The organism is Nitratireductor arenosus (assembly GCF_009742725.1).
GTDB lineage: Bacteria > Pseudomonadota > Alphaproteobacteria > Rhizobiales > Rhizobiaceae > Mangrovimarina > Mangrovimarina arenosa.
This window is the reverse complement of record NZ_WPHG01000002.1, coordinates 55,527-112,294: the sequence shown is the minus strand read 5'-3', so window position 1 is coordinate 112,294 and position 56,768 is coordinate 55,527. Positions and strand designations below refer to the sequence as shown.

At 66.2% G+C, this 56,768-nt stretch carries 50 protein-coding genes (2 of these 50 cut by a window edge); 18 read left to right on the top strand and 32 right to left on the bottom strand.

Translation table 11 applies throughout. The annotated features are described in order from the left end of the window. The 3 genes in view from GN330_RS07450 to paaI are tightly spaced (at most 35 nt apart) and all read right to left on the bottom strand, a layout consistent with a single transcriptional unit that may run on beyond the window. On the bottom strand, positions 1-318 hold the 5' portion of the coding sequence (locus GN330_RS07450) for a TetR/AcrR family transcriptional regulator (RefSeq protein ID WP_156712079.1). The gene continues 276 nt to the left of window position 1, outside the view; only the first 318 of its 594 coding nucleotides appear in the window; its start codon is at positions 316-318; its stop codon lies off the left edge, out of view. Then, positions 318-1,628, bottom strand: a complete 1,311-nt coding sequence (gene paaK / locus GN330_RS07445) for a phenylacetate--CoA ligase PaaK (protein WP_156712078.1) — start codon at positions 1,626-1,628, stop codon at positions 318-320. The genes GN330_RS07450 and paaK overlap by 1 nt, the downstream gene beginning before the upstream one ends. Before the next feature lie 35 nt (positions 1,629-1,663). Continuing rightward, on the bottom strand, positions 1,664-2,104 hold the full coding sequence (gene paaI, locus GN330_RS07440) for a hydroxyphenylacetyl-CoA thioesterase PaaI (RefSeq protein WP_156712077.1): 441 nt from the start codon (positions 2,102-2,104) through the stop codon (positions 1,664-1,666). A gap of 117 nt (positions 2,105-2,221) precedes the next feature. Here paaI and GN330_RS07435 point away from each other — a divergent pair, with 117 nt between their 5' ends. Both GN330_RS07435 and paaZ read left to right on the top strand, forming a co-directional pair. Then, the gene (locus GN330_RS07435; RefSeq protein ID WP_156712076.1) at positions 2,222-3,436 is read left to right on the top strand and encodes a cytochrome P450; all 1,215 of its coding nucleotides are present in this window, start codon (positions 2,222-2,224) and stop codon (positions 3,434-3,436) included. 68 nt (positions 3,437-3,504) lie between these two features. Next, positions 3,505-5,529 (top strand): phenylacetic acid degradation bifunctional protein PaaZ, encoded by a 2,025-nt coding sequence (gene paaZ, locus GN330_RS07430; RefSeq protein WP_156712075.1) that lies wholly within the window; start codon positions 3,505-3,507, stop codon positions 5,527-5,529. 26 nt (positions 5,530-5,555) lie between these two features. Here the strand turns inward: paaZ and GN330_RS07425 are convergent, their stop codons facing one another. From GN330_RS07425 to pcaC, 5 genes are read right to left on the bottom strand one after another with little or no spacing between them, the layout of a single operon-like run. Continuing rightward, positions 5,556-6,728: an MFS transporter gene (locus GN330_RS07425; protein WP_197435087.1), complete on the bottom strand. Its 1,173-nt coding sequence runs from the start codon at positions 6,726-6,728 to the stop codon at positions 5,556-5,558. Beyond that, positions 6,725-7,789 (bottom strand): 3-carboxy-cis,cis-muconate cycloisomerase, encoded by a 1,065-nt coding sequence (locus tag GN330_RS07420; RefSeq protein WP_343040400.1) that lies wholly within the window; start codon positions 7,787-7,789, stop codon positions 6,725-6,727. Before GN330_RS07420 ends, GN330_RS07425 begins: the two co-directional genes overlap by 4 nt. Before the next feature lie 13 nt (positions 7,790-7,802). Then, complete coding sequence (gene pcaG, locus GN330_RS07415; RefSeq protein ID WP_156712072.1) at positions 7,803-8,417, bottom strand: protocatechuate 3,4-dioxygenase subunit alpha; 615 nt, start codon at positions 8,415-8,417, stop codon at positions 7,803-7,805. Between the two features lie 2 nt (positions 8,418-8,419). Beyond that, positions 8,420-9,160, bottom strand: a complete 741-nt coding sequence (gene pcaH / locus GN330_RS07410; protein WP_156712071.1) for a protocatechuate 3,4-dioxygenase subunit beta — start codon at positions 9,158-9,160, stop codon at positions 8,420-8,422. A 1-nt stretch (position 9,161) separates the two neighbouring features. After that, positions 9,162-9,575 carry a 4-carboxymuconolactone decarboxylase gene (gene pcaC / locus GN330_RS07405; protein WP_156712070.1) on the bottom strand — a complete coding sequence of 138 codons (414 nt, stop codon included), beginning with the start codon at positions 9,573-9,575 and terminating at the stop codon, positions 9,162-9,164. 89 nt (positions 9,576-9,664) lie between these two features. Here pcaC and pcaQ point away from each other — a divergent pair, with 89 nt between their 5' ends. After that, entirely contained in the window at positions 9,665-10,588 is a 924-nt protein-coding gene (gene pcaQ / locus GN330_RS07400) for a pca operon transcription factor PcaQ (RefSeq protein ID WP_156712069.1), read from the top strand. Here pcaQ and pobA read toward each other — a convergent pair. Continuing rightward, complete coding sequence (gene pobA, locus GN330_RS07395) at positions 10,582-11,754, bottom strand: 4-hydroxybenzoate 3-monooxygenase (protein WP_156712068.1); 1,173 nt, start codon at positions 11,752-11,754, stop codon at positions 10,582-10,584. The two genes, pcaQ and pobA, sit on opposite strands and share 7 nt — an antisense overlap. A gap of 113 nt (positions 11,755-11,867) precedes the next feature. Here pobA and GN330_RS07390 point away from each other — a divergent pair, with 113 nt between their 5' ends. Further along, entirely contained in the window at positions 11,868-12,752 is an 885-nt protein-coding gene (locus GN330_RS07390; protein WP_156712067.1) for a helix-turn-helix domain-containing protein, read from the top strand. 25 nt (positions 12,753-12,777) lie between these two features. Here GN330_RS07390 and GN330_RS07385 read toward each other — a convergent pair whose 3' ends face one another. From GN330_RS07385 to GN330_RS07360, 5 genes are all read right to left on the bottom strand, one after another. Beyond that, positions 12,778-14,064 carry a cystathionine gamma-synthase family protein gene (locus GN330_RS07385; RefSeq protein WP_156712066.1) on the bottom strand — a complete coding sequence of 429 codons (1,287 nt, stop codon included), beginning with the start codon at positions 14,062-14,064 and terminating at the stop codon, positions 12,778-12,780. 510 nt (positions 14,065-14,574) lie between these two features. Continuing rightward, a complete protein-coding gene (locus GN330_RS07375) occupies positions 14,575-14,931 on the bottom strand; it encodes a hypothetical protein (RefSeq protein ID WP_156712064.1) in 357 nt (118 codons plus the stop codon). Between the two features lie 282 nt (positions 14,932-15,213). Continuing rightward, positions 15,214-15,801: a GNAT family N-acetyltransferase gene (locus GN330_RS07370; RefSeq protein WP_156712063.1), complete on the bottom strand. Its 588-nt coding sequence runs from the start codon at positions 15,799-15,801 to the stop codon at positions 15,214-15,216. Beyond that, on the bottom strand, positions 15,798-16,211 hold the full coding sequence (locus GN330_RS07365) for a ketosteroid isomerase-related protein (protein WP_156712062.1): 414 nt from the start codon (positions 16,209-16,211) through the stop codon (positions 15,798-15,800). The genes GN330_RS07370 and GN330_RS07365 overlap by 4 nt, the downstream gene beginning before the upstream one ends. Positions 16,212-16,283: 72 nt before the next feature. After that, positions 16,284-16,730, bottom strand: coding sequence for a YcgN family cysteine cluster protein (locus tag GN330_RS07360; protein WP_156712061.1), 447 nt, complete (start codon positions 16,728-16,730; stop codon positions 16,284-16,286). 121 nt (positions 16,731-16,851) lie between these two features. Here GN330_RS07360 and GN330_RS07355 point away from each other — a divergent pair, with 121 nt between their 5' ends. Both GN330_RS07355 and GN330_RS07350 read left to right on the top strand, forming a co-directional pair. Further along, positions 16,852-18,819, top strand: a complete 1,968-nt coding sequence (locus GN330_RS07355) for an OmpA family protein (protein ID WP_156712060.1) — start codon at positions 16,852-16,854, stop codon at positions 18,817-18,819. 136 nt (positions 18,820-18,955) lie between these two features. Further along, positions 18,956-21,082 carry a DUF294 nucleotidyltransferase-like domain-containing protein gene (locus tag GN330_RS07350; protein WP_156712059.1) on the top strand — a complete coding sequence of 709 codons (2,127 nt, stop codon included), beginning with the start codon at positions 18,956-18,958 and terminating at the stop codon, positions 21,080-21,082. Between the two features lie 127 nt (positions 21,083-21,209). Here the strand turns inward: GN330_RS07350 and GN330_RS07345 are convergent, their stop codons facing one another. Continuing rightward, on the bottom strand, positions 21,210-22,076 hold the full coding sequence (locus tag GN330_RS07345; RefSeq protein ID WP_156712058.1) for an SDR family oxidoreductase: 867 nt from the start codon (positions 22,074-22,076) through the stop codon (positions 21,210-21,212). 217 nt (positions 22,077-22,293) lie between these two features. Between GN330_RS07345 and GN330_RS07340 the strand changes: the two genes are divergently transcribed. Further along, positions 22,294-22,728 (top strand): FKBP-type peptidyl-prolyl cis-trans isomerase, encoded by a 435-nt coding sequence (locus tag GN330_RS07340; protein WP_156712057.1) that lies wholly within the window; start codon positions 22,294-22,296, stop codon positions 22,726-22,728. Positions 22,729-22,740: 12 nt separating this feature from the next. Here GN330_RS07340 and GN330_RS07335 read toward each other — a convergent pair whose 3' ends face one another. Together GN330_RS07335 and GN330_RS07330 are read right to left on the bottom strand one after the other, a co-directional pair. After that, positions 22,741-23,148 (bottom strand): hypothetical protein, encoded by a 408-nt coding sequence (locus tag GN330_RS07335; protein ID WP_156712056.1) that lies wholly within the window; start codon positions 23,146-23,148, stop codon positions 22,741-22,743. A gap of 97 nt (positions 23,149-23,245) precedes the next feature. Beyond that, positions 23,246-23,671 (bottom strand): VOC family protein, encoded by a 426-nt coding sequence (locus tag GN330_RS07330; protein ID WP_156712055.1) that lies wholly within the window; start codon positions 23,669-23,671, stop codon positions 23,246-23,248. A gap of 71 nt (positions 23,672-23,742) precedes the next feature. Between GN330_RS07330 and GN330_RS07325 the strand changes: the two genes are divergently transcribed. Continuing rightward, on the top strand, positions 23,743-24,342 hold the full coding sequence (locus tag GN330_RS07325; RefSeq protein WP_156712054.1) for a TetR/AcrR family transcriptional regulator: 600 nt from the start codon (positions 23,743-23,745) through the stop codon (positions 24,340-24,342). A 33-nt stretch (positions 24,343-24,375) separates the two neighbouring features. On the opposite strand, the gene GN330_RS07320 is transcribed toward GN330_RS07325, so the two are convergent. The 4 genes from GN330_RS07320 to GN330_RS07305 form a co-directional block, all read right to left on the bottom strand. Beyond that, complete coding sequence (locus tag GN330_RS07320; RefSeq protein WP_246188587.1) at positions 24,376-24,840, bottom strand: cyclic nucleotide-binding domain-containing protein; 465 nt, start codon at positions 24,838-24,840, stop codon at positions 24,376-24,378. After that, complete coding sequence (locus tag GN330_RS07315; RefSeq protein ID WP_156712053.1) at positions 24,818-27,616, bottom strand: ABC transporter transmembrane domain-containing protein; 2,799 nt, start codon at positions 27,614-27,616, stop codon at positions 24,818-24,820. Before GN330_RS07315 ends, GN330_RS07320 begins: the two co-directional genes overlap by 23 nt. 104 nt (positions 27,617-27,720) lie before the next feature. Beyond that, on the bottom strand, positions 27,721-28,014 hold the full coding sequence (locus tag GN330_RS07310; protein ID WP_156712052.1) for an HlyU family transcriptional regulator: 294 nt from the start codon (positions 28,012-28,014) through the stop codon (positions 27,721-27,723). Between the two features lie 59 nt (positions 28,015-28,073). Beyond that, positions 28,074-28,499 carry a secondary thiamine-phosphate synthase enzyme YjbQ gene (locus GN330_RS07305; protein ID WP_156712051.1) on the bottom strand — a complete coding sequence of 142 codons (426 nt, stop codon included), beginning with the start codon at positions 28,497-28,499 and terminating at the stop codon, positions 28,074-28,076. Positions 28,500-28,673: 174 nt separating this feature from the next. Between GN330_RS07305 and GN330_RS07300 the strand changes: the two genes are divergently transcribed. Continuing rightward, entirely contained in the window at positions 28,674-28,997 is a 324-nt protein-coding gene (locus tag GN330_RS07300) for a TraR/DksA family transcriptional regulator (RefSeq protein ID WP_156712050.1), read from the top strand. Between the two features lie 129 nt (positions 28,998-29,126). Here GN330_RS07300 and rpoD read toward each other — a convergent pair whose 3' ends face one another. Together rpoD and dnaG are read right to left on the bottom strand one after the other, a co-directional pair. Beyond that, complete coding sequence (gene rpoD / locus GN330_RS07295; RefSeq protein WP_156712049.1) at positions 29,127-31,151, bottom strand: RNA polymerase sigma factor RpoD; 2,025 nt, start codon at positions 31,149-31,151, stop codon at positions 29,127-29,129. 251 nt (positions 31,152-31,402) lie between these two features. Further along, entirely contained in the window at positions 31,403-33,325 is a 1,923-nt protein-coding gene (gene dnaG, locus GN330_RS07290; RefSeq protein ID WP_156712048.1) for a DNA primase, read from the bottom strand. A 223-nt stretch (positions 33,326-33,548) separates the two neighbouring features. On the opposite strand from dnaG, the gene GN330_RS07285 reads away from it, so the two are divergent. Both GN330_RS07285 and GN330_RS07280 read left to right on the top strand, forming a co-directional pair. Next, positions 33,549-35,933, top strand: coding sequence for an EAL domain-containing protein (locus GN330_RS07285; RefSeq protein WP_156712047.1), 2,385 nt, complete (start codon positions 33,549-33,551; stop codon positions 35,931-35,933). 203 nt (positions 35,934-36,136) lie between these two features. After that, a complete protein-coding gene (locus tag GN330_RS07280) occupies positions 36,137-37,798 on the top strand; it encodes a Na/Pi cotransporter family protein (protein WP_156712046.1) in 1,662 nt (553 codons plus the stop codon). A 21-nt stretch (positions 37,799-37,819) separates the two neighbouring features. Here the strand turns inward: GN330_RS07280 and GN330_RS07275 are convergent, their stop codons facing one another. Continuing rightward, positions 37,820-38,269 carry a GatB/YqeY domain-containing protein gene (locus GN330_RS07275; protein ID WP_156712865.1) on the bottom strand — a complete coding sequence of 150 codons (450 nt, stop codon included), beginning with the start codon at positions 38,267-38,269 and terminating at the stop codon, positions 37,820-37,822. Positions 38,270-38,559: 290 nt separating this feature from the next. Between GN330_RS07275 and carA the strand changes: the two genes are divergently transcribed. Next, positions 38,560-39,762: a glutamine-hydrolyzing carbamoyl-phosphate synthase small subunit gene (gene carA, locus GN330_RS07270; RefSeq protein WP_156712045.1), complete on the top strand. Its 1,203-nt coding sequence runs from the start codon at positions 38,560-38,562 to the stop codon at positions 39,760-39,762. A gap of 17 nt (positions 39,763-39,779) precedes the next feature. Here the strand turns inward: carA and GN330_RS07265 are convergent, their stop codons facing one another. The 3 genes from GN330_RS07265 to GN330_RS07255 all read right to left on the bottom strand — a co-directional run bounded on the left by GN330_RS07265 (position 39,780) and on the right by GN330_RS07255 (position 42,988). After that, on the bottom strand, positions 39,780-41,351 hold the full coding sequence (locus tag GN330_RS07265) for a pilus assembly protein TadG-related protein (RefSeq protein ID WP_246188586.1): 1,572 nt from the start codon (positions 41,349-41,351) through the stop codon (positions 39,780-39,782). 241 nt (positions 41,352-41,592) lie between these two features. Then, a complete protein-coding gene (gene ypfJ / locus GN330_RS07260; RefSeq protein WP_156712044.1) occupies positions 41,593-42,486 on the bottom strand; it encodes a KPN_02809 family neutral zinc metallopeptidase in 894 nt (297 codons plus the stop codon). A 124-nt stretch (positions 42,487-42,610) separates the two neighbouring features. Beyond that, entirely contained in the window at positions 42,611-42,988 is a 378-nt protein-coding gene (locus GN330_RS07255; protein WP_156712043.1) for a hypothetical protein, read from the bottom strand. Between the two features lie 210 nt (positions 42,989-43,198). Here GN330_RS07255 and GN330_RS07250 point away from each other — a divergent pair, with 210 nt between their 5' ends. Beyond that, a complete protein-coding gene (locus GN330_RS07250; RefSeq protein WP_156712042.1) occupies positions 43,199-46,576 on the top strand; it encodes a caspase family protein in 3,378 nt (1,125 codons plus the stop codon). Between the two features lie 22 nt (positions 46,577-46,598). Here the strand turns inward: GN330_RS07250 and GN330_RS07245 are convergent, their stop codons facing one another. After that, positions 46,599-47,006 carry a GFA family protein gene (locus GN330_RS07245; protein ID WP_343040398.1) on the bottom strand — a complete coding sequence of 136 codons (408 nt, stop codon included), beginning with the start codon at positions 47,004-47,006 and terminating at the stop codon, positions 46,599-46,601. Between GN330_RS07245 and GN330_RS23430 the strand changes: the two genes are divergently transcribed. From GN330_RS23430 to GN330_RS23965, 4 genes are all read left to right on the top strand, one after another. After that, positions 46,920-47,453: a hypothetical protein gene (locus GN330_RS23430; protein ID WP_197435139.1), complete on the top strand. Its 534-nt coding sequence runs from the start codon at positions 46,920-46,922 to the stop codon at positions 47,451-47,453. The genes GN330_RS07245 and GN330_RS23430 overlap by 87 nt on opposite strands. Positions 47,454-47,566: 113 nt before the next feature. Further along, entirely contained in the window at positions 47,567-51,061 is a 3,495-nt protein-coding gene (gene carB / locus GN330_RS07240) for a carbamoyl-phosphate synthase large subunit (protein ID WP_156712041.1), read from the top strand. Between the two features lie 402 nt (positions 51,062-51,463). Further along, positions 51,464-51,691 carry a type II toxin-antitoxin system CcdA family antitoxin gene (locus GN330_RS07235; protein ID WP_156712040.1) on the top strand — a complete coding sequence of 76 codons (228 nt, stop codon included), beginning with the start codon at positions 51,464-51,466 and terminating at the stop codon, positions 51,689-51,691. Positions 51,692-51,757: 66 nt separating this feature from the next. Next, positions 51,758-52,051, top strand: coding sequence for a CcdB family protein (locus GN330_RS23965; protein ID WP_156712039.1), 294 nt, complete (start codon positions 51,758-51,760; stop codon positions 52,049-52,051). 207 nt (positions 52,052-52,258) lie between these two features. On the opposite strand, the gene GN330_RS07225 is transcribed toward GN330_RS23965, so the two are convergent. Both GN330_RS07225 and GN330_RS07220 read right to left on the bottom strand, forming a co-directional pair. Then, complete coding sequence (locus GN330_RS07225; RefSeq protein WP_156712038.1) at positions 52,259-52,843, bottom strand: Swt1 family HEPN domain-containing protein; 585 nt, start codon at positions 52,841-52,843, stop codon at positions 52,259-52,261. A 5-nt stretch (positions 52,844-52,848) separates the two neighbouring features. After that, positions 52,849-53,577 (bottom strand): DUF5343 domain-containing protein, encoded by a 729-nt coding sequence (locus GN330_RS07220; RefSeq protein WP_156712037.1) that lies wholly within the window; start codon positions 53,575-53,577, stop codon positions 52,849-52,851. Between the two features lie 1,288 nt (positions 53,578-54,865). Here GN330_RS07220 and GN330_RS07215 point away from each other — a divergent pair. After that, positions 54,866-55,360, top strand: a complete 495-nt coding sequence (locus GN330_RS07215) for a hypothetical protein (protein ID WP_156712036.1) — start codon at positions 54,866-54,868, stop codon at positions 55,358-55,360. Between the two features lie 5 nt (positions 55,361-55,365). Here GN330_RS07215 and GN330_RS07210 read toward each other — a convergent pair whose 3' ends face one another. Next, a complete protein-coding gene (locus GN330_RS07210; protein WP_246188584.1) occupies positions 55,366-56,244 on the bottom strand; it encodes an alpha/beta fold hydrolase in 879 nt (292 codons plus the stop codon). Between the two features lie 138 nt (positions 56,245-56,382). Further along, on the bottom strand, positions 56,383-56,768 hold the 3' portion of the coding sequence (locus GN330_RS07205; RefSeq protein WP_156712035.1) for a methylated-DNA--[protein]-cysteine S-methyltransferase. The gene runs 187 nt beyond the window's last position; the window shows 386 of its 573 coding nt (coding positions 188-573); its start codon lies off the right edge, out of view — the gene reads right to left on this strand; it ends in the stop codon at positions 56,383-56,385.

Here is a 56,768-nt window from a genome sequence, read left to right as displayed (position 1 = left end):
GTGCTCGGCATCGGCGTCGCGATAGGCCTCAAGCAGCGCCGCGACCAGCCCCTCCAGCCGCGCCCGCGGGGCAAGATCGGACCTGTCTGCCGCTTCGACCGCGTCGACCAGCGCCTCCAGATGGGCGTTGATGATGTCGAACAGCAACGCCTCCTTGGAGGCGTAATAGTGATAAAGCAGCGCCTTCGACACCCCGCAATCGGCCGCCAGCGAGGCCATCGAGGCCCGGTCGTAGCCGTCGCGCGCGAAGGTCAGCGCCGCCTGGTGCAGCAGCGCCCGGCGCTTGTCGTCATAGTCCTTGGCGCGGGTGCGGGCCATTAGGCCTTCGGCCGGTTGTCGACGATGCGCTGCGCCTTGCCCTGGCTGCGAGCGACGCCGCCGGGCTCGGTGACGTTGATCCTGACGGTGATGCCGATCACCTGCTTGATGCGTCGGGCGAGTTCGGCGGCGGCACCCGCGCGTTCGGCATTGTCGGCATGGTCGGGCAACGCCTCGACATTGACGGTCATCTCGTCCATGCGCCCGTGGCGCGACAGCTCGATCTGGAAATGCGGCGCGAGTTCGTCGACCTTGAGAATCTGTTCCTCGATCTGGGTCGGAAACACGTTGACGCCGCGCAGGATCATCATGTCGTCGGAGCGGCCGGTGATCTTTTCCATCCGCCGCATCGAGCGCGCCGTGCCGGCCAGGAGCCGGGTCAGGTCGCGCGTGCGATAGCGGATGATCGGAAACGCCTCCTTCGACAAGGAAGTGAAGACGAGCTCGCCCTTCTCGCCGTCGGCGACCGGCTCGCCCGTCACCGGGTCGATGATCTCGGGATAGAAATGGTCCTCCCAGATATGCAGCCCGTCCTTGGTCTCCACGCATTCATTGGCGACCCCCGGCCCCATCACTTCCGACAGGCCGTAAATATCGACGGCATGCATGTCGAAGGCGGCCTCGATCTCCGCGCGCATGGCGTTGGTCCACGGCTCGGCGCCGAATATGCCGACCTGAAGCGGGCTTTGGCGCGGGTCGAGCCCCTGGGCGCGATATTCGTCGAGGATCGACAGCATGTAGGACGGCGTGACCATGATGGTCGAGGCGCGGAAATCCTCGATCAGCGTCACCTGCCTCGTCGTCATGCCGCCCGAAACCGGCACCACCGTGCAGCCGAGCTTTTCGGCGCCGTAATGCGCGCCGAGCCCGCCGGTGAACAGCCCGTAGCCATAGGCGATCTGCACGATATCGCCCGGCCGCGTGCCCGAGGCGCGCATCGAGCGCGCCACGCAGGTCGCCCACACGTCGAGATCGTTGGCCGTGTAGCCCACCACCGTCGGCTTGCCGGTTGTGCCCGACGAGGCGTGAATGCGCGCCACCTTGTCGCGCGGCACGGCAAACAGGCCGAACGGATAATTGTCGCGCAGGTCGGTCTTCACCGTGAACGGGAATTTTGCCAGATCGGACAGGGTTTTCAGGTCGTCGGGATGCACGCCGGCGGCATCAAAGCTCTTCCGGTAGAAGTCGACATTGTCGTAGGCATGCCGGAGCGACCATTTCAGCCGCTTTAGCTGCAGCGCCGCTATCTCGTCGCGCGAGGCGATCTCGATCGGGTCGAGATCGGCCTTGTTGGGTGTCAGGTCCTTCATGGTGCTCCTCCACGGCCGCCTGGAAGGCGCGCGCCTCAGGCGTTGTCCTCGTCGAAATGCCGGCCTTCGATGACGCGCGAATTGCCGCGAAACTCGGCGATCAGCGCGCCGGCCTGATTGCTCACGCGCACATCGTAAATGCCCGAGCGGCCGAACCGCGCGATCTCGCGCGCGTCCGCCACCAGCCGGTCGCCGAGCCGGCCGGGCGCGATGAAGGTGATCGCATTGTGCTGCGCGACCACGAGCGTGTTGTAGGAATTGCAGGCAAAGGCGAAGGCCGAATCCGCCAGCGTGAAAATGTAGCCGCCATGGCAGATGTCGTGACCGTTGGTGTGATGTTTTTCGACCGTCATCGACAGGCGCGCCGTTCCCGGCCCGACCGCATCGAGGCTGGCGCCGAGCCATTTCGACGCATCGTCGCGCGCCCACATCGCATCGGCCGACCTGCGCGCGATCTCTTCCGCCGACAACGCCATTAAATCCCCTCCCCGCGACCTCGGCTCATGCTATGCCACGAGACTTGCATAAACCGGCCAGTCGGTCAATAATACTCGAACGGCCGCGAGCCGGAAACGACGGGAGGAGATGACGCGATGGAGGCGACACGCGCGCTCGCGGAGGCGTTCGACATCAACGCCCTGCCGCCGGGCTTTGCCGAAAATCCCTTCCCGGTCTATCGCGCGCTGCTGGAGCACGTGCCGCTCAAGCACTTCCCCGATGGGTCGGTGATGCTGTCGCGTTATGCCGATCTCGACCGGGTCTATCGCGACACCAAGACCTTTTCCTCCGACAAGAAGGTCGAGTTCCTGCCGAAATTCGGCGATACGCCGCTTTACGAGCATCACACCACCAGCCTGGTCTTCAACGACCCGCCGCTGCACACCCGCGTGCGCAAGATCATGATGGGGGCGCTGACACCGAGGGCGATCGCGGCGATGGAGCCCGGCCTGGTCGCGCTGGTCGACGGGCTTATCGAGCGCATCGCCGACCAGGGCGAGGTCGACCTGATCGAGGATTTCGCCGCCGCCATCCCGATCGAGGTGATCGGCAATCTCTTCGTCATGCCGCATGAAGAGCGCGGGCCGCTGCGCGACTGGTCGCTGGCGATCCTCGGCGCGCTCGAACCGGTATTGAGCGAGACCGACAAGGCGCGCGGCAACCAAGCTGTCACCGCCTTCAAGACCTATCTGGCCGAGCTTGCCGCCAAACGCAGGGCGAGCCCCGGCGATCCGGCGACCGACGTGTTGACCCGGCTGATCAACGGCAATGACGGCGAGTTGCTGTCCGACACCGAGCTGCTGCAAAACTGCATCTTCATCCTGAATGCCGGCCACGAGACCACGACCAATCTGATCGGCAACGCGCTCCACGAACTCGCCCAATGGCCGGACGAGCGCCAAAGGCTGATCGACAATCCCGACCTGATCGACACCGCCGTCGACGAGTTCCTGCGTTTCCAGAGCCCGAACCAGCTCGGCAACCGCATGACGCTGGCCGAGTGCGAACTCCATGGCGAGACGATCGCGCCCGGCACGCGCATCCACCTGGCGATCGGCGCGGCCAATCGCGACCCGCGCCAGTTCGAGGACCCCGACCGGCTCGACCTCGCCCGCAAGCCCAACCGCCATCTCGCCTTCGCGCAGGGCCCGCATCTGTGCGCCGGCTTTTCGCTCGCCCGGATGGAAGGCCGCATCGCCGTCTCGCGCTTTCTGAAACGTTTCCCAGACTACCGGCTTGCCGGCGCGCCGAAACGCACCGGCCGCGTGCGCTTTCGCGGCTTTTCCGCCCTGCCGGCCAGCGTCGGTTAGGCAGGCGGCAAAGATTGCCGGCCACGCCACACCGATCGAGCAAAACCGTCCGCCCAGGAGTATCGTCCATGACCGTTCTTTCCCTCAACAGCTTCGCCGCCGGCAAATGGGTCGCCCCCGCCGGCACCATCACCAGTCTCAAAAGCGCGATCGACGGCCGCGTGATCGCCGAACTCGGAGCGCGGCTCGACTTCGCCGCCATGATCGAGCACGCCCGCACGGTCGGCGGTCCTGCCCTGCGCGCCCTCACCTTTCACGAGCGCGCGGCAAAGCTGAAAGCATTGGCGCAATATCTCAATGAGCGCCGCGACGCGCTCTACGAGCTGTCCTACGAGACCGGCGCCACCAAGCCCGATTCCATGATCGACATCGACGGCGGCATCGGCACGGTGTTCGTGTTTGCCTCCAAGGGCCGGCGCGAATTGCCCGACGACGTGATCTATCTCGACGGCAATCTGGAGCAGCTCGGCAAGACCGGCGCCTTTGTCGGCCAGCATGTCGCGACCTCGCTGCAGGGCGTGGCCGTGCATATCAACGCCTTCAACTTCCCGGTCTGGGGCATGCTGGAAAAGCTCGCCCCGACCCTGCTCGCCGGCGTGCCGGCGATCGTCAAGCCGGCCTCGGCCACGGCCTGGCTTGCCGAGGCCGCCTTCCGCATGATCGTGGAATCCGGGCTTTTGCCCGACGGCGCGGTGCAGTTCGTCGCCGGCTCCACCGGCGACCTTCTCGACCGGCTGGGTTCGCAGGACGTGGTCTCCTTCACCGGCTCGGCCGCCACCGCCAACCTGCTGCGCGCAAACCCCACGATCCTGGAAAACGCCACCCGTTTCATCGCCGAGCAGGATTCGCTCAACGCCACCATTCTGGGCCCCGACGCCGCGCCCGGCACGCCCGAATTCGACATTTTCGTCAAGGAGGTGCATCGCGAGATGACGGCCAAGGCCGGGCAGAAATGCACCGCCATCCGCCGTATCCTGGTGCCGGCCGACCACCGCGAGGCGGTGATCGAGGCGATCTCGGAACGGCTCGCCAAGACGGTGATTGGCGACCCCAGGGTCGAGGCGACGCGCATGGGTGCGCTCGCCAGCCTCGCCCAGCGCCGCGACGTGCTGGAAAAGGCGGCGCTGATCGGCTCAGAGGCGCGCCAGGTCTATGGGGCGGAAAACGGCTTCGCCGAGGGCGTGGACGCCGAAAACGGCGCCTTCGTCTCGCCGATGCTGTTTGCCTGCGACGACCCGGACGGGGCCGACAAGATCCATTCGGTCGAGGCGTTCGGCCCGGTCTCCACGGTGATGGCCTATCGCGACCTCGACCACGCCACCGCGCTCGCCAATCGCGGCGCCGGCTCGCTGGTCGCCTCCGTCTTCACCCATGACCCCGAGGTCGCGCGCCGGGTGGTGCTCGCCTCCGGCGCCTTTCACGGCCGGCTTTATTTCGCCAATCGCGACACCGGCCGCGAGGCGACCGGGCACGGCTCGCCGCTGCCGCATCTCGTCCATGGCGGACCCGGCCGGGCCGGCGGCGGCGAGGAGATGGGCGGCATTCGCGGCGTCATGCACTACATGCAGCGCACGGCCGTCCAGGCGAGCCCCGATCTGCTAGCGGGCATCACCCGCATTTATGTGAAGGGCGCGACCACGATTGCCGGGCAAAAACACCCCTTCCGCCTGCGCTTTCCGGAACTGGAGATCGGCCATACGCTGGAGACCGCCGAACGCCAGGTGACGCTCGAGGACATCGAACATTTCGCCGAGTTCACCGGCGACACTTTTTACGCCCACATGGACGAGGAGGCGGCGAAGGCCAATCCCTTCTTCCCGGGCCGCGTCGCTCACGGCTACCTGATCCTGTCGTTTGCCGCCGGCCTGTTCGTCGACCCGGCACCGGGACCGGTGCTCGCCAATTACGGGCTCGACAATCTGCGCTTCATGAAGCCGGTCTCGCCCGGCGACACTCTCAAAGTACAGCTCACCGCCAAGGCCAAGACGCGCCGCAACGCCGAGTATGGCGAGGTGCGCTGGGATGTCACGGTTGTCAATCAGGACGGCGAACAGGTCGCCGGCTACGAGCTTTTGACCATGAACCAGATGTAGCCGCCGGGGCGTGGGATAGGCCGGCGCTAGCGCCGGCCCCGATGCCACCATGCGATCATCGCCATGGTGGTCAGGCAGATTGCTAACAGCGCAGCGGCGAAGGCGACAGCGCCGTCGCCGGTCATCACCACCAGCGCGGTAACGGCGAGCGCCCCACCCATCTGGCTGACAAAGCCGTAGAGCGAAGCCGAGAAGCCGGCGATGTCGCCATGCGGGTCGAGCACCATCGCCGCCGCGTTGGAATAGACCACCAGATAGCTGGTTGCGAACAACACGAAAAACGCGGCCAGCAGCCAGGGCGTCAGCAGGCCTGCCAAAGCCGTCGCCAGGATCAGCGTCGCCGACAGGATCAGCACCGCGTTGCCGACCAGCATCGCCGGCACGATGCCGGCCACGGCGATCAGCCGGCGATTGACCATCTGACCGATGACGATGCCGGCGCCATGCAGGGCGAAATAGAGCGCGAAAAGTCCGCCGGTAATGCCGAATTCGCTCTCATAGACCCGTGGCGCGGATGCCAGGATCAGCAGCATGGTCGCCATCACCACCGCCGACAGGATGAGGAAATGGCGCGACTGCGGATGGCCGACGAGCCGCCTCGTGCGGCGCAGATAGGTCGCCGGGCTGAGCGCGTCGGGGGCGAGCCCGGGAATGGTCTCGGAAAACCGCGTCAATGCGGCCAGCAGCAACACGCCGAACAGCGCCAGCACGGCAAAGATCGCCCGCCAGCCGAACAGCGCGGCAATGCCCGCGCCGGCGAGCGGCGCGACGATCGGCCCGACGGCGAAGATGGCGGTGGCAAACGCCAGATTGCGCGCCAGATCGGCGCCCGAATAGAGATCGCGGATGATGGCCCGCGACGACACGATCGCCGCCGCCGCGCCAAAGCCTTGCACCGCGCGTGCGCCGAGCAGCACCGTGATCGACGGCGCCAGCGCCGCGACCGCGCAGCCGACGACGAACAGCGTCAGGCCCGCCGCCAGAACCGGCCGGCGCCCGTAGCGGTCCGACGCCGAGCCCCACAGCAATTGCCCGAAGGCGGCGGCGAACATGTAGAAAGTGATGGTCCACTGGACCAGCGCGTAGCGCGTGTCGAGCGCCTCGACCATGGCGCCGAAGGACGGCAGCGTGATGTCGACGGCGAAGGCGGAGACGGACATCAACAGCCCGCAATAGACGATCAGCGCACGCGCGCTCACCCCGACCGCCCCTCGAAGGAAATCGTGTCGACCAGCGAAAGCGCCGTGCGCAGCGCCGCACCGCAGGCGACCGCCATCTGCGGCAACAAAAGCCATTCCAGCGTCCAGGCCGCGCCCGAACGCTCGTTTTCGTGCACCAGCGCCTGGTGCATGCCGGCCAAGAGCGTGGCGTTGAAGCGCGCCAAGGCGACGAGCAGTTCGGCGCCAACCGGATTGACCTTGTGCGGCATCGCCGACGACCCGCCGCCGCTGGCAAGCCGGATCTCGCCGATTTCGCTCTGCGCGGCGAGCGCGATGTCCTGGCCCATCTTGCCGAGCGTGCCGGTAACCAGCGACAGCCAGGAGGCGAAAGCCGCGAAACCGTCGCGCTCGCTGTGGCGCGCCGAGGCGAGCGCCGTCAGGCCGAGGCCGATTGCCAGCCGCCGTGAGACCGCCCCGCCCTTGCCGCCGAGCTTATCGAGCGTGCCGGCCGCGCCGCCGAAATGCAAAACGCACATGCCCTCTCTCGCTCCGGCCATCGCCGCGCGATGCCTGAGAAGCGGCGCCCGCCAGCTTTCGATCTTGCGCGAAGCCGGTACCGGGATCGCCGCCTGCATGCGGGTGTGCGCCATCACCTCGATCGCCCCGTCGCGGTCGGTCAGCGCGGCCAGCGCGACGGCCAACGCGTCGAGCCGGGCGCCGAAAATATCGAATGCCGACACGAGCCGCAGCGCCAGGCCGGTGTCGATCACGTCCTGGCTGGTCGCGCCGAAATGAACATGGCGCGCATGCGGCTCGCCGACCGCGGCGCGAAGCTGGCGCACCAGATCCGGCACGACGACGCCGTCGCGCGCCGTCGCCTGATTCAAAGCCTCAAGGTCGGGCTGGAACGCCTTGATACGATTCTCGATTTCGGCAGCCGCGCCGACCGGTATGACCCCCTCCGCGCCTTCCGCCGCCGCCAGTCCCGCCTCGAAGGCCAGCATCGCCGCCATCTCGGCCTCGACCGAAAACAGCGCGGCGATCTCCCGGTCGCCGGCCAGGCCGGACAGGAAAGGATGCTCGAAGGGAAAAACGCTCACGATGACATGCGGCTCAGATATCGAGGAAGATCGTTTCCTTCTCGCCCTGGAGATGGATGTCGAAGGTGTAGACGTCGCCGTCGCGCGGCGCAATCAGGGTCGGCACCCGGTTCTTGTGCTCGACGCGTTGAAGCAGCGGGTCCTCTGCATTGGCGTCTTGCTCGTCGGAAAAATACATGCGCGTATGCAGGCCGAGATTGATGCCGCGCGCCACGATCCAGAAGGTGATGTGCGGCGCCATCAGCCGGCCGTCCTTGAACGGGACACGCCCCGGCTTGATGGTGGAAAACTCGAACAGCCCGGTTTCCATGTCCGAAGCAAGCCGGCCCCAGCCCGCAAAATTCGGATCGGCGGCGCCGCGCAGCTCCGAGGGCGAATTGTAGAGCCCGGCCGCGTCGGCCTGCCAGATCTCGATCAGCGCGTCCTTGAGCGGCGTGCCGGTGCCGTCGATCACCCGGGCACGCACGGTGATGCGCTCGCCGCGTGTCTTGTCGTTGACCATCGCGGCGCCGAGATCGTCGGCATAGACGCCCTCTATGCCACAGAAATTCGGCGTCAGCCCGATATGGACATAGGGGCCGGCCGTCTGCGAGGCGCTTTCCTTCAGGCGGTTGAGCGGCTGCACCATGATCAATTTCCCTCCAGCCGGTTTTCAAACAGCGTCGAGCGACGGCCGCGCAGGACGATGTCGAACTTGTAGGCGCGCGCATCCATCGGAATCGTGGCCTGCATATCGAGCGCTGCCACCAGCCCCTCCACCGCCGCGCGGTCGGGAATGGTGGCCACGATCGGGCAGCGCCAGATCAGCGGATCGCCCTCGAAATACATCTGCGTGATCAGCCGCTGGGCGAACCCGTGGCCGAAGACCGAAAAATGGATATGCGCCGGCCGCCAGTCGTTGACGCCGTTCGGCCACGGATAGGGTCCGGGCTGGATGGTGCGAAAACAATAGGACCCGTCCGCGTCGGTGATCACGCGCCCGCAGCCGCCGAAATTCGGATCGAGCGGCGCCAGATAGCTTTCCTTCTTGTGGCGGTAGCGCCCGCCGGCATTGGCCTGCCACACCTCCACCAGCGCGCCGGCCACGCCCTTGCCGCGCTCGTCGAGCACCCGGCCATGGACGATGATGCGCGGCCCGATCGCGCTTTCGCCGGCCTTGGCGAAATTGTGGATCAGGTCGGCGTCGAGCGCGCCGAGCATGGAATGCCCGAACACCGGCCCGGTGATCTCCGAAAGCGTGTTGTCGAGCGAGATCAGCGCCTTTTGCGGCGAACGCACGACCGAGGTCTTGTAGCCCGGCGTGTAGGCCGGCGGCTGCCATTGGCGGTCGCGCTGGAAAAACGCGCCGGTCTCGGGCCTTTCGTTCGACATCTCATCCCTCCTGTTCGACGGCGCTTGCGCCCATCTCGTCGAGCGTTTGCTTGACCACCTTGATGGCGTGGTTGGCCGCCGGCACGCCGGCATAGATTGCCACATGCAGCATCGCCTCGCGAATGTCATCCGGGCTCGCGCCGGTATTGGCGGTGGCGCGCACATGCATGGCGACCTCGTCGTAATGGCCGAGCGCGGCCAGCAATGCCAGCGTCACCATCGAACGTTCGCGCTTGGTCCAGTTCGGGCGCGACCAGACGTGCCCCCACGCGGCCTCGGTAATGAGATCCTGGAACGGTTCGTCGAACGGCGTCTTGCGCGCCTCGGCCCCGTCGACATGGGCATCGCCGAGCACCGTCCGGCGCGTCGCCATGCCTTGCCGGTGACGGTCCGGCTTTTCCGAATGTGCGGACATGCAGCCTCCATTCTCGGTTTTCGTCACTCAACCAGATTGAACCGGTTATGAAAAATGCTATTTTTTGCCGATATCATATCAAAATCGATATGGAAACGATGCAGATCAAGACCCGCCACCTTGCCGTTTTCGTCGAGACCGCCCAGCGCATGAGCGTCGGCAAGGCGGCGGCGGCACTCGGCCTGTCGCAGCCGGCCGCCACCCGCACGTTGCGCGAACTGGAGGCCGCGCTCGACCGGCCGCTGCTGGCGCGCGAGGGGCGCGGCATCCGGCTGACGCCGGCGGGAGAGGAATTTTGCCGCCATGCCGCCGCCAGCCTGGCGGCGCTGCGCCGCGGCGTCGACGCCGTGCAGGACCTGGCAAGCGGCGGCCGGGCGGCGCTGCGGATCGGCGCGCTGCCGACCGTGTCGGCCCGCATCATGCCCAAGGTGGCCGCCGGCTTCCTCGCCGATACAGGCGCGCTGCTGACGATCGTGACCGGCGAGAACACGGTGCTGCTGGAGCGGCTCGCGCGCGGCGAGCTCGACGTCGTCGTCGGCCGGCTGGCCGCGCCCGAGCGCATGTTCGGCCTCAGCTTCGAGCATCTTTATTCGGAGGAAGTCCGCTTCGTCGTGCGCCGCGGCCACCCGCTCGCCGACACGCACGCCTTCGCACCCGCCGATATCGCCGCTTTTCCCGTCATCATGCCGACACCGGGCTCGGTCATTCGCCCGTTTGTCGAACGCCTTCTGATCACGCTTGCAGTACCCGAACCGGAAAGGCGTATCGAAAGCGTGTCGGATTCATTCGGCCGCGCCTTCCTGCGCGAGACCAACGCGGTGTGGATCATCTCCGAGGGCGTGGTCGCCGACGAGATCGCCGCCGGCGCGTTCGTGGCGCTGCCGGTCGACACGGCCGAAACCCGCGGCGCCGTCGGCCTCACCCTGCGCGCCGACCAGGACCGCCCGCCGCTACTCGACGCCTTCGGCCGGGCGCTCCGCGCCGCCACCGCCGCGCGGCGCGCCTCTCAGTAAGGCAGGCCGACATAGTTTTCGGCCAGCGAGGTCGACGCGGCGCGCGAGTGCACCAGATAATCGAGTTCCGCCTCCTGGATCTTCTGGCCGAAGGCGCCGGTATCGGGGAAACGATGCATCAGCGTCGTCATCCACCAGGAAAACCGCTCCGCCTTCCAGATCCGGTTCAGCGCGCGTTGCGAATAGGCGTCGAGACCGGCCTGCGACCCCTCGCCGTAGAATTCGCCGAGCGCATCGAACAGATAACGCACGTCGCTCGCCGCCAGGTTCAGCCCCTTCGCCCCGGTCGGCGGCACGATGTGGCCGGCATCGCCGACCAGAAACAGCCGCCCGAAACGCAGCGGCTCGGCGACGAAGGAACGCAGCGGCGCGATCGACTTTTCCACCGACGGCCCGGTGCTCACCCGCTCCGCCGTCGCCGCCGGCAGGCGCAGCCGGAGCTCGTCCCAGAACCGGTCGTCGGGCCAGTCCTCGATCTTTTCCTCAAGCGGCACCTGGACGTAATAGCGGCTGCGCGTCGTCGAGCGCATCGAACACAGCGCGAAGCCGCGCGGATGGTTGGCATAGATCAGTTCGTGATTGACCGGCGCCACCTCGGCGATGATGCCGAGCCAGCCAAACGGATAGACCCGCTCGTAGGTTTTCAGCACCGACGCCGGCGCCGATTTGCGTGCAATGCCGTGATAGCCGTCGCAGCCGGCGATGAAATCGCAGTCGAGACGCTGCGTGACCCCGTCCTTGTCGAAGGTGACAAACGGACTGGCGCCGTCGAAATCGTGCGGCGCGACGTTGGCGGCTTCGTAGACGCTGACGCCGCCGGTCTGCTCGCGCTTGTCCATCAAATCCTGTGTCACCTCGGTCTGGCCGTAGACCATCACCTTCTTGCCATCGGTCAGCCCGGCAAGGTCGATGCGGTGGCGCCTGCCGTCAAAGGCCAGGTCGATCCCCTCATGCGCCAGGCCCTCGGCGCGCATGCGCGCGCCCGCGCCCGCCTCGTCCAGAAGATCGCACATGCCTTCTTCCAGCACGCCGGCGCGGATGCGCTCCAGCACATGCGCCTTGGTCGCGCGTTCGAGGATCACATTGTCGATCCCGGCATTGGTCAGAAGCTGTCCGAGCAGCAGGCCCGAAGGCCCGGACCCGATAATCGCCACCTGGGTGCGCATGAAATCTCCCACACTCCGCTTTCATGCCAAACTGGACCTTGGAGCTGTCGCGCCTCAATGGACACTCGGCGCAACATCTTGCACAAATTGCGCATCACCAGGAACCAGCACACATGACCCGGCACGTCCCCACCTATCAGCTCTATGGCGACAAACACGCCGAAAGCGCCGATTTCTGGCTTCACTGCGAGTCCATCCCGGAGCGGAGCCGGCTGCACGATTGGGAAATCCGTCCGCATCGCCACGCCGCCTTTTTCCAGATATTGTACATTTCCAACGGAAACGGCGAAGCGCTGATGAACCGCGCCTATCGCCGCTTCGACGCGCCGGCGGCGATCTTCGTTCCACCCGGCGCCGTTCACGGCTTCCGGTTTTCCCCCGACATAAGCGGCCTTGTCGTCACCGTGCTGCGCGACCGGCTCGACCGGCTGACGGCCGGAGACCGCAACCTCGCCGCCTTCGCCCGCACCCCGCATCTCCTCGCCGACGCCGACGACGTCGCCCCGCGCGCCGTCGACGCTCTGGCGCGCATCGCCGCCGAGCTTGCCGGCCATGCGCTCGGGCGCTGGACCATGCTCGACGCGCTGGTCACGGCGGCGCTGATCGAATTCGCCCGCGCCGGCGCAACACATGCCGGCCAAACGCCGCCGCCGGACGGCCTCGACCGCGGACGCATGGAAGCGCTCGGCGCGTTGATCGGCGCGCATTTCCGCGAGCACCGGCCGGTCGGCTTCTACGCGGACCGGCTCGGCATCTCGGCCGCGCACCTCAACCGGATCGCCCGGCGCGCCACCGGCCGCAGCGTGAGCCAGCTTCTCACCCTGCGCCTCGTCGAGGAGGCCAGGCGCGATCTCGTCTTCACCTTTCTGCCCGCGCAGTCGATCGCCCTGTCGCTCGGCTTTTCCGACCCGGCCTATTTCAGCCGCTTCTTCCGCAAGCAGACCGGCCTGACGCCGGGCGCCTTTCGCGAACGCGAGCGCGCGCGGCTGAAATTCTGACCCCGCGCCGGCCCCGCCCCCGGCCTCACACCACCGCCAGCGCCTGCGCCAGATCGGCGACCAGATCGTCGGCGTTCTCCACGCCGATCGACAGGCGGATGGTGGTGTCGAGCACGCCGATCCGGTTGCGGATCTCCAGAGGCACGCCCGAATGGGTCATCGCGGCCGGATGGCTCGCCAGCGATTCCGTCCCGCCCAGGCTGACCGCCAGCTTGAAGATCTGCAGCGCGTTCAGAAAGGCGAAGGCCGCCGCCTCGCCGCCGCGAATGTCGAACGAGAATGTCGACCCCGCGCCCGTGCACTGGGCCGCGAAGCAGCGCCCGGCCGGCGTGTCGGCACCGAAGAACGGCGGATAATGCACCTTCTCGACCTTGGCGTGGTCGCGCAGGAATTCGGCCACGACACGCGCATTGTCGTTGGCCTTTTCCATGCGGATCGTCAGCGTCTCCAGCGAGCGGCCCAGCATCCAGCACGAATGCGGGTCGAGCTGGGTGCCGATCGCCCCGCGCAGCGCCTTGATCGGTTTCATCACCGCCTTGGAGCCGAGCACGGCGCCGGCGATCAGGTCCGAATGCCCGCCGACATATTTGGTCAGCGAATAGACCGAGATGTCGATGCCGTGGTCGAGCGGACGCTGGAACACCGGGCCGAGCAGCGTGTTGTCGCAGGCAATCACCGGCCGAAGACCGTTCTGCCGCGCCGCGATCTCGTCGGCGATCCGCGCAATCAGTCCCATGTCGATCAGCGTGTTGAGCGGATTGGACGGCGTCTCGATGAAGATCGCCGAAACCCGGCCTTTCGCCAGCGCGGCATCGGCCGCCGCGCGCACCGCCTTTTCGTCCACCCCGTCGGAAAACCCGGCCGACTGGATGCCGAAATCGGCCAGCGTGCGCGCCAACAACGTCTCGGTGCCGCCATAAAGCGGCTGCGAATGCAGGATCACGTCGCCCGGCCGCGCGATCGCCAGAAGCGTGGTGGCGATCGCCGACATGCCGGACGAAAACAGGATACAGGCTTCCGCCCCTTCATAGACCGCCAGCCGGTCCTCGACGATCTCGCTGTTGGGATGGTTGAAGCGCGAATAGACCAGTCCGGCGGCCGAGCCTTCGGGCGGCTCCTTGCGGCCCGCGACGTAGTCGAAGAAGTCGCGCCCCTCCTCCGCGCTCTTGAAGACGAAGGTCGAGGTCAAAAACACGGGCGGCTTGACCGCGCCTTCCGACAGTTCCGGGTCGAAGCCGTAGGTCAGCATCAGCGTTTCGGGATGAAGGCGGTGATTGCCGATATGGGTCTTGTAGGGGCGCGGCGCGGTCATGAGGCTCACTCCAGATGGACTCGACCCGCAGCCTATCATCTCGGCCGGCCGGTTGCGCCCCATGCGTGCAAATCGCAAGCTTCGCTGCGCATGGTGTTGGAGACAATGACCACGAAAAGGGCCCGTACCCCTTTTCAGGAGGCGTTGAAGCAACCGGCAGGTGCTTGAAGGCCGCGAATATGAGGTTCCACTTTCTTTCGAAACTCATTCGGCGGGCCGATTGCCGGCGGGATGCGTTTCGGGACGATATGCGCCTGCTTCGCGAGGCGTTTCTCGATGGTAGGACAATGATCGAACCCGGTCCTCGCGGCATCCACGGGAAGTCTGCGGTCCTTTGGAACCAGACCGTCGAACATCACCGTCCCGGACACGGACTGTTCGGGCGCGAGGCTATTCAACATGACGCAGCAAACCGAAAACCCCGCCACAATGACGGGGTTTGTCAGCGATCTGAAGGCCCGCGAACCTGATTCGCGGGCCTCTTCGTTTCACGCCCAAACATCAGCGCGATCAGCGCATCGCGACGATCGGGCAACGCGGCGCCCGGGCGAAAACGACATTGACGCGGTGACCGAACTTGCGGCCGCGAATTTTGATGACGCGATGGTTGGCGCGCACGACATGCGCCCGGCGCACGCCCATGCGACGCGCCTTGCGGACGGCGCGCTGGGTGGTGCAGGCTGGCCTGCGGAAATCGCGTCCGCCGCGCCAATGGCGACCGCCATCGCCGAAGCGCATCGACACATGGCCGCCGGCGCCGCCAATGCCGATCGAAATACCGTCGGCCAGCGCGCTGGTGGATGACGCGCCGATGGCGCCGAAGCCGATCAGGGAAGCAAGCGCGGCTGTTTTGATGAAATTGAACATGAGGTGTCTCCTGTGGCCGGTTTTGGATGTCTCCTCGCCGAAGCGATGGCCCGACAATGCCCGAGCCCGCCTGAACCGGACGCGAACCGCCTGTTCATGCCGCGTTCATGGTGCGGCGCCGAGCGGCAGGACGGCTTTGATCGCACATCGCCGCGTGCGGACGCCCCGACAGCGCTGGCGAGCCGGTAGGCAGACCGTTCGCCATGACGGTGCTTGCGCACGCCATGCGGGTGACGCGGCCGCCGCCCTGCAAAGAGGCGGGCTCCTGATGGAGAAATTGCGCTAAAGCCGGCGCATCCAGTACGCCATCGGCTTCGGGGTTTCCTCGGTCTCGCCGGTCTCGCGCCAGGAGAATTCGGTGACAAGGTCATCGATCGGCCGGTAGCCGCGTTTGCGCCAGAAGCCGTCGAGCGGCTGGTAGTCGGGCGGGCGGCGCGGGTGGTCGGGGGGCCGCATGACGGCGGAAAACACGCAGGCCTCGAAACCGAACGCGCGCGCCGTAGCCTCGCGTTCGGCAAAGAAACGCACGCCTGCCCCCTGCCCGCGATAGGGTTTCAGGAGCACGGATTCGCCGAAATAGAAAAACGCGCCGACGTCGAGCCCGCGCGCGGCGAAGGGTTCCGCGAACTCCTCGAAATGCTGGGCGAGCGGGGCGGCGGTCGCCGCGCCCACCAGCATGTCGCCGTCGAACGCGCCGAACACCACCGCCTTGTCGGCCGAAAAATAGGTCGCCAAGTAGCGCCGCTCATAGGCGGCATCGCCCTCGTAGAGATAGGGATAGTCGCGAAACACGGTAATGCGCAGCCGGGCGAGGTCGTCGAACCGCGCCCGCGCCTCCGCGACATCCAGCCGGCGCACGACGAGACTCATCCAGCCGAGACCTGCTCGATCCAGTCCTGGAGATTGTAATAGGTGGTCACGCGCGAGATACGGCCGTCATCGACGTCGAAAAAAATCCCGGCCGGCAGCGTATAGTTCTGGCCCTTGGCTTCCGGCAGGCCCTCGGCCGTTGCCAGATAGGTGCCGCGCACGGTGAATTCGGCCGCTGCCCGGCCGCCGCCCTCGGCGACCATGATGGCAATGTCCGACAGTTGCTCGCGATAATGACGTGCCATCATGCCCAGGAACCAGCGGAACTTTTCCAGGCCGATCTCGCGCCCGCCCTGATTGATGTCGTGTGCGACATCCTCGGCAAGCAGCGCCAGCATCGCCTCGCTGTCGGCCGCGTTGAAAGCCTCGAAATAGCGCCCGACCAGCGCCCGGGTCTCGTGTTCGCTCATTTTCTTTCCCGTTTCGGTTTGCGTTGTTCCCTGCCGGCTTGGCGTGCCGCCGCCGCGCGGACCGCCCCGCCGTCACGGCTCGTGTTCCAGCATGTGGTCGAAATAGGCTTCGATCTCGGCCAACTCGTCTTCCGACGCGCTCACGCGACCGCGCATCGAAACGCCCGCCTCGTGCACGCTGTCGGCCCGGCCCGACACCAGCGGATGCCAATCGTAAAGGTCGCGGCCCTCCGCGACCAGCCGGTAGGCGCAGGTCGCCGGCAGCCAGGACAGGGTGCGCACATTGTCAGGCGTCAGCCGCACGCAATCGGGTACGCGCTCGAGGCGATTGTCATAGTCGTGGCAGCGACAGCGCCCGGCGTCGAACAGCCGGCACGCCACGCTGGTCCAGTGGATATCGCCCGTGTCTTCGTCCTCGAGCTTGGCCAGACAGCATTTGCCGCAGCCGTCGCAGAGCGATTCCCACTCCGCGGCGCTCATCTCCTCCAGGGTCTTTTCTGTCCAGAACGGCCTCGTCATCGCGCCGGTTTCGCCGTTTGCGCCAGCGCCGTCAAGCGTCCCGCGCGGGCTTGAGGCGGAACCATACTCACCGCCGGGGGTTCTAGCCTGTGAAGGGACGTCACGAGAGGATCCGATTCCCATGAAGCTTCACGCACGTATTCTCGCCGGAACCGCGCTCGGTCTGCTGCTCGGCGCCGCGCCGGCCTATGCCGCCGGCCCGGCCGCGGCCGCAGCCCAGCCCGATCAGGCCGCCAAAACCCTGTTGCGGCTCGCGCAGGACAATTCCGCGACCGAAAAGGAAACCGAGGAAGCCCCCAAGCCGAAAAACGACGCCGAAGCCGAGGCGATGAGCAAGCCGGCCGCCGAGGAGACGCCGCCCGAAAAGGCCGCGGAACCGACTCCGAAGCCTGAACCCAAGCCCGAGCCCGAGCCCAAGGCGGCAGAGCCCGCGGCCGAGCCTGCACCGGAACCCGAAGCCGCCGAACAACCCGCGCCACAACCCGCGCCGAAGGCTGAGTCCGAGCCAAAGGCGGCAGAGCCAGCCGAACCGCAGGCCGAGCCCGAAAAACCCGCCGCCGCGGCGCCCGCGCCGGAGCCTGAGACGCAGGAACCCGAGACCGCCGAACAGCCGACACCGGAAACGGCGCCCGAGCCCGAACCCAAGCCGGAGGCCGGAGCGGAACAGCCGACGCCTGAGGCAGCCCCGGAGCCCGAACCGAAACCCGAGGCCGAGGCGATGCAGCCGGACGCCGAGGCCGCGACCGAGGAGACAGCCCCGGTTCCCGAGCCGAAACCGGACGCGGAGGCGGCCGAACAGGCTCCCGACACGGCCACGCAGGAACCCGCGCCCGAGGCCGCGACCGGGGAGCCGAAGCCTGAAACCGCGCCCGCTCCCGAGCCGAAGCCGGATGCACAGGCCGACCAGCCGGCGGCCGATGGCGACGCGCCCGAACAGGCGATCGGCGAGGACACCGAAACCCCGCCGGAAAACGCCGCCCCGGTTCTCGACAGCGCCAAGGACGCGCCGAAAGCCGACACCGGTGAACAGCCGGCCGGCGAAAAGGTGGACGAACAGGCGATCGAACAGCCCGCCGAGGAGGCCGGCGAGGCGGCGCCTCCGCCCGAGACAGACGCCGCCGCCCAGGATGCCGAGGCGCGTCCCGAAAAGCTTGAATCCGCCATCACCGAAAAAGGCGAGCGTGTCGAACGCGCCAAGGAGCGTCGCGGTCGTCCCGAGCGCCCCGAGGGCGCCGAGGTGGTGAAGGAATTCGGCGACCGTTTCGTGATCCAGTTCAACAACCAGACCTTCGTTGAAAGCTCGGACCGCCCGCGGCTGCGCCGCGACGCCCGCGAGGTCTATTACGAAACCCTGCCGCGCGGCCGCGAACGCGAAACGATCGTGCGGCCGAACGGCTCGCAGATCGTCACCATCCGCAATCGCTATGGCGATGTGGTGCGGCGCTCGCGCATCACGCCGGACGGGCGCGAGATCGTGCTGGCCTATGTCGACGAACGCAACTACGAGCGCGTGCGCGACTGGCGCGACCCCGGCGCCGACCTGCCGCCGCTGCGGCTGACGATCCCGGCCCGCGATTATATTCTCGACGCGCGCCGGGCCGAGGGACCGGATATCTATTACGAATTCCTCGACAAGCCCCCGGTCGAAAAGGTCCGCCGGCTCTATTCGATCGACGAGGTCAAGCGCTCGGCCCGCATCCGCGACACGGTGCGCCGCGTCGACCTGGATACGATCACCTTCGAATTCGGCTCCGCCTCAATCCCGGAAAGCGAAATCGCCAGACTTGAAGGTGTCGCGACGGCCATCGAGCGGCTTTTGGAGGAGAACCCCGGTGAAACCTTCCTGATCGAGGGCCATACCGATGCGGTCGGCTCCGACCTCGCCAATCTGGCGCTGTCGGACGAACGCGCCGAATCCGTCGCCAGCGCCCTCACCAGGGTGTTCGGCATTCCGCCGGAAAATCTCGTCACCCAGGGTTATGGCGAGCGCTATCTGAAGATAAGCACCGAGGAGCGCGAACGCGAAAACCGCCGCGTCGCCATCCGCCGCATCACGCCGCTGGTGACGCCGGTCGCGCAGGCGAACTGACGGCCACTCGAAGACGTAAAGAAGCCCGGCCGGATTTCCGGCCGGGTTTTTCATTTGCCCGGCCCGCGCGCGCCCGCCTGATCCGGATCAATGACGGCACGGCCGCTCGCATGATAGGAAGCGCGTGGAGGGTTTCATGCGCAAGGCCAACGGCGCGACACCGCTCGCCGCACTCGACGCGGTCGCGCTCGATACGGAAACGACAGGCCTGGATGCAGCCAGCGCCCGCATCGTGCAGATCGGCGCCGTCGCGCTCGCGGCCGGACGCGTCACCGCCAGCGAGACTTTCGAAACCCTGGTCGACCCGAAAATACCGATCCCGGCCGCAACCACCGCCATCCACCGCATCACCGACATTATGGTCGCCGGCGCGCCGCCCGCCGACGCCGCGCTGCGGGCTTTCGACGATTTCGCCGCCGGTCGCGTGGTGATCGGTTATGCGGTCGGCTTCGACCTCGCCGTGATCGAGGCCGAGGCCGGCCGGACCGGGCTCGCATGGACAAGGCCGCGCACGCTGTGCGTCCGGCTTCTGGCCACGCTCGTCGCGCCGCAGCTTCCCGACCAATCGCTCGACATGCTCGCCGGCTGGCTCGAGGTGCCGATCGCCGAGCGTCATTCAGCCCTTGGCGACGCGCGCGCGGCCGGCGCGATCTTCATCCGCCTCGTACCGCTGCTTGCCGAACGCGGCGTCAGGACGCTGGCCGAGGCCGAACGCGCCTGCCTGGCGCTCACCGGCCAGTTGGAGCGCCACCAACGCGCAGGCTGGGCCGAGCCGGTGTCGCGGCCGGAACGGTTTGCCGGACCCGGCGCGCTCGGCGCGGTCGATCCGTTCGCCTACCGCCACCGGGTCTCGGCCCTGATGAGCGCGCCGCCGATCGTCATGCGCGCGGATCAGGCGCTTGAGACAGCGATCGCGGTGATGGTGGAAAACGGCATCGGCGCGCTGTTCATCTCGGATGAAGGCGTAGGCGGCGCCCCGCTTGACGACTACGCCATCGTCACCGAGCGCGACGTGATGCGCAAAATCGCCAGCGGCGGCGCGGCTGCCTTCGCCATGCCGGTCGGCGCGATCGCCAGCCGGCCGCTGCACAGCGTCCGCGCCAGCGCCTTCGCCTATCGCGCCATCGGGCGCATGGACCGGCTAAAAATCCGTCATCTGGCGGTCCGCGACGAGGACGGGCGGCTTGCCGGCATCGTCTCGGCGCGCGACCTGCTGCGCCTGCGGGCCGGCGCGGCGATCGGGCTCGACGACGAGATCGAGGCCGCCGGGGGTGCGGCGGCGATGGCGGCCGCCTGGTCGGGTCTGCCCGCCATTGCCCAGGCCTTGATCGGCGAGGAGATCGACGCCCGGCTGATCGCGGCGATCGTCAGCGAGGAACTGCGCGCGCTTACCCGCCGCGCGGCCCAGATCGCCGAGGCGGCGATGCTGGCCGAGGGCCGGGGTGCCCCGCCCTGCCCCTACGCGCTGATCGTGCTCGGCTCGGCCGGGCGCGGCGAAAGCCTGCTCGCCCCCGACCAGGACAATGCGATCGTCTTCGCGCATGGTGCGCCCGACGGGCTCGAGGACGCTTGGTTTTCGGCCCTCGGTGAGAAGATCGCGCCGCTGCTCGATGCCGCCGGCGTGCCGCTGTGCACCGGCGGCGTGATGGCCAAAAACCCGCCCTGGCGCGGCTCCGTGGCAGCCTGGCGCGAGCGTGTCGCCGAATGGGTGGCGCGCTCGCGGCCGCAGGACCTGCTTTATGTCGATATTTTTTTCGACATGGTGCCGGTGCATGGCGCGGCGCGGTTGGCAACCGCGTTGTTCGACCACGCCTTTCAACTGGCGAGCGCAAATATCGGCTTCGCCAAGCTTCTCGGCGAACGCCTGCTCGGCGGTCCAGACCCGTTCACCCTGCTCGGCGGTTTTGCCACCGTGGCAGGCCGTATCGACTTGAAGATGCACGGGCTGTTTCCGATCGTCTCGCTGGCCCGCACGCTGGCGATCCGCCACGATCTGCGCCTGCGCGGCACACGTGAGCGGTTGGAGGCGTTGATTGCGAAAAAGATCGGCGGCGAGACCGATCTGCGCGGCCTGATCGACGCCCACGGGCTTGTCGTGCGGCTGATGCTCGCGCAGCAGGCGCGCGATCTTCTGGCCGGCGTGCCGGTCTCGAACCGGGTCGAGATCGCCGCGCTGACCCGCGACGAGCGCGCGGCGCTGAAGACGGCGCTGAAACGGGCCCGGCTCGCGCCCGATATCGCGCGGGCGCTAATGTTTGGATGAGAGTTGTGTCGGCGCCGGCGCGGTGGCGGACAGCAGCGGACCGCGGTCATTCAGCCTGTTTGTCATAAACGGCGATTGCGGGCCGGTTCAGCGCCCGCAACGCATGTTCGCCCGAACCGTCGCCGCCTCAAAACGTCCCTGTGACCTTGGTGTCGGTTTTTCCAAACACCGCTTCGGGTACGAAAAAGTCGGCCGCCAGCGGGCCTTTCGCACCGGGCGCGTATTGGGAAAAATCGGTCACGCCCTCCTCGCGCAGCACCATTTCGTCGATGAAGAAATTGCCGGTGCACTCGCGCGCCGGCCGGTTCAGGATGGCGTAGGCGGCGTCCGCCATGATCTCGGGCGTACGGCTGATCGAGGCGACCGCCTCACCGCCGAGCAGATTGCGCACGGCGGCCGTGTCGATCGCGGTCAGCGGCCACAGCGAATTGACCGCGATGCCGGCTTTGGCAAATTCCGCGCTCATGCCGAGCGTGCACATCGACATGCCGTATTTCGCCATCGTGTAGGCGACGTGGTTCTTGAACCATTTCGCCTGCATGTCGAGCGGCGGCGACAAAGTAAGGATATGCGGGTTTGCCGCCTTCTTCAGATGCGGAATGCATAGTTTGGAGACCAGATAGGTGCCGCGCGTGTTGATCTGGTGCATCAGGTCGAAGCGCTTCATATCGGTCTCGAGCGTGCCGGTGAGCTGGATCGCGCTGGCATTGTTGATGCAGATGTCGATGCCGCCGCAGGCGCGCGCCGTCGCCTCGACGGCTTCCGCCACTTGCTCCTCGTTGCGAATGTCGCACAGGACAGGCAGCGCCTTGCCGCCGGCCGCCTCGATCTGCTGGGCGGCGGTATGGATGGTGCCCTCCAGCTTGGGATGCGGCTCGGCGGTCTTGGCCGCGATCGTCACATTGGCGCCGTCGCGCGCCGCCTTGAGCGCGATCGCCAGCCCGATGCCGCGTGACCCGCCCGAGACGAAGATGGTTTTTCCCTTGAGCGACATGGAGACCTCCTGATGATTGCGGCCGGACTGTAACCGATGTTCGCACGCGGTAAAATCGCCGGCGCGCGCAGCGCGCGGTTTACATTCGCGCCCGGGCCGCTAAGTTCTGTAACGCCCATTGAGGCTAGGCGCGCGACGCCGGCCTCCCGTCTGGCCGCGCGACCGCAAACATCGGTTCGCCGCCGCAAATCTCCTCAAGCAAGATCGAGATAAATCAATGGCCGAAGTCAAGAGCGGCGATGTCGTTCGCATTCACTATACCGGCAAGCTCACCGACGGCACGGAATTCGATTCTTCGGACGGCCGCGAGCCGCTTGAATTCGAGGTCGGTTCGGGCCAGATCATTCCGGGCCTCGACAATCACGTCACCGGCATGAGCGTCGGCGACAAATCCACCGTCACCATTCCGGCCGAAGAAGCCTACGGCCCGCGCGACCAGAACCAGGTTCAGGCATTGCCGCGCACCCAGATCCCCGACACGATCGAGCTTTCGGTCGGCACACGGCTGCAGGCGAGCACCCCGGACGGCCAGCCGGTCGGGCTCACCGTCGTCGAACTGACCGACGACACGGTGACCGTCGACGCCAACCATCCGCTTGCCGGCCAGGATCTGGTCTTCGACGTGGAAGTGGTGGAAATCGTCGGCGCCTGACGACGCGCCGTCTCAGCCCTCCTCGGCCGACAGATCGAACCGGTCGACCACAGCCGGCTGGATCAGACCGGCATGCAGGCAAAGCAGGATCAGGTCGGTGTCGTGGCCGGCGCCGGCCGCGGTCGCGGCCTCGATCCGCCGTTCGACCGCAATCGCCGGCGGCTCGCCATTGGCCGCCGCGAAAGCCCCGGCCCCGAGCGCGCAATAGGCAACCAGGCAGGCAGCCGGCGCGTAAGCGTGGGCGGGCGGCTCGTCGACATCAAAATGATCCTTTAGCAGATTGACGATGGTCAGTTTCACGCCTTCCGGCACCAGCGCCGGATGCAGGTCGACCGTGCGCAAGGCAGCATCGAGCTGGCGCAGATCACCCGAACGGCCGAACCGTCCCAAAAAGCCGATCGATGATCCGCGCCGCGCCATTTTTGTCCTCCACAGAGCCGGCGCCATCGTCCGGCCCCGCATAGGTGGGGCCCCTCCGATCCGACGTCAACCAGGCGCGCGCCGGCGGCGAGACCGCTCAACCGGCCTCGCCCTCACCCAGATATTGCACGGCGAACTCCGCGCTCGGCGCAATCGGCTTGATGACGTCGATCATCACCCCGTTGGGGTCGACGGTGATGAAATGGCGCTGCCCGAACGGCTCGTCGCGCAGGCTGCGCAGGATTGTCAGGCCCGCTGCCTGTGCCCGCTCGTAGACGGCGTCCGGATCGGCAACCTCGAAATTGAGCAGCAGGTTCGAGGTCTTGCCGCGCCCCTCGGGCGGCACGGTCTCGTGGTCGCCCTGGACGATGCCGAGATTGACACGTTTGTCCTCGGTGGACTGGAGATGCACGTACCAGTCGCTGTCGAACAGCGCCTGGAACCGGAAATGCTCGACATAAAAGGCCGCGGTGCCGGCCACGTCGTCGGTCATCAGCACGGGATAATAGGAGGTGGTTTTCATCGGGGTTTCCTTTCGGTGACAATCCACATACATTCTGCATGTATTTCTGAATTAACATACAGGCTGCATGCATGCAAGATGAATCGAAACGCCGCTCCAACCGCGAACGCTCCGAGGCCACGCGCGCCCAACTGGTCGCGGCCGCGCGCCGGCTGTTCGTCGACAAGGGGTATGCGGAGACCGGCACGCCGGAAATCGTCGCCGCCGCCGGCGTCACGCGCGGCGCGCTTTACCATCACTTCGCCGACAAGCAGGCCCTGTTTCGCGCCGTGGTGGAAAGTGAATCACGCCGGGTCGCGGCCGAGATCGAGGCCGCCGCCCCGCGCGACATGCCCGTGCGCGAGGCCCTGGTCGCCGGCGGCCGGGCTTTTTTGGACGCCATGCGCGAGCCCGGACGCACCCGCCTCTTGCTCCTCGACGGCCCGGCCGTGCTCGGGCGTGGGGACATGGACGCGATCGACGCCGCGATCGGCGGCATGCGCTCCCTGCGCGAGGGCCTGGCCGCGGCGATGGCCGCGCGTACAATCCGCCGCATGCCGCTCGACGCGGTCACGCTGTTGCTGTCGTCGGCCTATGACCGCGCCGCGCTCGCCGTCGAGGCCGGCGCCGATCCCGATATCTTCATGGACGTGCTTGCCGCCTTCGTCGACGGCCTGGCCGCGCCCGGATGACAAAAGCCTCCTCGCGCGGTTGAGGCGCCCGGCCTATTTGCGCACGGCGCGCTCGCTTGCCGCAAGATCGGCGGTGGTCTTGGCCAGCCGGAAGGCGAGCTCGCGGATGATGCGGCCGGCGAGTTCCGGGAACTCCTTGATCAGTTCGAGAAAATAGTCCTTGCCGATCTTGAGCGCGATCAGCTTGCCGTTGGCGCGCACCGTGGCCGAACGCGGCACGTCGCAAAACACCGACATCTCGCCCACCAGCGCGTGGTTGCGCAACTGCGCCACGACCACCTGCGCGCCCTCGGTCTCCGACACGATGTCGGCCACTCCGCTGACCAGGATGAACGCGCTGTCGCCGGCGTCCCCCTGCCGGAACAGGAATTCGCCATCGTCCAGTTCCACCCTGTCGGCGGCATAGGCGATCAGCTTCAGCTTCGACGGTTCGATCGAGGCGAACAGCGGGATCCGCCGCAAGACCTCGACCTCGTCATTCAGCGTGCGCATCGTCATCCGCCTCTTCCTTGTCTGCCGCCTCGCCGGCGTCATCGCCCGTGCGCTTCGCGATCTCGTCCGGTTCTTCTTCCACCAGCGTGCCGTTGCGATAGACCAGAACGCGGTCGAACCGGCCGGCAAGCTCGTCGTCGAGAAGAACCGCCAGCATGCCCGGCTTCCAGTTTTCGTCCTCCAGAAGCGGGAGATCGAGAAGCTGCCGCATGGTTGCCTGCCGGCTGGCCGCGTCAAGCGCGCCAAGCACCTCGTTGAACACTATGATATCAGGTTTTTTGATCAGCGCCCGCGCCAGGTGCAACTTCTGTCGCTGCGTTTCAGACAATCGTCGCCCGCCATTGCCCATCTCGAAATCGAGCCCGGCATCGAGCAGGCCGTCCGAAAGCCCGGTCCGCGCGATCAGTTCCTGCACCGCCGCCAGCACCTTCTCGCGACCGTCGACCACGCTGGAGCTGACACGTCCGAGCAGGATGTTGTCAAGCACGGTAGCCGTCGGATTGTAGAGGTCCGGATCGTGGAAGAACACCGGTGCGCCCTCCAACTCCGACACGGCCTCGCGCACATTGGCCCGCGCGGCCAGAATGTCGCTTTCGGTTTCGGCGTCGAGCACGCCGAACCGGCTGCGCGCCTCGCAATAGTTGAAGGTAATGCGCAACAGTTCCTCGCGGTCCGATAGCGCCTTGGCTCCCACCTTCGAGCGTCGTGGCGCCGGCTGCTCTTTGGCCTGACGGCCCATGCGCAGCCTGGCCATCATCTCCTTCAGCCGCGCCACTTCCTCGTAGCTGACATCGGCGACCGTCTCGAAGATCTTGCTGTCGGGGCCCAGGTCGCCGAACAGCTCGATGCGCGCCTCGGCGATGCGCCGGCCCATCTCCAGGAAGCGCTCGCGCAGCCCGTGCCGGTCGAGGATCGCCAAAAGCACCGGATTGGTGGCCAGCGCGTCCAGCTCCCAACCGGGCGCGCGCGCCGTGCCGAACAACAGATTCTCTCCGATCGCGGCCTGGGCGTTGTAGCGCTCCGGATCGAACGGCTCGACGATGCCGGCGACGCCGAAACCGGCGGCGTTGTCGCGGAACTCGCGCCGTACTTCGACGATCTTGTCGCAAAAGGCAGGATTGTGTTCGGGGTCGACCGTGCCGCGCAGGCCCAGATCCTGGATCTGGCGAGACAGGCCGGCCAGGTCGAGCACCGCCGCCACGTGCCGGTCGAAGGCGCGCCGGTCGGCAAGCCCCAGCGCTTTCAGGTCGATCCAGTCCAGTGTCTCGGCCGGCGGCGCATCGTGCAGGAGACCGCCGCTGCCCTTGGGCGGGGTCGGCGGCGTCATCTTCTTCTCGAAACCCGCCGGCTGGTTCTTCAAAACCATGGTCAGATTGTCGCGGATCGTGCCGGAGGGGAAAAACGTGCCGGCATCGACATAGGCCACGCGCCGTCCGGTCAGGCTTTCCGGCAAATCGTCGAGCGGCTTGCCGTCAAGCGTGATCGTGCCGGAGACCGGCGAGGTCAGCCGCGCCAGTGCCGCGCAGAAGGCGCCGGCCGCGATCCGCGCGGCATCGTTACCGCCGGTCGCGATCGCCACGCGCTCGCCCGGCGCAATGCCGGCATGGAGGTTTTCCAGCACCACGCGGCCGGTTTCGTCTTCCAGCTTGGCGCGCTCGGCGCGGAACCCGTCCCGCAGGCGCGGCACCGCCTCCCCCGGCATTTGCTGGATCTCGGCCGGCAACAGCCCGTCATCGCGAAAACTGTCGATGGTCTGCTCATAACGGGCCTCGTTGATCAACCGGATCTGATCGTAATCGATCAGCCCCTTGATCGGCCCGGGAAGATCCTTGTAGGCGGCGATCACCGCCACGAGCTGGCCGATGTCGAGCCGCCCGGTGATGACGAAATAACCGCCGAGCACGTAGAACAGGAACGACAGGAACTGCATCAGCAGATTGTTGATGTATTTGACCGCGAATTTGCGCTGATAGAGTTCGAAGCGGATATCGAGGATCGTGGTCAGAAGCCCGTAATGGCGTGCCCTGGTGTAGTTGGAGATGTCGTTGACATGAATGTCGGGCGCCATCTCCACCGTCTCGGCCACCTGGCCCGACAGCCGCCGCGCCTGCAGCTGTCTTTGCCGGCCGAGCTGGATCAGCCTGCGGCGCAGGCGCGGAATGATCCAGACCTGGAAGCCGACGATCGCGATGGTCAGCGCGCCGAAATAGAAATTCTGCAGGAACAGGAACAACAGGCCGGTGATCGCCTGCCCGCCCAGAAACAACGGCAGCGAGAAGGCGTCGCCGACGAATTCGCCCAGCGGCTCGACCTCGTCCTTGATGACGGAGGCCGCCTCCGCTCCCTTGAGATTGCGAAACCGCACCACCCGGTAGCGCAGCACACGGTCGAGCAGCGTATAGCGCAACTGCCTGAGCAGCGTTTCACCGAGCTTGCCCTTGTAGGTGTTGACGTAGAGTTTGAAGGCGCCGTTGGCCACGACAGCGGCCAGAAAAAGCAGGCCGAGCGCGAAAAGCATCGTCAGCCGGTCGAAGGAAAAGCCCTCGAACAGCACGATCTCGCGGCCGAAAACCTGTTCGGCGAACGGCAACGGCAGGCGAAGGAACGGCTGCTCGGCGCCAGCGGCCGAAAATCCCTCGCCCTGGATCGGCCCGTTGACGATCTGCTTGGGCAGTTCCAGCGTCAGGAAATAAAGCGGCATCGAGGCGACGATGACAACCAGGAGCCAGACCTGCTTGAGTCGTGAATTCTGCCAGATGAATTTGAGCAGATTGCGTTCCAAGACCGGCCCTATCCCCGCTCACCTGCCCGCGGGCACCCCCGCACGCCAACGCTTCAGATGTATATGCCGGACCGCGAAGTTCAACCGGCCGGCCACGCCGCCGCTCAACCGAACAGCCTCTCGCCCTGCTCGTCGATCATCTGCTTGGCCTTGCGCAGCGACACCGCCACGGCGTCCTCCTCGGCCGCGAAACGGTCGGCGCGGATCAGCCTGTGCTCCTTCACGACGCCGTCGACCTCCTTCACGATCAGCGCGCAGGTCTGGAACTGGCCGCCCTCCTTGAAGGGCATCGCCTTGATCACATAGCCATCATGCTCGATTTCGGCGGCCACCCTGGCCGTGGCCGGCTCTGCCTCCCCGCCGCCGCCGAGTCCGAAAAGCCGTTTGAAAAAGGACATCGTCGTCTCCGCTTGTGGGTGCCGCGCGGCGGGACGCCGGAGCGCGGCAAGGTTCGCTATCAGCCTGAGGCCACATGTAGCACGATTTCGCGCCGATGCGCCCGCGCGCGGTGCTCGAAGAGATAGAGCCCCTGCCAGGTGCCAAGCAGCATGCGCCCGTCGGCCACCGGAACGCCGAGCGAAGTCTGGGTGAGCGCCGCCTTGATATGGGCCGGCATGTCGTCGGGGCCCTCGGCGGTATGCCTGACCCAGCCCATGGCGGGATCGTCCGCGGGCGGCACCAGCCGGCGGAAAAATCCGTCGAGGTCGCGCCGCACGTCGGGGTCGGCGTTTTCCTGGATGACGAGCGAGCACGACGTATGACGCACGAATACCGTCAAAAGCCCCTCTCGCATGCCGCTTTCGACCACGAACGCGGCCGCCCGGTCGGTGAATTCGTAGAGGCCCGGACGCGCGGTCTCGATGGTGATCAATGTCAGCGCCATGCGTTCTCGTGCGCGGAGGCGGCCGGCCCTGTCAAGAGCCGGGCCGGCCGTATATGCTTGGAGCGGGTCCGCCTGTCGGGCACGGCGGCGGCCATCGACCCATTCTTGACCGAAATCAAGCTGTTGCCGCAATCTGGTCGGTACAGTGTCTGAAATTCGCAGAAGGACGCGGCAATGACCGACATCGACAAGCGCAGGAAACAGCTCCTCGACCGGCTGGCCGAACTCGACGACCGCCTCACCCGCATCGAGGACGAACTCGACGACGCGCCCAATCCCGATTGGGAGGACAGTGCCGTCGAAAGCGAGGGTGACGAGGTGCTCGAACAGCTCGGCACCAGCGGCCAGGACGAGCAGCGCGCCATCGAGGCCGCGCTCAAGCGCATCGAGGCCGGCACCTATGGCGAATGCGTCAAATGCGGCGCGGAGATTTCCGAGGAAAGGCTCGACGCCCTGCCGCACACACCGTTCTGCCGCGAATGCGCCAAGGCGGTGTAACGCAACCTTTGCAGCTGCCAGCCCTCATCGCAGGCCGGGTTTGAAAACCCGGCTGCGCGGTTTTCCCGGTCCCCAACCAAAAACCCGGCCTTGCGTTGGCCGGGCTTTTTTTCGACGCAGGGTCGGACGTCAACTGTCGAGGAAGCTGCGCAGCTTGCGGCTCCGCGACGGATGTTTCAGCTTCCTGAGCGCCTTGGCCTCGATCTGGCGGATACGCTCGCGGGTCACCGAGAATTGCTGGCCGACCTCTTCCAGCGTGTGGTCGGTGTTCATGCCGATGCCGAAGCGCATCCTGAGGACGCGTTCCTCGCGCGGGGTCAGCGAGGCCAGCACGCGCGTCGTCGTCTCGCGCAGATTGGCCTGAATCGCCGCATCGATCGGCAGGACCGCGTTCTTGTCCTCGATGAAGTCGCCGAGATGCGAATCCTCCTCGTCGCCCACCGGCGTTTCGAGCGAGATCGGCTCCTTGGCGATCTTCAGCACCTTGCGCACCTTTTCCAGCGGCATGGCCAGCTTTTCGGCCAGTTCCTCCGGCGTCGGCTCGCGGCCGATCTCGTGCAGCATCTGGCGCGAGGTCCGCACGATCTTGTTGATCGTTTCGATCATGTGGACCGGAATGCGGATGGTGCGTGCCTGATCGGCGATCGACCGGGTGATCGCCTGCCTGATCCACCAGGTCGCATAGGTGGAGAATTTGTAGCCGCGGCGGTACTCGAACTTGTCGACCGCCTTCATCAGCCCGATATTGCCCTCCTGGATCAGGTCCAGGAACTGCAGGCCGCGATTGGTGTATTTTTTCGCGATCGAGATGACGAGCCGCAGGTTGGCCTCCACCATCTCCTTCTTGGCGATCGCCGCCTCGCGCTCGCCCTTTTGCACCTGATTGACGATGCGGCGGAATTCGGCGATCGAGATCGCGGTTTCCTGGGCGAGATTCTGGATTTCGGTGCGCAGGGCGCGAATGCCCTGCCCCTCGCCCTTGGTGAACTCCTTCCAGCCGCGGCTGGACAGGTTCGCGATGCGTTTCATCCAGTTCGGGTCGAGCTCCGAACCCTGATATTCCTTGATGAATTCCTCGCGGCGCACGCCGTAGCTCTCGGCCAGCCGCAAAAGCCGGCCCTCGTTCTGCACCAGCCGCTTGTTGATGTCGTAAAGCTGCTCGACCAGCGCCTCGATGCGGTTCTGGTTGAGCGACAGCGATTTGACCGCCTTGATCAGCTCTTCCTTGAGCTTCTTGTAGGAGCGCTCCTGGCTCGGCGACAGCGAGCCGGACGCCGCCAGGCGGTTTTCGACCTGCTGATCCTGCAGCTTCCTGAGCTTCTTGTAGGTATCGGCGATGAAATCGAGCATTTCCATCACCTGCGGACGCAGCTCGGCCTCCATCGCGGCGAGCGACAGATTGGCCTCGTCCTCCTCGTCGTCCTCTTCCTCCGGCTGGCCCTCGCCGCCGACATTGGTGATGTCGTCGTCGCGGCCGCGGCGCGCGGCCTTCGGGTCGTCCTTCTTGGCCGTCTCGTCCTCGTCCTTGCGTTCGATCGCCGGAGCCTGCTTGGCCTCCGGGCCGGCATAGGTGGTTTCGAGATCGATGATCTCGCGCAGCAGGATCTTGGCTTCGTTGAGTTCGTCGCGCCAGATGATGATCGCCTGGAAGGTCAGCGGGCTCTCGCACAAGCCGGCGATCATCGTCTCGCGGCCGGCCTCGATGCGCTTGGCGATCGCGATCTCGCCCTCGCGCGACAGAAGCTCGACCGAGCCCATCTCGCGCAGATACATGCGCACCGGATCGTCGGTGCGGTCGGTCGGCTCCTTCTTGGTCGTCGTGGGAGCGACCGCGGTGCCCTGCTGTTCGGTGAGTTCGGTCGATTCCTCCTCGCCGCCGGCATTGGCGCGCTCGCCCTCGCCGTCCTCGCTCGGCTCGTCGTCCTCGACCACGTTGATGCCCATGTCGGACAGCATCGCCATCGTGTCCTCGATCTGCTCGGAGGTCACCTCCTCCGACGGCAGGACGGCGTTGAGCTCGTCCATGGTCACGTAGCCGCGCTTCTTGGCGACCTTGATCATCTTCTTGACCGCATCGTCGGAGAGATCGAGCAGCGGGCCGTCCGGACCGCCTTCGCGCTCGGTCTCGGCCTCTTCCTTTTCTTTTGTCGCCATGCTTGTGTCTCCAACTGCGCGGAAGGACGCCTGCTCCTTCCGCTCGAGGGATCGGAGGTGCGCCCGTCCGCTATCCCGTCAGCGAGTAACCGTCTCGCGTTAAAGCCCGCTTAACCCTGACACGACCTGTCGGAGCCGCCCGGCCGGAAGGGCGGGGCCATCGTTAACGAATTCAACCCGCCCTGATTCCGTCATTTCCCGGCGACGTCAAGCCGTGCGGCGTCACTTCGCGCGAAAAAAGCCCGCAAGCGTCAGCTTCGGGCTGTTTTGCCGGACAAGAGACCAAATCCTTCAATGAGCGCTTCCGTCGCCTGGGCATTGCGCAACTGGGCCTGGATTTCGAGCAGTTGCCGGTAATTCTCGTCGGTCGGGTCGGAGGCGAGCGCCGCCTCGGCCACTTTGAGTTCCTTATGTAGGGTCCCGGCCGAAAGGTGCAAGTGCAGCGCCTGCTCGAAGGCGTCGCGCGCATCGTCGAGCGCGGCGTCGGCGAGTGCGGGCCATTGCCGCGCGCGGCGCACCAGCGTCTCGGCCCGCTCCCAGGCCTCGCCGAGACCGGCCTTGTCGAGCCAGCCGACCACGGCGTCGCGCTCGGCCGCCACGCCGTGGGCGACGGCATCCAGAAGCGCCGCGTGCAGGCGCTTCAAATCCGGATGGGTCAGTTCCAGCCGCTCGGCGACATCGAAATGACCGTCGAACAGCGCCGGGTGATTGATCAGCGACACCACCAGCACGGTCTCGCGCATCGACATGATGCCGGCCGACTGGCGCACCACCGCCGAGCGTGCCAGGCTTTGCGAAACGGCGAGACGGCCGGCCGCGTGCTGGGGCCGGCCGCGCCCGGCCGGACCCTGCCTTCCCGGCGTTTCACCACGATGGCGTCCACGCTCGGAAGCGCCGAAAAAACCCTGCACGCGCTCGCGCATCTCCTGGCTGTAGTGCCGGCGCACGCTTTCGTCGCGAATCCGCCCGACCAGGTCGCGCAGACGCTTTTCCAGCTCGGCGCGCCGTTCAGGCGTGTCGAACACGCCTCCGGCAGTCTCGCGCTGCCACACCATGTCGGCGAGCGGGCGCGCATCGGCGAGCACCGCCGAAAACGCCTCAGCGCCGCCATCCCTGACCAGATCGTCGGGGTCCTGGCCTTCCGGAAGCAGGGCAAAGCGCAGGCTGCGGCCGGGACCGATCTCCGGCAGCGTCAGGTCGGCCGCCCGCCAGGCCGCCTTCAGCCCGGCCTGGTCGCCGTCGAAACACAGGATCGGCTCCGGCGACATCCGCCACAGCAATCCGAGCTGGCTCTCCGTCAGCGCGGTGCCCAACGGCGCCACCACGTTGGCGAAACCGGCCTGGGCGAGCGCGATCACGTCCATATAGCCCTCGACCGCGATCACCGTGCCGTCGCGGCCCTGCCCCTTGCGGGCGCGGGCGAGATTGTAGAGCACGTTGCCCTTGTGGAAGAGCTCGGTGTCGTTGGAATTGAGGTATTTGGCGGCGATCGCCGGCGACATCGCCCGCCCGCCGAAGGCAATCACCCGTTCGCGGGCATCTTCGATCGGAAACATGATGCGGTCGCGGAACCGGTCGTAGGACACCGCGATATCCTCGCCATGCACGACCAGACCGCAGGCCTCGATCTGATCCTTGGCCACACCCTTGCCGGCCAGAAAGCCCTTCAACGCGTTGCGGCTGTCGGGCGCATAGCCGAGCCGGAACGTCTGTTGCGTGACCGAGCTGACGCCGCGCTCGCGCAGATAGGCGCGCGCGGCCGCACCCGCGGCCGACTGCAACTGCTCCTGGAAGAAGGCCGCCGCCAGTTCCATCACCTCGGTCAGGCTGGCGCGTTTTTTCTCGCGGTGCTCGGCCTCGGGGTCGCGCGCCGGCATCGGCACGCCGGCCATGTCGGCGATCCGTTCGACCGCCTCTGGAAAAGACAATCCGTCGAGTTCGGTCAGGAAGCGGAAATGGTCGCCCGACACCCCGCAGCCGAAGCAGTGGTAACGCCCCTTGCGGTCCTCGCAATGAAAGCTCGGCGTGTTTTCGCCATGGAACGGGCAGCACGCCCAATAGTCGCCGCGCGAGGCGTTCGTCTTCTTGCGGTCCCACGTCACGCGCTGGCCGACGACGGCCGAAATCGACACGCGGTCGCGTATCTCGTCGAGGAAGGAGGGTGAAAAGCGCATGGAACCTGTCTCCGCCCCCCATATAGGCGCACAGCGTCATGCGCGCGAGCGCAATCGGGGCCCGATACTCGGTTTTCACAGCTTCGCCGCCGGCCCTGTCAGACCCTTGCCGGACGGCCTGGGACCCACACGGCGCGTGCCGCCGGGCGCCAAACGACGCGATTCATCTTTTTTCAAGCCGGAACTGCTAAATCAGGCGCGGACATCGACGCGGGGGCACGGCATGTTGACCGTTTACAATTGCATCATCACCGAGCACGATCTGCGGCTTGTGGTGCTCGCAGGCCTGACCTGCCTGATCGCGTCGCTGACTGCGGTCAATCTCCTCCACCACGTCGGCAAGGCCCGCAGACATATGCGCCATGTCTGGACGGCCGTATCGGCCATGGCGATCGGCTCGGGCGTCTGGGCCACCCATTTCATCGGCATGCTGGCCTTCCAGCCCGGTGTTCCCAACGGCTACGATCTCGGCCTCACCCTTGCCTCGCTGCTGGTGGCCGTTGTGGTCACTGGCGGCGGCATCGCCGTCGCGATCACGCGCCCGAACGTCGACAACCGCCTGGTCGGCGGCGCGATCATCGGCGCCGGCATCGCCGTGATGCACTATATTGGCATGGCCGCCTTCCAGGTCCAGGGCGTGATGGCCTGGGACCAGCTTCTCGTCGCCGCCTCGCTCGTAACCGGCGTCGGCCTCGGCGCGCTGTCCGTGTTCGTTGCGCTACGCTCGGACACGATCCTGTCGCGCATCGTCGGGGCGCTGGTGCTGACGCTTGCGATCTGCGGCATGCATTTCACCGGCATGGGCGCGGTGTCGATCCTGCCCGACGCGTCGATCGCCGTGCCGGCGAGCGCCATTCCTGCGCCGCTTCTGGCCGGCGCTGTCGCGGCGGCAAGCTTCATCATCCTGCTCCTGGTCTGCACCGCCCTTTGGGTCGACGTGCGAGACTATCGCAACGCCGAGAAAGAAGCCGCGCGCATGCACAACCTCGCCGACGCGGCGATCGAGGGGCTTCTGGTGTGTGGGGGTACCCGGCTCGTCACGGCCAATGCCAGCTTCATGGCGCTGACCGACTGGACCCCGGACATTCTCGCCGGCCGCCATCTCGCCGACCTGTTTCCCGATAAGGATGTGTGCAGCTCGCTGCTCGACGGCTCGCAGGAAATCTTCGAGACCGAGCTGGTCATCAATGACGGCAACAGCATCCCCGTCGAGCTGTTGTCGCGCTTCATCGACTATGGCGGCACACCGCATCTGGTGGTCGCCGTGCGCGACATCCGCGAGCGCAAGGCGGCCGAGGCCGACATTCGCAGGCTCGCCATGCACGACGCGTTGACGGGCCTGCCCAATCGCCGCGCCTTTTCCGCCCGCCTGGATGAGGAAATCCTCGCCGCCGGCAACACGGACGGCCATCTCGCGCTGTTGTGCCTCGACCTCGACCGGTTCAAGGAGGTCAATGATCTGTTCGGCCACGCCGCCGGCGATGTCATGCTCAAGAAGGTGGCGCGCTGCGTGTCGGGTGCGCTCGGCGAAGGGCAGATGCTGGCCCGCCTCGGCGGCGACGAATTCGCCATCGTCGCCCCGCGCCTGCAGCGCCCCGAGGACGCGTCGCGTATCGCAGAGGCGATCCTGAGATCGTTCCGCGAGGAAAACGAGGACGCCAGCAGCGAAGGGCTGATGTCGACCAGTATCGGCATCGCGTTGTTCCCCGCCGATGCAAGGGACCGTGAGGCGTTGCTGAGCAACGCGGACGCCGCGCTCTACCGCGCCAAGTCGGAAGGGCGCGACACCTGGCGCTTCTACGAGGAGGCAATGGGCATGGAGGCGCGCGCGCGGCGCCTGATGGAGCACGAATTGCGCCACGCCGTCGCCCGCAACGAATTCCGCCTCGTCTATCAACCGCAAAAAAAGCTCGACACCGGCGAGACGATCGGTTTCGAGGCGTTGTTGCGCTGGTCCAATGCCGAGCGCGGCAATGTCTCGCCGGCGGTCTTCGTCCCGATCGCCGAGGAAAGCGGCATCATCGTGCCAATCGGCGAATGGGTGTTGCGCACGGCCTGCGAGGAAGCCGCCACCTGGCAAAAGCCGGTGACGATCGCCGTCAACGTGTCGGCGATCCAGCTTCACAGCCCCAGCTTCGTGCACACGGTACACGAGATTCTCCTCCAGACCGGCCTGTCGCCCAGCCGGCTCGAAATCGAGATCACCGAAACCGCCCTTGTGCGCGATATGACCCGCGCCCTGACGACGCTGCGCCAACTCAAGGCGCTCGGCGTCCATATCGCCATGGACGATTTCGGCACCGGCTACTCCTCGCTGTCGAACCTGCGCGCCTTCCCCTTCGACAAGATCAAGATCGACGGCTCCTTTATCAAGCAGGTCGACACCAACGAACAGGCCGCCACCATCGTCAAGGCGGTACTCGGCATCGGCCGCGGCCTCGGCCTGCCGGTGCTGGCCGAAGGCGTGGAAACCTCGGAGGAGCTGAAATTTCTGGCCGGCGAATTCTGCCAGATCGGCCAGGGTTACCTGCTCGGCCGTCCGGGGCCGATCGCCTCGCTCGACGAAGGCAGCGAAGCCGAACAAGCGCGCGAATCCGACGCCGCCTGAGCGTCGACGGCCCCGAATTCCGGCAAAATCAGCGTATCGCAGCGGCGTTGCGCGACGCCGCCCCGCGTCGTATCGTGCCCCCGGCCAAACATTATCCGGCTAAAAGACATGCCGCCTGACCGGCGCTCCGCAACGGAGTGGAAAACCATGAGATCGACCCTTTCGACGACACCTGTCGGCCGCGCATCGCCGGGCGTGGCGCGATGAGCGGCTCGCTCGTGCTCCTGCATCTGGCGGGCGCCGTGGCGCTGTTGTTATGGGCCACGCGCATGGTGCGCACCGGCGTCGAGCGTGCCTACGGCAACATACTGCGCCACCGCCTGCGCGCCACCCTTCGCAACCCGCTGCTGGCGGTGCTGGCCGGCGCCGCGCTGGCCGTGGCGCTGCAGAGCGCGACGGCGGTCAGCCTCTTGGTCGGCTCTTTCGCGGGCGCCGGTATCGTTTCGGCGACGGCCGGACTGATCGCCGTTCTGGGCGCCGACATCGGCTCGGCGCTGGTCGTCAAGCTCTTGTCCTTCGATCTCGCCCTTCTGGTGCCGCTGTGCCTGGTCGCCGGCACGACGATGTTTCTGGCCACCCAGGCGCGCAACTGGCGCCAGTTCGGCCGCGTTCTGATCGGGATCGGCCTGCTGATCCTGTCGTTGCGCATGATCGGCGAGGCATCGGAACCGCTGCGCGACAGCCGCCTGCTTCCGGTCATCGTCGACTATCTCGCGGGCGACCCCGCCACCGCCTTCATCGTCGCCGCCGTCACCACCTGGTTGTTTCACTCCAGCGTCGCCGCCATCCTGCTCGTGGTGGCGCTGGCGGGCCGCGGCCTGGTTCCGGTTGAACTGGGACTGGTCTTCGTGCTCGGCGCCAATCTCGGCGGCGGCGTCATCGCCGCGATGCTGGCGCGCGCGATGCCCCCGCTGTCGCGCACCGTGCCGATCGGCAACCTGGTCGTGCGCGCCACCGGCGCGATCCTGGCCCTGATCGCGTTCATCCTTTTCGGGGCGCCGCTCGAACGGCTGGGCGCGACGGCAGCCGAGCAGATCATCCACGCCCATTTGCTGTTCAACGGCCTTCTGGCCTTGCTTGGCGTTCCGCTCGCCGGCCTCGTCGTCCGCCTGACGACGGCGGTCGTGTCGGCGCGTTCGACCCCCGCCGCCGATCTTCTCGCCGCCACCGAGCTCAGCGCGCTGAACGAGAACGCCCTGGACAAGCCGGCCCAGGCTCTGGCTAACGCGACGCGCGAGGTGGTGCGCGTGTGCGAGACCATCGAGGTCATGCTCAAGCGCATCATCGAACTATACGCCCATGCCGACAAGGACGGCATCGACGCGCTCGCCGCCCTCGACGACAGGGTCGACAAACGTCACGCCGCCATCAAACTCTATCTGGCCAGAACCACCGTGCGCCCATTGACCGAGGACGAGGCGCTGCGTTGCCAGGAGCTCATCGGGGCCTGCGTGAAACTCGAGCAGGTCGGCGACATCATCGTACGCAACATGCTCGTCCACGTACGCAAGAAGATGGAGCGCGGCCTCGAATTCACGGAAGAGGGCTGGCGTGAGTTGACCGGCTTCCATGCCGCCGTCACCGCCAATGCCAGGCTGGCCTTCAACGTGCTTGTGTCGCGCGACAGCGAGACCGCACGCCAGCTCGTTGCCGAAAAGGACCGGCTGCGCGATACGGAAAAGGCATCCAACCAGAGCCATTTCGACCGGCTGCGTGAAGGTACGGTGAAAAGCCTCGAGACGAGTTCCATCCATCTCGACACGCTGCGCGACCTGAAGCAGATCAATTCGCTGCTCGCCTCGATCGCCTACCCGGTACTGGAAGAACAGGGCATGCTCAGCGATACGCGCCTGAAAACCGGATAAGGTCGCGCGGCCAGCTTCGCGTCAGCGCAGCATGCCCTTGACGATGCCGCTCGCCTTGCCGAAATCCATCCGTCCGGGGAATTTTTCCTTCAGCGCGTCCATGCACTTGCCCATGTCGCGCAGGCCACCGGCGCCAACCTCGTTGATGACCTGCTCGCAGGCCTGTTTGACCGCCTCTTCCTCCAGCGGCCGTGGCAGGAAGCCGCGAATCACGGCAATCTCCTGGCGCTCCTGCTCGGCCAGTTCAAGACGGCCGGCCTCCTCGAAGGTTCGCGCCGATTCCACGCGCTGCTTGACCATCTTGATGAGAATCGCGGCAATGTCCTCGTCGCTGACCGGATCCTTGCCGGCCGTGCGGTTCGCGATATCGCGATCCTTCACAGCCGCCTGGATCAGTCGGATCGTCGACAGCCGGCGTTTGTCCTGGGCCTTTTGCGCGTCCCTGAGTGCGCACGCGAGTTTTTCGCGCATCGGATCCATCTCCATTCGCGGCCATGCACCATAGCGCCCCGACTTGGCCGAAGCAAACCGTTTGTTTTCTCTCAAGTCATTGTTTTCGTTAGGTAAAACTTTTGCCTTGGCATCAATCTTCAACGATTGACCGGCGTCCGCGCTTCGCCTATTGTTCGCGCCTTGCATGGACGTATACCTGTTCGCACGGATCGACGGCTTGCCGTAGGTCGCGTGCGTTTCTTCGCGCCATATGGCCTTTAGCCGCCCGGCTTTCAAGCCTGGGGCGAGCGACCTGACGGAGAATTGAGATGACGCATTCGACCGCGCCCTGGATCGTGACGCCGCCCACGGCCCTGCTCGTGCTGGCCGACGGGACGGAAATCGAAGGCGTCGGTCTCGGCGCCGAGGGAACCGCGGTCGGCGAGGTCTGCTTCAACACCGCGCTGACCGGCTACCAGGAAATCCTCACCGATCCGTCCTATGCCAGCCAGATCGTCACCTTCACCTTTCCGCATATCGGCAATGTCGGCGCCAATGACGAGGACATCGAGGATCTGACGCCGGCCGCGCGCGCCGGCGCCGTCGGTGCGGTGTTCAAATCCGATCTCACCGACCCGTCCAACCATCGCGCCACCGAACATTTGAACGACTGGTTGAAACGCCGCGGCATGGTCGCCATGTGCGGCATCGACACCCGCGCGCTGACGGCGCTGATCCGCGAAAAGGGCATGTCCAACGCCGTGATCGCGCACGCGCCCGACGGCACCTTCGACCGCGCCGAACTGAAGCGGCGCGCGGCCGAATGGCCTGGCCTGGTCGGGCTCGATCTGGCAAGAGAGGTCACGTCCGGCCAGAGTTCGACCTGGACCGAGACGCCGTGGCGGGTCGAGGACGGCTACGGCCGCCAGGACGAGCCGATGATGCATATCGTGGCGATCGACTATGGCGTCAAGCGCAACATATTGCGGCTTCTGGCCGGGCTCGGCGCCGAGGTCACCGTGGTGCCGGCCACGACCACGGCCGAGGATGTGCTGGCCATGCATCCAGACGGCATTTTTCTGTCCAACGGCCCCGGCGATCCGGCCGCCACCGGCGACTATGCCGTGCCCGTCATCCGTGATTTGCTGAAAAGCGACATTCCGGTATTCGGTATCTGCCTCGGCCACCAGATGCTGGCGCTGGCGCTCGGCGCCCGCACGGTCAAGATGCACCAGGGCCACCATGGCGCCAACCACCCGGTCAAGGACCACACCACCGGCAAGGTCGAGATCGTATCGATGAATCACGGCTTCGCCGTCGATTCGGCCTCGCTGCCCGATACCGTGGAAGAGACCCACGTCTCGCTCTTCGACGGCTCCAATTGCGGCATCGCCGTCAAGGGCCGGCCGGTGTTTTCGGTCCAGCAGCATCCCGAGGCCTCGCCGGGCCCGCAGGATTCGCACTATCTGTTCCGTCGCTTCATCAACCTGATCCGCCAGCGCAAGAGCGAGCCGGCGCTCGCCGAGCGCTGAAGCGCCGCGCAGTCGCGCTACGAAGCCAGCCGCAACCGTACCACCCGGTCGCGGATTTCGTCGAACACCTCGTCAAGCTGCGAGCGCGACGGCGCGTCGAAGAAATGTGCCGAGCTCGACGCGCAATCCTTGAGCATCATGCCTGTCTTCACGTCCGGCTCCTCGAGCCTGATCGTGTAGACGAGTATGTTCTGCGCCTTGGCGTTCTCACACGCCGCGAGTGTCTTTTCGTTCATCAGCTTGTTGGTGTCGGAGGACGAGCCGGCCGTGATCCCCAGCCGCCCGTCGACCAGATAACCCTGGCTCGCATAGCGCGATCCGAGCGCGTTTTTGGTATTGCCGAACACGTTCGAGCCGTCGGTCAGGACGATCATGATCTTCTCGACCCCGATTTCCTTGGGGTCGCGGCCTTCGGTGAAAGGCTCGCGCGGCGACAGCACCCGCATGCCCCAGGCCACCCCTTCCATAATGTTGGTATTGCCGTTGGCCTTGAGCGATTTGACCTTGTTGACGATCGCCTTGAAATCGGTGTTCAGCGCCATGATGGGCTGGGTCACGCAATCGCGGTTCGGCCCTCGCCCGCCCGACATCTTGGCGTCCGGTGCCAGCCATTCGAGCGTGGGATCGATCGGCAGAAGCGTGGTCACACCATATTTCAGCAGCTTCTTGATCTTGCCTTTCGGCGTGTTGTCCAGCGGATCCGCGTCCGAGCCGATATAGCTGTTGGAATAACCGTCCTCGTCGGGCTCGTCGATCGAGAAGGCCGGCACGAACAGGCTCGCCGCGTCTTTCTCGTTCGGCGCGCTGTCCTCGACATCGTGGGCGACCTTGCCGCCGCCGTAGCGTGTCTCCACGCAGCCGGCCCAGTCCTCGCCGAGATGATTGAACAGCTCGAACCGGCTCAACCCCTGCTGCAGCTCGACCTGCGGAAAATCGGCCTCGCCCTTCAGGTCGAGCCATTTGGCGCCGGTCTTGTTCTTGATCTTGCCGTTTTTCTTGAATTCGGGCCCGTATTGCGGGCCGACATTGACGAAATTAGCGAACGGAACCACCGCGAATTTCAGCTTGTCCTTCCCTTTGACCTGGGCCGACATGGTGTTGACCAGACCGAGAACGGCATCCTTCATCGCGATCAGCTTGCCGCCGGCCATGGAGCCGGTCGTGTCGAGCACCAGCGCGATCTCGTAATTGGTATAGGCAAGGTCGGCCGAGGATTTGGCCGAGACTTTCCAGTTCTCGTAGCCCAGAAGCGAGCCGAAGGTCAGGTTGGCGCGCGCCGCCGCCTTGATGTCGACCTTGGTGCCCGAGCGTTTGATCTCCATATCCGCGAAACGCGGATCGAAATTCGTGTCGAGAAACTGCTTGGCGATCTTGTTGGCTTCCGCGTCGGAGAGCGACTCGCCTTCGCGCGCGATCGCCAGCGCGGCCGAATCCATCGCCTGCTGCAGTTGCGCCTGCCGGGCGCTGATCGAGGCCAGGTCGACCGCCGTGCCACCGGCGAGCAGCAATGGCAGCATCGCCAGCGCCATCATCATCCCGTAATGGCCGCTTTCGTCGCGGCGGAAAAGCTGGACCAGAGACCGTGCCATGCCAAACCCCCTCGGCAATTTGCAAGGGGCGATTGTAGGACAGCTCAATTAATGCGCGGATAACAGGCAGACTTAACGGTTTCATAAGAAATTCCGCCAAACGCCGACCGTTCGGGTCAAACAGTCCGTATCGGATATTTGCCTTGGTCACCGGCCCATGGCGGCCGAAGCCGGAGCTTGCAATCCGGCACGGCGTTCTCCTTGACGGTCGTGCGACACGGTCGCACGGACGGCCTCGGTTTCAGACCGGGCCCTTGAAGGTGTCACAGGCGTCCAGCCGGCCGCTTTCCAGACCGCGCGAAAACCATTCGCGCCGCTGCGCCGACGTGCCGTGGTTGAAGCTTTCGGGCACCACGTAACCCTGCGTGCGCCGTTGCAGCGTGTCGTCGCCGATCTGGTTGGCGGCGTTGAGCGCCTCGTCGATATCGCCCGTTTCCAACAGTCCCTTCTGCGCCGTGAAATGAGCCCACACGCCGGCGAAGCAGTCGGCCTGCAACTCGACGCGGATCGACATCTGGTTGGCTTCGGTCTGGCTCATGCGCTGGCGCATTGCGTTGAATTTGGGCAGGACGCCGATCAGGTTCTGCACATGGTGTCCGACTTCGTGCGCGATCACATAGGCCTGCGCGAAATCGCCGGACGCGCCGAAGCGGCGCGCGAGCTCGTCGAAAAAATTCAGGTCGAGATAGAGCTTTTTGTCGCCCGGACAATAAAACGGTCCCGACGCGGCCGAGGCGAAGCCGCAGGCCGAGCGCACCTGGCCCGAAAAGAGCACCATTTTCGGCTCGGCATAGGTCGCGCCCTCGGCCTGGAATATGCCCTTCCACACGTCTTCCGTCTCGGCCAGCACCACGCCGGCGAACTGCGCGGCCTCGTCGCTGGCCTGCGTCCGCTGCTGGCCGGCCGGCGGCGCGCCGCCGGTATCTTGCGACAGCATTTCCAGCGGGTCGATGCCGCAGGCCCTGAGCGCGAAGAACAGCACCACCAGGATAATGATGCCGGAAAGCCCGCCGCCGCGCCCGCCGATCCGGCCGACCGGGATGCGCACGCCGCCGCCGCCGCGACCGAAGCCGCCGCCGCCACGCCCGCGTTGATCCTCAACATTAGAGCTTTGCCGTCTGCCTCGCCAACGCATGTCGAACCTCCTCGCCAGCCCACCGCGTCCGCCGCCAGGTGGAGCGCATGCTCTCATGACTGGTCTTAAACAAACATTTTGTGTCCGTCATGCGTCAAGTGGCCGACGCCGGCACGACAGCTGATCAGCGCAGCAGAAACACCTTGACGCTGCGCTGGTAGACCTCGACCTCGATCAGCGGCGAGCCGTTGACGATCGCCCGACGGGTGCGCGAATCCATCGCCCCGCCCCGCTCGAGCATGTTTTGCAGACGCCCGCGCGCCTTCGCGGAGGCGAACCAGGAATCGCCGGTGTCCTCCGCGTCGATCCGCCCGAACTTGTGGTAATTGGCGCGGTCCTGACGAACGATCTGCGCGGCGCTTTCGAGCGGATAACCGTCGCTCGCCTCGTGGTCATGGCCTGAAATCCGCGCCACATAGGAGCCGAGATAGGTGTCGGCCGCCGCCGTTGTGGCCGAAGCCGCGACGATCGCGGCCACAAGAAAAGTCCGTCTGAAAAACATGGCAAGCCCTCCGTGCGTACGCCCCGATCCTCTTTGCCCCTTCGCGCCCGCTTGCCCTTTATCCGGGTCGATCCGCCGAAGTGCCCGCGCATCCTACGACGCCGCGCCGCACGGAGATAGCCGTCATGGGCAGAACATCACGCACGAATTCCGCCGGGCCGCCGGCCGGACGCCGCCACGCTTCATGTCGCCGCGGCGCTCTATCGCCAGTTGGTCAGGCGCGACCGCATCCTCGCCCGCATCCTGCCGGCCCTCGGCCGCGCGCCAGCCTGCCCCCTGAGCGAGCGCGACCGGCGGCGGGCCGACGACGGCCGGCGCGGGGTGCGCGTGGGTCCGCCCGCCCGCGCCAGTCCCGCCGGCCGCCTTGCTCTTGCCGCAGCCGCCGGCCACAGTGGCGGCGAACGCGAACCGGGGTCCTTGATGGGCGGTTTTGTCTCCGGCACGCGGCTGCTGCGCGTTGGTGCGGGCCTCGTGCTGTTGTTTATCCTTTTCACCTTGTCGGCGGTCGCCGCCGCGCAAGAAGCGCGCGCCCTGCGCGGCGTGGCGCTGGTGATCGGCAATGGCGACTACGCCCATCTTCCCAAACTCGCCAATCCCGAAAACGATGCCGATGCGATCGAGGAACTGCTCGCCGATCTCGGTTTTGAGTCCGTGCGCCGCACTGACCGCGACGCGAAGGATCTCGCCCGCGATCTCGACCGCTTCGTCGAGGATGCCGCCGAGGCCGATGTGGCGGTGTTTTATTATGCCGGCCACGGCATCGAGGCCGGCGGCGAGAATTTCCTGATCCCCGTCGACGCGGATCTGTCGGCCCTTGGCGCGGCGTCCGAGCGCCTCGTGCCGCTCAACGACATTCTCGCCCGGCTGCGTGAAACCGTCTCCGTCACCATCCTGCTGCTCGACGCCTGCCGCGACAATCCGTTCCCGCCCGGCGCGACGCTCAAACGCACCGCCGGCGCCCAGCCGGTGCCGGTCTCGGCCGGCGGCCTGGCCGAGACGCGCGGCGCCCGCACCCTTGCCGACACGCCGGCCGATACGACCGCCGGCCCGCTCGGCATGGTGATCGGCTTCGCCGCCGAGCCGGGCCGCCCGGCGCTCGACGGCGCCGGCGACAACAGCCCCTATGCGGCCGCGCTGCTGCGCCACGTTTCCGCCATGGCCGGCACCGAATTCGGCACCGTCATGCGCATGGTCGCCGAGGAGGTCTATCTGACGACCGGCGGCCGACAGCTTCCGTGGACGAATGCCAGCCTGCGCCGCCTGCTTTATTTCGGCGAGGCGCCCGCGCCGGTCGAAGGGCCGCCGGGCGAAATCCTCGCCGAGCGCCGGCGCCTGCTCCTGACCATCGCCGACCTGCCGGCGGTGCGCCGCACCCAGGCCGAGAACCTCGCCCGCGGCGGCGAGGTGCCGATGAGCGTCGTCTTCGCCATGATGCAGGCGCTCGGCGTCGACGCGACCGGCGACCCGGCCGCGGTCGAGGCGCGGCTGCGCGCCGAAATCGAGCGCTTCGCCGAAAACCGCCGGGCAAACGAGGCCCTCGCCAATCCCGATCCGGAGATCGAGCGCCTGTCGCGCCTGGCCGACGAGGCCGAACTGGAAGGCGCGCTCGAGACCGCCGATCGGCTGCGCGAAGGCGCCAAGCAGCGCGTCGCGGCGCTGCGGTCGACCCGCGACCGGCAGATCGCCGCCCTGCGCGACCGCATTGCCGAGGATGCCGCGGTCTTTGCCCGCAGCGCGGAGACCAAAAAACTACTCTTCCGCCACGCCGAGGCCGCCGACGATTATGCCGAGGCCGGCGCGATCCTCGCCGATTGGGACGACAAAAAAGCGCGGGACTACCGCCGCGCGGAAATCGCCGCGCGCCTGACCGATGCCGAGTTGAAGGGATCGCGATCCTCGCTCGCCGCCGCCGAACGCCTGGCGCGCGAGACGCTGGTTGACCGCGACGGACTGCCCGCCGGCGAGCGGGCCCGTTTCGCGCATGGCCTGGCCCGCGCCCTGATGCTGCGCGGCGCCAAAACCGGCGACGACGCCGCCGTTCACGAAGCGCTGGGCGTGCTCGAAACGGCCGGCGCCGACGCCGAGGCGCTGCCGGCCGGCGAGCGCGCCAGGCTTTTGCTCGATGCCGGGCGCGCCGGCGGGCAAATCGCGTTGACGGCCGGCGACGACGCCACTTTGGCGGCGGCCGAAACCAGATTTGCCGAGGCTGCCGCGCTCGCCAGCCAGGCCGCAGATCGGGCGACGGAGGCCGAGGCGCGTTTCCGGCACGTGCAGGCGCTTTATTATCGCTGGGCGGCCGCGCCCTCTTTGATGCTTTTCGCCGCCTTGCAGGGCGAGCTCGGCGCGCTTGGCGCCATGCTCGACACCGACGGCGACATCGATCCGCTGTCGGCGCGCTACGCGGTACGCGCGCCGCAGATCGCGCTCGATCTCGCCATGCGCCTGAACACGACCGAGGCCCTGTCGACGGCGGCCGAGATGAACGCCATGACCGCCGGCCTGTTCGACCGCGAGCGTTTTCCCCTGCTCTGGGCCGAGATCGCCACCACCGGCGGGCGCATCGGGCTGGAATGGGCGGATCGTTTCGGCGATCCCTCCGAGCTTACTTCGGCACTCGAGGCGCACGAGGCCGCGTTGGCGATCTTCCGCCAGGCCGGCGCGCGGGCCGCCGCCCTCGACGCAGCCTGGCAACGCGCGCTGACCCTGGTGGCGATCGGCCTGCGCGAGGACGGCACGCGGCACCTCGCCGCGGCGCTGGACGCGCTCGACGCCGTCGAACGCGACCCCCTCGCCGGTTCCAACCCGCGACAGCTCCGGCTGGTCCGGCTGCAAAAGGCGCGGGTGCGCGCCGGCATCGGCCGGCGCCAGGGCGATGCAGCCACGTTGGACGAGGCCGTCGCCGGGCTCAGGGCCGCCCATGACAGCTTCGACCCGGCCGGCGAGCCGCAATTGGCGACCTTCGCGCAGGCCGAGCTCGGCAAGGCGGTGCAGGCGCTGGCGGCCCTTAATGACGATGCCGAGGGTCTGCGCGAAAGCGTCGACCTGCTGGAAACCGCGATCGGGCACTACGAGGCATGGCAGGCACCGGCCGCCAACCCGGTCCCGTTCGTCGAGCTTTTCGCGCATTATGCCGACGCGGCCGCGAGGCTGGCGCTCGCGACTGGCAGCCCCGGCGACATCGACCGCGCGGTCGCGGCCGGAACCCGGATCAACCGCCATATGCGGGATTTCGACAACCAGCAGGGGATCGCGCTCACCGCCAACACGCTGGCCTTCGTCATCGTCCAGGGCCTGCGCGCCGATTTCGACGCCGACCGGCTGGCGCTGGCCGAGGAAATGGCCGCGGCCGCCCTGGCGCGGGCGCCCGCTTTGCCCGCCTTTGCCGGCTATTTCGAAAACACCGCCTGCGAGGTGCGCACCGAAAAGGCCCGCCACGACGCCGACCTGGCGGCCGCGCGCCACGCCCTGGCGTTGTGCGAAAGCGGTCTGGCGAAGCTCGAAATCATCGACGACGCGGAAGCGGTGGCGACCGCGCAAAAAGCCGTCGCCCGGGCCAAAGCGCTAATCGCGATGCTCGCCGCGCAATAGACGTCCGGCAGGCCCGCAAGCCCTATCCCGGCAGCCCGTCGAGCGTCGGAACCGCGCTGAGCCCCGTATCCCAGTTCGCCCGGCTCGCGCAGCAAATATGCGCGGTCGGCCGTATCTCCACCGGGCTGTCGAGGCTTCCGGCCGGCACCACCAGCATGGCGCCGTCTGCCTGTAGCGTTGGAACGGCCGAGCCGCATTCGGTGCAAAAACTCTTTTCGTGCCGGGTCCCGGGCACCCGGTAGGTCCTGATCTTGTCCTGCCCCGACGGCCAGGCGATCGTCGCGGTGGAGGAAAACAGATTGGCCGCGTGCGCGGAGCCGGTATCCTTTCGGCACCGCCGGCAATGGCACAGGAAAAACGCTTCGAACGCACCGCTGATCTCGAATGCGACGGCGCCGCACAAACACGCACCGACGGTTTTTTGGGTCACGAACCACCTCGCTCTCGTCTGAAAGGGCCGCGCACGCCGGCCGACAGCCTTGTCCTAAAGACCGCGCCCCCGATTCGCGACCCGTCCGGTCCGGCGATCGGCAAAAATACGCCGGACATGCGCCGGCGAAAGCCGGCCGGCACACATCGTCACAAGGGCGGCACGGGGTTTTCCAAACATGGCGTGCTCGCCGACAGGCGCATCCATGCGGCCGCCGAATTCGACGTTTCCAACGCCCGCCGCGGCAACGCGCGCTCCATGCGCGGCGCCAGGAAAACACGTCAAGTCGCGCTTCCGCGTCCACGAAAACGCAGCCACGCGGCGCAGCGCCGGCGAAACGGCATAGGCGCGCATGGCCGCGCGGCCGGTTTGTGTGTTGGATTGCGCCGTAACCGGCGCTTTCGGCTCTTCCCTCGCGGTTTTCTCTCCCCTATAAGGCCCGCCTAGCCTGACAAGATTTTCTCTTGCGCACCGACCGGGCTCCGCGATGCGCCACGGCGCTCCCCGGAGACGCCCCGCGCCGGGTCTTCGCGCAAGAACGTTCGAACGGACAGACCGCCATGCCCAAACGCACCGACATCGCCTCCATTCTCATCATCGGTGCGGGGCCGATCGTCATCGGCCAGGCCTGCGAGTTCGACTATTCCGGCACCCAGGCGGTCAAGGCGCTGAAGGACGAGGGTTACCGCGTCGTGCTGGTCAACTCCAACCCGGCCACCATCATGACCGACCCGGAACTGGCCGACGCCACCTATATCGAGCCGATCACGCCGGAGGTGGTGGCCAAGATCATCGCCAAAGAGCGGCCCGACGCGCTGCTGCCGACCATGGGCGGCCAGACCGCGCTCAACACCGCCCTGTCGCTGCGGCGCATGGGCGTGCTGGAGCGCTACGGCGTGGAGATGATCGGCGCCGACGCCGAGGCGATCGACATGGCCGAGGACCGGGCGCTGTTTCGCGAGGCGATGGCCAGGATCGGGCTGGAAACGCCGAAATCGGTGCTCGCCAACGCCACCGAGGTCAAGGACGCCGACCGCAAGACCCACGAGGCCGAGCGCGCCGGGCTGCGCGCCGAACGTTCGGGCGACGCGCTCGACGCCGCGCTCGACGAGCTCGAGAATCGCTGGAATCTCGGCGAGGGCGACCGCAAGCAGCGTTACATGACCCATGCCATGGCCGTCGCCGCGACCGCGCTCGACCATGTCGGCCTGCCGGCGATCATCCGGCCCTCCTTCACGCTCGGCGGCACCGGCGGCGGCATCGCCTTCAACCGCTCCGAGTTCTTCGAGATCGTCGAGCGCGGCCTCGACGCCTCGCCGACGACCGAGGTGCTGATCGAGGAATCGGTGCTCGGCTGGAAGGAATACGAGATGGAGGTCGTGCGCGACCGCGCCGACAACTGCATCATCATCTGCTCGATCGAGAACATCGACCCGATGGGCGTTCACACCGGCGATTCGATCACGGTGGCGCCGGCGCTCACCCTCACCGACAAGGAATATCAGGTGATGCGCAACGCCTCGATCGCGGTGTTGCGCGAGATCGGGGTGGAGACCGGCGGCTCCAACGTCCAGTTCGCCATCGACCCGGCGAGCGGGCGCATGGTCGTCATCGAGATGAACCCGCGCGTGTCGCGCTCCTCCGCGCTCGCCTCCAAGGCGACCGGCTTCCCGATCGCCAAGGTGGCGGCCAAGCTGGCGGTCGGCTACACGCTCGACGAACTCGAAAACGACATCACCGGCGGCGCCACCCCGGCCTCCTTCGAGCCGTCGATCGACTATGTGGTCACCAAGATCCCGCGCTTCACCTTCGAGAAGTTCCCCGGCGCCGAGCCGGTCCTGTCGACGGCGATGAAGTCGGTCGGCGAGGTGATGGCGATCGGCCGCACCTTTGCCGAAAGCCTGCAAAAGGCGCTGCGCGGGCTCGAAAACGGCCTGACCGGGCTCGACGAGATCGAGATTCCGGGCGTCGGCCCCGGCAGCGACAGCGACGACGACCGCAACGCCATCCGCGCCGCCCTCGGCACGCCGACGCCCGACCGGCTGCGCCAGGTCGCCCAGGCGATGCGCATGGGCACCTCGCTCGCCGACATCCACGCCATGTGCGCCATCGATCCGTGGTTTCTGGAGCAGATCGCCGCGATCGTGGCGATGGAGGCGCGCGTGCGCGAGCACGGCCTGCCGCAAGACGCCGCGAACCTGCGCATGCTCAAGGCGATGGGCTTTTCCGACGCCCGCCTCGCCTCGCTCACCGGTCTCGACGCCGAGGCGGTCAGAAAGGCGCGCCACGCGCTCGCCGTCCACCCCGTCTACAAGCGCATCGACACCTGCGCGGCCGAGTTCGCCTCGCCGACGGCCTATATGTATTCCACCTACGAGGTGCCGTTTGCCGGCGCCCCCGCCGACGAGGCAAAAGTGTCGGACCGCAACAAGGTGGTCATTCTCGGCGGCGGGCCGAACCGCATCGGCCAGGGCATCGAGTTCGACTATTGCTGCTGTCACGCCGCCTTCGCGCTCGCCGACGCCGGCTACGAATCGATCATGGTCAACTGCAATCCCGAGACGGTGTCGACCGACTACGACACCTCCGACCGGCTCTATTTCGAGCCGCTGACCGACGAGGACGTGCTGGAAATCCTGCGCGCCGAACAGGCCGCCGGCCGGCTGGTCGGCGTCATCGTCCAGTTCGGCGGCCAGACGCCCCTGAAACTCGCCGAGGCGCTGGAACGGGCCGGCATCCCGATCCTGGGCACCGCGCCCGACATGATCGACCTGGCCGAGGACCGCGACCGCTTCCAGAAGCTTCTGACCCGGCTCGGCCTCAAGCAGCCGAAGAACGGCATCGCCTTTTCCGTCGAGCAGGCCCGCCTCGTTTCCGGCGAGCTCGGCTTTCCGCTGGTCGTGCGCCCCTCCTACGTGCTCGGCGGCCGCGCCATGCAGATCATCCACGAGGAAGGCCAGCTCCAGACCTATCTGCTCGACATCGTGCCCGGCCTGGTGCCGGAGGACATCAAGCAGAAATATCCCAACGACAAGACCGGCCAGATCAACACCCTGCTCGGCAAGAACCCGCTTTTGTTCGACACCTATCTGGCCGGCGCGATCGAGGTCGACGTCGACTGCCTGTCGGACGGCGCCGCGACCTATGTCGCCGGCATCATGGAACATATCGAGGAGGCCGGCATCCATTCCGGCGATTCGGCCTGCTCGCTGCCGGTCCATACGCTCGATCCAGACACCGTCGCCGAGCTCGAGCGCCAGACCGCGGCGCTGGCCGGCGCGCTCAGGGTCGGCGGGCTGATGAACGTGCAATACGCCGTCAAGGACGGCGAGATCTTCGTGCTCGAGGTCAATCCGCGCGCCTCGCGCACCGTGCCGTTCGTGGCCAAGACCATCGGCCGGCCGATCGCCAAGATCGCCGCCCGCGTCATGGCCGGCGAGAGCCTGGACGCCACCTTCGCCGCCTATGGCGGAAGGCCCGATCCCGAAAAACTCGCCCACATCGCCGTCAAGGAGGCCGTGTTCCCGTTTGCCCGCTTCCCCGGCGTCGACATCCTCTTGGGCCCGGAAATGAAGTCGACCGGCGAGGTGATGGGCCTCGACCGCGAATTCGCGCTTGCCTTCGCCAAGGCCCAGCTCGGCGCCGGCGTCGACCTGCCGCGCTCGGGCACCGTGTTCGTGTCGGTGCGCGACGCCGACAAGCCCGGCGTGCTGCCGGCCGTCAGGCGGCTTGCCGATATCGGCTTCAAGGTGCTGGCCACCGGCGGCACCGCCCGCTTCCTGCGCGAAAACGGCATCGAGGCCGAAAAGATCAACAAGGTGCTGGAAGGCCGCCCCCATATCGAGGACGCCATCCGCAACCGCCAGGTCCAGCTGGTCTTCAACACCACCGACGGCCAGAAGGCGGTGTCGGATTCCAAGTCGCTGCGCCGCGCGACCCTGATGCAGAAAGTGCCCTATTACACCACCATGGCCGGCGCCGAAGCCGTCGCCGAAGCCATCGCCGCCTTGAAGGCCGGCTCGCTCGAGGTCCGCAAGCTGCAGGATTATTTTTAAGCCTCTCCCCTTGCGGGCAGGATAACCAACCGCCGAAGGCCGCGCCCGGCGCCCTATCTCTCCCCTTGCGGGAGAGAAAGCGTTTTCCCGCATGTGCGAGGGGCTTATCCCCGAGCACGTGCCTGGAAAACGCAAGAGAGGGATGGGAACGGTTTGGCCGAACTCTCCCCTTGCAGGGGACGAGCAGCCGGTTGGCGGAGCAAAGCCATCGTGCCGGCGCCACGATGGAAGGCCGGCGAGCGCAGGCACGCTGCGAAGCAGCGAGGACCCGGCCGACGGCAGGACAGAGGGGGTGCGAAGGGGCGTCGCCGCCGCGCCCGCCAGCGACATGGCCAGCGCCGCCAGAGCCCACCTCCCGAGCCCCGCCTTGCCCTCCGGCCCCCACGCGCATAGATTATGCGCATGAACACCCCCCGCAAATCGGCCAATCTCTCCCTGGACGCGGCCCTTGTTGCAGAGGCGCGCGCGCTCGACATCAACCTTTCCCGTGCCGCCGAGGCGGGAATCGGCCGTGCGATCGCGCAAGAGCGCGCCCGGCGCTGGCGCGCCGAAAACGCCCCCGCGCTCGAAAGCGCCAATGCCTGGGTCGAGGCCCACGGCCTGCCGCTCGACCGCTACCGGCAATTCTGACAACGGCGAAGGCCGCACTCGGCGCCCTATCTCTCCCCTTGCGGGAGAGAAAGCGTTTTCCCGCGTTTGCGAGGGGCTTGTCCCCGAGCAAGTGCCTGGAAAACGCAAGAGAGGGGATGGGGACCGTTTGGCCGGTCTCCCCCCTTGTGGGGACCCGGCCGACGGCAGGACAGAGGGGCGCGCCGATCCCCGCCCGCGCGTCTCAACCCGGTCCTGGCCATAGACGGCGCCGCCCATGTCATGGCGACGCAGTTTCTTGCCGCCGTCCCCCGCACCGAACTCGGCGAACCGGTGGCGAACCTGTTGCCGGACCATGACCGCATCGTCGCCGCGTTCGACATGCCGTCTTATAGTTTTTAAGACAGGTCGGCGCCCCATCGAGATCGCCCGGCACACCACCTCAAGGTTTCAGCTATCTTGTCGTTCCAGAACCAAATCGTCCTGAAGCCCCGGCTCCCGAAATAACCGTCACACTCTGCATCGCGCTAGGTGTCTGGATGTTAGCTGTTGTTCTCCGAAGGCGAGCTGCTGAAGTGAGCGAAAATTCGACACCTCCTGCGTCGCCTACTATTCCATCAATTTATACCAATCTCGAATAGCTAGCTTCAAGCGGATCGCCTCTTCCTCTGGAAGAAAATTGCAGTGCGCTATGGGTCCTCTAACCAAATTAAGGCGGTTCAACACACGCAAAACTCTATTCCTTGAGGCGTTCGAAAACATTCCAGAAAATAACTCCCAGTTCTCCTTTATTATTTCGCTCAACTCGCCAAAAGTTGTATAATGAATCAGCCTATCTGATCTCGGAGGCAATCCTTCTCCGGCCTCCTTATCGTAATTTTTTTTAGCATTGTCGCGTACAAATTGAGGAATTGCAGTTTCCCACCAATCCTCACCCTTGCTTTCTAACAGAGCAGATTCAATCAGGTCCCGAATATCGTTCTCTAACGCATAAAACAGTTTATAGAACTCACTCATCCGTTCCGCAGCCGCAACTATCTCAAAATCAACCTGCTTAAGATAGTCCGAGACGAGTGAGTCCGCCTGGGCCTCCAAAGTTCCGCGTGTACTACCCATGTTCTGACGTGTAAAAAGCGACCTGAGGTTCCTCGTTATGACCGCGTTCTTGAGAACGAATAGTTCTACATCAGACATTTTCATCATCTCAGCAGATTTTCACGAAGGCTTCGAAAAATAGCGTTAAATACAGAAATATTCTCTGTCTCCGGAAGGATGATATTTATCTGATATGATAAGCCCAAACTCTCGAGCCCAGACGGCACCTCCGAATCGGCAAGCGAGATTTTAGCACTTGTGACCTCATCCACTTTCTCATCCGCGGGCATGGATGTGGATATAAAGCTTGAAATAAAGCTACGCACAGCATCAAATGACGAATACATTAATCGAACAATTTTATCATTCTTCTTTAAACCTGTTATCTCAACTATCACATCCTTAACAACGCCCTCTTCAGCTTTATAAATATATTCATTTCGCCTAAACAATTCAGAAAACGCATTCTTAAGGCCTTCATACGCCGCCTGAGAGCGTCCGCCGTCGGTTTTGAACTTGGAGTACAGATTTGTTGGCGCTCCATCGGAGCCGATAAATTGCATCTTCTTCAGAAACGGAGGCACGGCCCGCGCGGCTCCACCTGTGAGCTTTAGAACTGTCTCCATGTAGTTGGCGCTGAATTTATCGGGACGCTCGGCTTGTACCATGAGCTCCAGAGCTTTTTTCAATACGCCAGGCGAAGCCGTGTATGGAATACCACCCTTGATATCACGCCTCGGTGGCGATTTCGACATTTCTTCGGCAGATATTGTTGTGGCGTTTGCTACTTCGCTCTGCGAAATCTGCGCTACGCTCTTCTTATCCTTACCCATTCTTTGCCTCCGTTAGATCATCGGTTAGTTCCTTGGGACCAATTACAAAATACCGAATCCTTCCGCCCCGCGCGCTGAATCTTCGTCACGAACCTGTTGATCCGCGACGCCGCCTCCTTTGCCTTGTGACCTTCGATTGAATCCCCTTGATCACCTCGCCTTCGAAAAATTCCTTCAGGTTCACGTTGCAAACCTTTATATTGCGAAATGAACGCCGCAGTTCACGCCACTCGACATTGACGACCGCACGATAACTGTTGCGCAATACCAATACGCTCATATTTTCTGATCGACGGAGACCCGATCATCATTTTTCCTTGCAAATCTGGCCACGCTTCTTCTCCCTCACCTCGAATTATTGATTCCGTAAGCAGTCAGGCACAAGTCTTTTTTTGTTGAACTAATTTAGCTACTTCAGCCACCATCCCAAAAGCCAGGCGATAGCGCGGCCTGTCCGGGCTCCATGCCGCGAAACTGGCGCAGATCACAGACGTTCCGGGACAAAACCCGGCGCAAGGCCACGAACATCCCAGACCGAAATGACGGCGGATAAGCCGGACCGCGCGGACAAATCGCCCGCGCCAACCGCCGCCGCCGCCCGCCAACCCCCTGTCCCAACACACCCTTCCCCATTCCCCGCGCATTTTTTCATCCCCGCCCCTCGCCGCCTCGCTTACCCTTTGCCCAGTTCTTCTCGCGGGAACGCCGATCATGACGGTGATTGCGCGGAGGGGAACCGGCGCCTCCGTTTCGGCCTCGTAAGCCGGCGCCGGGGCGGCCGCGTCCAAGGGTTCCCCTGCGGGCATGACGACCCGCGCGTGCCGGACGGTGCACTCGGTCCGTCTTTCAAGGGGCGGCGGAAGCGGAACGGACGCGGACGAAAAAACGCCGGGCGGCGGTCTTCGGATCGCACGACATAACAAAGGCGAGCGAGCCGAAGGCCGCCGTCTCCCGACCGCAATGGCCAGACGCTTCGGCGGGCGTGGCAGCGATGGAGCATGGGCAATGGACAGCAGCAAACGGCAGGCAAGGCGCGACATTCCGGCCAAGGGCCGAGCCGGCGACCGCCGGCCGCCCGGTTTTCCGGGCGCGCCCGCAGAGGGCCCGGCGCGCAGCGACGGAACGGCCCGCGAGCGAAGACAAGCACACAACGGCCGAGCCGGCGACAGCCGGCCGCCCGGTTTTCCGGGCGCGCCCGCAGAGGGCCCGGCGCAGCGGCGGAACGGCCCGCGAGCGAAAACACGCGCCCGATTCCCGCAAAATCCCGCCATTCCCGCGGCCCTGGCCGGTGTTCAAGGTGCCGGAAATCCCGCGCGGCTTCGGCACCGACGCGCAATGGGAACTGGGCGAGCGCGAGCGCGCCGATTGCTACAGGAACATGGGCATCATCCTCGGCCTGATGCAGTGGGTGTGCACCAGGCTCGGCAACCACCGGCGCTGCCGCCTGCGCGTGTGCCGGCGCAAGCGCCGCTGCGCCGGCCGCCGGCCGGAAGACCGCTGGAACGACGGGTTTCTGTTTCCGCTGGTGCCGCCCTGCGAGCCGATCGAGGACGAGCGCATCTACCAGCTCCGCGACGAGGTCAACCAGGTGCTCTGGCAGGCCGAATGCCGTGGCGCGCAGACCCCGCCGCCGCCGGTGCGCTGTGCCGGCCAGCCGCTGGTGTTCGACGATGGCCAAACCCCGGTTCGCGACGCGCCACCGCGCCGGCGCCGCGATCACGTCGCAGGGCGCGCCGACACGGCGGAAGGCGCGACGGGGCGCCCCGGGCGCGCTAACGCGTGACCCGGCTAGTCGAACATGCCCTTCGGCGTCTCGCCCTTCAGGAACGGCTCGATGAAGGCGGCAAGCAGGGGTGCCTGGGTAATCACCGCGGTGTGCGACGTCGCCGGCATCACCGCCAGCCGCGATTGCGGCAGCGGCTTGCCCATGTCGCCCATCCCCCCGCCGCCGAGCAGCCGCAGCATCGAGACGGCGTGCTCCAGCGTGTTGACGTCGGCGTCGCCCGAAATGATCAGCACCGGCATCGTCAGCGCCTTGACGTCGTCGGCCCATTGCATCGGTTCGTGTTCGAGCCGGATCAGCTTTTCCACCAGCGCGGGAAAGCCGTCCGGATTGGCGGCGAGCCGCTTGTAGTCCTCCGCGAACGGCATGTTGACGAACATCTCGACCGTCATCTGCGGAATGAAGGCCTTGAATTCCGGCTGCCAGCCCTCCGCGTCGTAGGCGACCGAGGCCGCGACCAGCCGGTCGACCTTGTCGGGGTGGCGGATGGCGAGCTGCAGGCCGGCCGCCGCGCCCATCGAATAGCCGAACACGTCGGCGCGCGCGAGCCCGACCGCGTCCATGAACGCGGCCACGTCGTCGGCGAGGTTTGGATAGGTGATCGGCCGGTCGATGTCGGTGGTGCGGCCGTGGCCCTGGAACTCCAGCGCGTAGACAGTGTGGTTTTCGGCCAGGATCGGGATGATCTCGCCCATCGTCTCGATGTTCATATAGGCCCCGTGCAGCACCACCAGCGGGTCGCCGGCGCCCGATTTTTCGTAATAGACCTGCATGCCGTTGACCGCGACCCGGTCGCCGGTGGGCGCGTCGTCGGCAAGCGCGGGGCCGGCGAGCGTCTGCATGGCCAAGCCGGCAAGGCCGGCGAAAACTGTGGTACGAAACATGATTTTCTCCTGTTGTGCCCGCGGCCGCGGCCGCTTCCGACCACACGACGAACGGGCAGCCCACGCTTCGACATCATCTGCAGATTTTTCTCGCCGCGAGACCGGGCTGTCGCTGCCCGCCCGGCCATCTGCCGCCGCTCAGAAGGCGAAGCTCGCCTGATCGGGCTGCGGCGGCCCCAGCCTTACGCCCTCGAGCGCCAGCATGCGCAATTTGGCGTCGCCGCCGCCCGGCGCGGAAAACCCGCCGAGCCTGCGGCCGGCCGCCAGCACCCGGTGACAGGGAACCACCAGCGGTACCGGGTTCCTGGCCATGGCCTGGCCGACCTCGCGCGCCGCACCCGGACTGCCGGCGCGTGCCGCCAGCTCGCCATAGGTGGCGACCGCACCGAATTCGAGCTTCAGCGTCTCGCGATAGATCGCCCGGTGAAACGGCGGCACGCCGGCAAGGTCGAGCGGCACCGCGGAAAAATCGCAGGCTTCACCGGCGGCGTAGCGGCGAATATCGGCGATCAGCCCGCGCACCC

Excerpts from the sequence above, each read along its gene's own strand:
- GN330_RS07220 (WP_156712037.1), bottom strand. The coding sequence starts at position 53,577 with ATGGGTAAGGATAAGAAGAGCGTAGCGCAGATTTCGCAGAGCGAAGTA.
- GN330_RS07370 (WP_156712063.1), bottom strand. The coding sequence starts at position 15,801 with ATGAGTCTCGTCGTGCGCCGGCTGGATGTCGCGGAGGCGCGGGCGCGG.
- GN330_RS07255 (WP_156712043.1), bottom strand. The coding sequence starts at position 42,988 with ATGTTTTTCAGACGGACTTTTCTTGTGGCCGCGATCGTCGCGGCTTCG.
- ypfJ (WP_156712044.1), bottom strand. The coding sequence starts at position 42,486 with ATGCGTTGGCGAGGCAGACGGCAAAGCTCTAATGTTGAGGATCAACGC.
- pobA (WP_156712068.1), bottom strand. The coding sequence starts at position 11,754 with ATGCGCACCCAGGTGGCGATTATCGGGTCCGGGCCTTCGGGCCTGCTG.
- GN330_RS07435 (WP_156712076.1), top strand. The coding sequence starts at position 2,222 with ATGGAGGCGACACGCGCGCTCGCGGAGGCGTTCGACATCAACGCCCTG.
- GN330_RS07390 (WP_156712067.1), top strand. The coding sequence starts at position 11,868 with ATGACCCGGCACGTCCCCACCTATCAGCTCTATGGCGACAAACACGCC.
- GN330_RS07330 (WP_156712055.1), bottom strand. The coding sequence starts at position 23,671 with ATGAAAACCACCTCCTATTATCCCGTGCTGATGACCGACGACGTGGCC.
- GN330_RS07210 (WP_246188584.1), bottom strand. The coding sequence starts at position 56,244 with ATGTTTCGTACCACAGTTTTCGCCGGCCTTGCCGGCTTGGCCATGCAG.
- GN330_RS07360 (WP_156712061.1), bottom strand. The coding sequence starts at position 16,730 with ATGACGAGGCCGTTCTGGACAGAAAAGACCCTGGAGGAGATGAGCGCC.
- GN330_RS07275 (WP_156712865.1), bottom strand. The coding sequence starts at position 38,269 with ATGCGCGAAAAACTCGCGTGCGCACTCAGGGACGCGCAAAAGGCCCAG.
- GN330_RS07265 (WP_246188586.1), bottom strand. The coding sequence starts at position 41,351 with ATGGCACGGTCTCTGGTCCAGCTTTTCCGCCGCGACGAAAGCGGCCAT.
- GN330_RS07325 (WP_156712054.1), top strand. The coding sequence starts at position 23,743 with ATGCAAGATGAATCGAAACGCCGCTCCAACCGCGAACGCTCCGAGGCC.
- pcaG (WP_156712072.1), bottom strand. The coding sequence starts at position 8,417 with ATGGTGCAGCCGCTCAACCGCCTGAAGGAAAGCGCCTCGCAGACGGCC.
- GN330_RS07310 (WP_156712052.1), bottom strand. The coding sequence starts at position 28,014 with ATGTCCTTTTTCAAACGGCTTTTCGGACTCGGCGGCGGCGGGGAGGCA.
- GN330_RS07300 (WP_156712050.1), top strand. The coding sequence starts at position 28,674 with ATGACCGACATCGACAAGCGCAGGAAACAGCTCCTCGACCGGCTGGCC.
- GN330_RS07320 (WP_246188587.1), bottom strand. The coding sequence starts at position 24,840 with ATGACGATGCGCACGCTGAATGACGAGGTCGAGGTCTTGCGGCGGATC.
- carA (WP_156712045.1), top strand. The coding sequence starts at position 38,560 with ATGACGCATTCGACCGCGCCCTGGATCGTGACGCCGCCCACGGCCCTG.
- GN330_RS07335 (WP_156712056.1), bottom strand. The coding sequence starts at position 23,148 with ATGGCGCGGCGCGGATCATCGATCGGCTTTTTGGGACGGTTCGGCCGT.
- paaK (WP_156712078.1), bottom strand. The coding sequence starts at position 1,628 with ATGAAGGACCTGACACCCAACAAGGCCGATCTCGACCCGATCGAGATC.
- GN330_RS07235 (WP_156712040.1), top strand. The coding sequence starts at position 51,464 with ATGAACACCCCCCGCAAATCGGCCAATCTCTCCCTGGACGCGGCCCTT.
- GN330_RS07285 (WP_156712047.1), top strand. The coding sequence starts at position 33,549 with ATGTTGACCGTTTACAATTGCATCATCACCGAGCACGATCTGCGGCTT.
- rpoD (WP_156712049.1), bottom strand. The coding sequence starts at position 31,151 with ATGGCGACAAAAGAAAAGGAAGAGGCCGAGACCGAGCGCGAAGGCGGT.
- GN330_RS07340 (WP_156712057.1), top strand. The coding sequence starts at position 22,294 with ATGGCCGAAGTCAAGAGCGGCGATGTCGTTCGCATTCACTATACCGGC.
- GN330_RS07345 (WP_156712058.1), bottom strand. The coding sequence starts at position 22,076 with ATGTCGCTCAAGGGAAAAACCATCTTCGTCTCGGGCGGGTCACGCGGC.
- carB (WP_156712041.1), top strand. The coding sequence starts at position 47,567 with ATGCCCAAACGCACCGACATCGCCTCCATTCTCATCATCGGTGCGGGG.
- dnaG (WP_156712048.1), bottom strand. The coding sequence starts at position 33,325 with ATGCGCTTTTCACCCTCCTTCCTCGACGAGATACGCGACCGCGTGTCG.
- GN330_RS07305 (WP_156712051.1), bottom strand. The coding sequence starts at position 28,499 with ATGGCGCTGACATTGATCACCATCGAGACCGCGCGTCCGGGCCTCTAC.
- GN330_RS07385 (WP_156712066.1), bottom strand. The coding sequence starts at position 14,064 with ATGACCGCGCCGCGCCCCTACAAGACCCATATCGGCAATCACCGCCTT.
- pcaQ (WP_156712069.1), top strand. The coding sequence starts at position 9,665 with ATGGAAACGATGCAGATCAAGACCCGCCACCTTGCCGTTTTCGTCGAG.
- GN330_RS07355 (WP_156712060.1), top strand. The coding sequence starts at position 16,852 with ATGAAGCTTCACGCACGTATTCTCGCCGGAACCGCGCTCGGTCTGCTG.
- pcaH (WP_156712071.1), bottom strand. The coding sequence starts at position 9,160 with ATGTCGAACGAAAGGCCCGAGACCGGCGCGTTTTTCCAGCGCGACCGC.
- GN330_RS07350 (WP_156712059.1), top strand. The coding sequence starts at position 18,956 with ATGCGCAAGGCCAACGGCGCGACACCGCTCGCCGCACTCGACGCGGTC.
- GN330_RS07280 (WP_156712046.1), top strand. The coding sequence starts at position 36,137 with ATGAGCGGCTCGCTCGTGCTCCTGCATCTGGCGGGCGCCGTGGCGCTG.
- GN330_RS07375 (WP_156712064.1), bottom strand. The coding sequence starts at position 14,931 with ATGTTCAATTTCATCAAAACAGCCGCGCTTGCTTCCCTGATCGGCTTC.
- GN330_RS07225 (WP_156712038.1), bottom strand. The coding sequence starts at position 52,843 with ATGTCTGATGTAGAACTATTCGTTCTCAAGAACGCGGTCATAACGAGG.
- pcaC (WP_156712070.1), bottom strand. The coding sequence starts at position 9,575 with ATGTCCGCACATTCGGAAAAGCCGGACCGTCACCGGCAAGGCATGGCG.
- paaZ (WP_156712075.1), top strand. The coding sequence starts at position 3,505 with ATGACCGTTCTTTCCCTCAACAGCTTCGCCGCCGGCAAATGGGTCGCC.
- GN330_RS23430 (WP_197435139.1), top strand. The coding sequence starts at position 46,920 with ATGGCACAGGAAAAACGCTTCGAACGCACCGCTGATCTCGAATGCGAC.
- paaI (WP_156712077.1), bottom strand. The coding sequence starts at position 2,104 with ATGGCGTTGTCGGCGGAAGAGATCGCGCGCAGGTCGGCCGATGCGATG.
- GN330_RS07365 (WP_156712062.1), bottom strand. The coding sequence starts at position 16,211 with ATGAGCGAACACGAGACCCGGGCGCTGGTCGGGCGCTATTTCGAGGCT.